General features: G+C 72.2%; 53 protein-coding genes and 1 pseudogene (2 of these 54 only partly in view). 23 read left to right on the top strand and 31 right to left on the bottom strand.

Annotated features, from left to right (window positions below; genetic code table 11):
- The 4 genes from ACQP0U_RS08145 to ACQP0U_RS08130 form a co-directional block, all read right to left on the bottom strand.
- On the bottom strand, positions 1–298 hold the 5' portion of the coding sequence (locus tag ACQP0U_RS08145) for a DUF2975 domain-containing protein (RefSeq protein WP_433317161.1). Its footprint begins 137 nt before the window's first position; the window shows 298 of its 435 coding nt (coding positions 1–298); the start codon lies at positions 296–298; its stop codon lies beyond the left edge, outside the window.
- Positions 299–404: 106 nt separating this feature from the next.
- Positions 405–1,019, bottom strand: a complete 615-nt coding sequence (locus ACQP0U_RS08140) for a YdeI/OmpD-associated family protein (RefSeq protein ID WP_433317160.1) — start codon at positions 1,017–1,019, stop codon at positions 405–407.
- A gap of 21 nt (positions 1,020–1,040) precedes the next feature.
- Positions 1,041–2,270: a hypothetical protein gene (locus tag ACQP0U_RS08135; protein WP_433317158.1), complete on the bottom strand. Its 1,230-nt coding sequence runs from the start codon at positions 2,268–2,270 to the stop codon at positions 1,041–1,043.
- A 223-nt stretch (positions 2,271–2,493) separates the two neighbouring features.
- The gene (locus ACQP0U_RS08130; protein ID WP_433317156.1) at positions 2,494–3,744 is read right to left on the bottom strand and encodes a DUF222 domain-containing protein; all 1,251 of its coding nucleotides are present in this window, start codon (positions 3,742–3,744) and stop codon (positions 2,494–2,496) included.
- A 192-nt stretch (positions 3,745–3,936) separates the two neighbouring features.
- On the opposite strand from ACQP0U_RS08130, the gene ACQP0U_RS08125 reads away from it, so the two are divergent.
- A complete protein-coding gene (locus tag ACQP0U_RS08125; protein WP_433317155.1) occupies positions 3,937–4,503 on the top strand; it encodes an RNA polymerase sigma factor in 567 nt (188 codons plus the stop codon).
- On the top strand, positions 4,500–5,594 hold the full coding sequence (locus ACQP0U_RS08120) for a hypothetical protein (protein WP_433317152.1): 1,095 nt from the start codon (positions 4,500–4,502) through the stop codon (positions 5,592–5,594). The genes ACQP0U_RS08125 and ACQP0U_RS08120 overlap by 4 nt, the downstream gene beginning before the upstream one ends.
- 53 nt (positions 5,595–5,647) lie before the next feature.
- On the opposite strand, the gene ligD is transcribed toward ACQP0U_RS08120, so the two are convergent.
- Positions 5,648–6,685 carry a non-homologous end-joining DNA ligase gene (gene ligD, locus ACQP0U_RS08115; protein ID WP_433317150.1) on the bottom strand — a complete coding sequence of 346 codons (1,038 nt, stop codon included), beginning with the start codon at positions 6,683–6,685 and terminating at the stop codon, positions 5,648–5,650.
- Between the two features lie 47 nt (positions 6,686–6,732).
- Between ligD and msrB the strand changes: the two genes are divergently transcribed.
- Complete coding sequence (gene msrB, locus ACQP0U_RS08110; protein WP_088946842.1) at positions 6,733–7,137, top strand: peptide-methionine (R)-S-oxide reductase MsrB; 405 nt, start codon at positions 6,733–6,735, stop codon at positions 7,135–7,137.
- Between the two features lie 23 nt (positions 7,138–7,160).
- Here msrB and ACQP0U_RS08105 read toward each other — a convergent pair whose 3' ends face one another.
- The 3 genes from ACQP0U_RS08105 to ACQP0U_RS08095 form a co-directional block, all read right to left on the bottom strand.
- Positions 7,161–7,784, bottom strand: a complete 624-nt coding sequence (locus tag ACQP0U_RS08105; RefSeq protein WP_433317147.1) for a DUF305 domain-containing protein — start codon at positions 7,782–7,784, stop codon at positions 7,161–7,163.
- A gap of 64 nt (positions 7,785–7,848) precedes the next feature.
- Positions 7,849–8,589: a lytic polysaccharide monooxygenase gene (locus ACQP0U_RS08100; protein ID WP_433317145.1), complete on the bottom strand. Its 741-nt coding sequence runs from the start codon at positions 8,587–8,589 to the stop codon at positions 7,849–7,851.
- A 108-nt stretch (positions 8,590–8,697) separates the two neighbouring features.
- Positions 8,698–8,973, bottom strand: coding sequence for an isoamylase early set domain-containing protein (locus tag ACQP0U_RS08095; protein ID WP_238683331.1), 276 nt, complete (start codon positions 8,971–8,973; stop codon positions 8,698–8,700).
- 156 nt (positions 8,974–9,129) lie between these two features.
- On the opposite strand from ACQP0U_RS08095, the gene ACQP0U_RS08090 reads away from it, so the two are divergent.
- From ACQP0U_RS08090 to ACQP0U_RS08075, 4 genes are all read left to right on the top strand, one after another.
- Positions 9,130–9,390, top strand: a complete 261-nt coding sequence (locus tag ACQP0U_RS08090) for a Prokaryotic metallothionein (protein ID WP_091400670.1) — start codon at positions 9,130–9,132, stop codon at positions 9,388–9,390.
- Positions 9,391–9,589: 199 nt separating this feature from the next.
- Positions 9,590–10,531, top strand: coding sequence for a DMT family transporter (locus ACQP0U_RS08085; RefSeq protein ID WP_433317142.1), 942 nt, complete (start codon positions 9,590–9,592; stop codon positions 10,529–10,531).
- A gap of 24 nt (positions 10,532–10,555) precedes the next feature.
- A complete protein-coding gene (locus ACQP0U_RS08080) occupies positions 10,556–11,011 on the top strand; it encodes a GNAT family N-acetyltransferase (protein WP_433317140.1) in 456 nt (151 codons plus the stop codon).
- A 118-nt stretch (positions 11,012–11,129) separates the two neighbouring features.
- Positions 11,130–12,242 (top strand): lytic polysaccharide monooxygenase auxiliary activity family 9 protein, encoded by a 1,113-nt coding sequence (locus ACQP0U_RS08075; RefSeq protein ID WP_433317139.1) that lies wholly within the window; start codon positions 11,130–11,132, stop codon positions 12,240–12,242.
- A gap of 51 nt (positions 12,243–12,293) precedes the next feature.
- Here the strand turns inward: ACQP0U_RS08075 and hemQ are convergent, their stop codons facing one another.
- From hemQ to hemE, 3 genes are read right to left on the bottom strand one after another with little or no spacing between them, the layout of a single operon-like run.
- Positions 12,294–12,995, bottom strand: coding sequence for a hydrogen peroxide-dependent heme synthase (gene hemQ, locus ACQP0U_RS08070; RefSeq protein WP_433317136.1), 702 nt, complete (start codon positions 12,993–12,995; stop codon positions 12,294–12,296).
- Entirely contained in the window at positions 12,992–14,401 is a 1,410-nt protein-coding gene (hemG, locus tag ACQP0U_RS08065) for a protoporphyrinogen oxidase (protein ID WP_433317134.1), read from the bottom strand. Before hemG ends, hemQ begins: the two co-directional genes overlap by 4 nt.
- Before the next feature lie 7 nt (positions 14,402–14,408).
- A complete protein-coding gene (gene hemE / locus ACQP0U_RS08060; RefSeq protein WP_433317133.1) occupies positions 14,409–15,506 on the bottom strand; it encodes a uroporphyrinogen decarboxylase in 1,098 nt (365 codons plus the stop codon).
- A gap of 149 nt (positions 15,507–15,655) precedes the next feature.
- On the opposite strand from hemE, the gene ACQP0U_RS08055 reads away from it, so the two are divergent.
- From ACQP0U_RS08055 to ACQP0U_RS08035, 5 genes are all read left to right on the top strand, one after another.
- On the top strand, positions 15,656–16,228 hold the full coding sequence (locus ACQP0U_RS08055) for a DUF3000 domain-containing protein (RefSeq protein ID WP_433317131.1): 573 nt from the start codon (positions 15,656–15,658) through the stop codon (positions 16,226–16,228).
- Between the two features lie 95 nt (positions 16,229–16,323).
- Positions 16,324–17,649: a ribonuclease D gene (locus ACQP0U_RS08050; RefSeq protein WP_433317129.1), complete on the top strand. Its 1,326-nt coding sequence runs from the start codon at positions 16,324–16,326 to the stop codon at positions 17,647–17,649.
- Between the two features lie 317 nt (positions 17,650–17,966).
- Positions 17,967–19,163: a thiolase family protein gene (locus tag ACQP0U_RS08045; RefSeq protein ID WP_433317127.1), complete on the top strand. Its 1,197-nt coding sequence runs from the start codon at positions 17,967–17,969 to the stop codon at positions 19,161–19,163.
- Positions 19,160–21,229: a 3-hydroxyacyl-CoA dehydrogenase NAD-binding domain-containing protein gene (locus tag ACQP0U_RS08040; RefSeq protein WP_433317125.1), complete on the top strand. Its 2,070-nt coding sequence runs from the start codon at positions 19,160–19,162 to the stop codon at positions 21,227–21,229. Before ACQP0U_RS08045 ends, ACQP0U_RS08040 begins: the two co-directional genes overlap by 4 nt.
- Before the next feature lie 169 nt (positions 21,230–21,398).
- On the top strand, positions 21,399–22,280 hold the full coding sequence (locus ACQP0U_RS08035; protein ID WP_433317123.1) for a hypothetical protein: 882 nt from the start codon (positions 21,399–21,401) through the stop codon (positions 22,278–22,280).
- Positions 22,281–22,344: 64 nt separating this feature from the next.
- Here ACQP0U_RS08035 and ACQP0U_RS08030 read toward each other — a convergent pair whose 3' ends face one another.
- From ACQP0U_RS08030 to ACQP0U_RS08020, 3 genes are all read right to left on the bottom strand, one after another.
- Positions 22,345–22,782 (bottom strand): VOC family protein, encoded by a 438-nt coding sequence (locus tag ACQP0U_RS08030; protein WP_433317121.1) that lies wholly within the window; start codon positions 22,780–22,782, stop codon positions 22,345–22,347.
- 243 nt (positions 22,783–23,025) lie between these two features.
- On the bottom strand, positions 23,026–24,201 hold the full coding sequence (locus ACQP0U_RS08025; protein WP_433317119.1) for a sensor histidine kinase: 1,176 nt from the start codon (positions 24,199–24,201) through the stop codon (positions 23,026–23,028).
- On the bottom strand, positions 24,198–24,866 hold the full coding sequence (locus ACQP0U_RS08020; RefSeq protein ID WP_139586209.1) for a response regulator transcription factor: 669 nt from the start codon (positions 24,864–24,866) through the stop codon (positions 24,198–24,200). The genes ACQP0U_RS08025 and ACQP0U_RS08020 overlap by 4 nt, the downstream gene beginning before the upstream one ends.
- A 142-nt stretch (positions 24,867–25,008) precedes the next feature.
- Here ACQP0U_RS08020 and ACQP0U_RS08015 point away from each other — a divergent pair, with 142 nt between their 5' ends.
- Entirely contained in the window at positions 25,009–26,160 is a 1,152-nt protein-coding gene (locus tag ACQP0U_RS08015; protein ID WP_433317117.1) for a peptidase C39 family protein, read from the top strand.
- Here ACQP0U_RS08015 and ACQP0U_RS08010 read toward each other — a convergent pair whose 3' ends face one another.
- Positions 26,161–27,438, bottom strand: coding sequence for a PQQ-binding-like beta-propeller repeat protein (locus tag ACQP0U_RS08010; RefSeq protein WP_433317115.1), 1,278 nt, complete (start codon positions 27,436–27,438; stop codon positions 26,161–26,163). It abuts the gene before it with no gap.
- 127 nt (positions 27,439–27,565) lie between these two features.
- On the opposite strand from ACQP0U_RS08010, the gene ACQP0U_RS08005 reads away from it, so the two are divergent.
- Positions 27,566–29,449, top strand: coding sequence for a hypothetical protein (locus ACQP0U_RS08005; RefSeq protein ID WP_433320696.1), 1,884 nt, complete (start codon positions 27,566–27,568; stop codon positions 29,447–29,449).
- 24 nt (positions 29,450–29,473) lie between these two features.
- Here the strand turns inward: ACQP0U_RS08005 and ACQP0U_RS08000 are convergent, their stop codons facing one another.
- The 3 genes from ACQP0U_RS08000 to ACQP0U_RS07990 are packed head-to-tail and all read right to left on the bottom strand — an operon-like array spanning position 29,474 to position 33,032.
- The gene (locus tag ACQP0U_RS08000; RefSeq protein WP_433317113.1) at positions 29,474–29,929 is read right to left on the bottom strand and encodes a hypothetical protein; all 456 of its coding nucleotides are present in this window, start codon (positions 29,927–29,929) and stop codon (positions 29,474–29,476) included.
- Positions 29,930–29,949: 20 nt separating this feature from the next.
- Positions 29,950–31,269: a hypothetical protein gene (locus tag ACQP0U_RS07995; RefSeq protein WP_433317112.1), complete on the bottom strand. Its 1,320-nt coding sequence runs from the start codon at positions 31,267–31,269 to the stop codon at positions 29,950–29,952.
- Positions 31,269–33,032 (bottom strand): hypothetical protein, encoded by a 1,764-nt coding sequence (locus tag ACQP0U_RS07990; RefSeq protein WP_433320693.1) that lies wholly within the window; start codon positions 33,030–33,032, stop codon positions 31,269–31,271. The genes ACQP0U_RS07995 and ACQP0U_RS07990 overlap by 1 nt, the downstream gene beginning before the upstream one ends.
- Positions 33,033–33,355: 323 nt before the next feature.
- On the opposite strand from ACQP0U_RS07990, the gene ACQP0U_RS07985 reads away from it, so the two are divergent.
- The gene (locus ACQP0U_RS07985) at positions 33,356–34,549 is read left to right on the top strand and encodes a hypothetical protein (protein ID WP_433317110.1); all 1,194 of its coding nucleotides are present in this window, start codon (positions 33,356–33,358) and stop codon (positions 34,547–34,549) included.
- 189 nt (positions 34,550–34,738) lie between these two features.
- On the opposite strand, the gene dxs is transcribed toward ACQP0U_RS07985, so the two are convergent.
- The 3 genes from dxs to ACQP0U_RS07970 all read right to left on the bottom strand — a co-directional run bounded on the left by dxs (position 34,739) and on the right by ACQP0U_RS07970 (position 40,215).
- Complete coding sequence (gene dxs, locus ACQP0U_RS07980; RefSeq protein WP_433317108.1) at positions 34,739–36,685, bottom strand: 1-deoxy-D-xylulose-5-phosphate synthase; 1,947 nt, start codon at positions 36,683–36,685, stop codon at positions 34,739–34,741.
- 127 nt (positions 36,686–36,812) lie between these two features.
- Positions 36,813–38,093: a class I SAM-dependent RNA methyltransferase gene (locus ACQP0U_RS07975; protein WP_433320691.1), complete on the bottom strand. Its 1,281-nt coding sequence runs from the start codon at positions 38,091–38,093 to the stop codon at positions 36,813–36,815.
- 19 nt (positions 38,094–38,112) lie between these two features.
- Positions 38,113–40,215 carry an APC family permease gene (locus ACQP0U_RS07970; protein WP_433317106.1) on the bottom strand — a complete coding sequence of 701 codons (2,103 nt, stop codon included), beginning with the start codon at positions 40,213–40,215 and terminating at the stop codon, positions 38,113–38,115.
- A 163-nt stretch (positions 40,216–40,378) separates the two neighbouring features.
- Here ACQP0U_RS07970 and ACQP0U_RS07965 point away from each other — a divergent pair, with 163 nt between their 5' ends.
- Both ACQP0U_RS07965 and ACQP0U_RS07960 read left to right on the top strand, forming a co-directional pair.
- Entirely contained in the window at positions 40,379–41,044 is a 666-nt protein-coding gene (locus tag ACQP0U_RS07965; protein ID WP_433317104.1) for a potassium channel family protein, read from the top strand.
- A gap of 3 nt (positions 41,045–41,047) precedes the next feature.
- A complete protein-coding gene (locus tag ACQP0U_RS07960) occupies positions 41,048–41,737 on the top strand; it encodes a potassium channel family protein (RefSeq protein ID WP_433317102.1) in 690 nt (229 codons plus the stop codon).
- Positions 41,738–41,779: 42 nt separating this feature from the next.
- Here the strand turns inward: ACQP0U_RS07960 and ACQP0U_RS07955 are convergent, their stop codons facing one another.
- From ACQP0U_RS07955 to dut, 4 genes are all read right to left on the bottom strand, one after another.
- Complete coding sequence (locus ACQP0U_RS07955) at positions 41,780–42,463, bottom strand: DUF3159 domain-containing protein (protein ID WP_433317100.1); 684 nt, start codon at positions 42,461–42,463, stop codon at positions 41,780–41,782.
- A 25-nt stretch (positions 42,464–42,488) separates the two neighbouring features.
- Positions 42,489–42,869 (bottom strand): OB-fold nucleic acid binding domain-containing protein, encoded by a 381-nt coding sequence (locus ACQP0U_RS07950; RefSeq protein WP_030489360.1) that lies wholly within the window; start codon positions 42,867–42,869, stop codon positions 42,489–42,491.
- A 114-nt stretch (positions 42,870–42,983) separates the two neighbouring features.
- Positions 42,984–43,646, bottom strand: a complete 663-nt coding sequence (locus ACQP0U_RS07945) for a DUF3710 domain-containing protein (RefSeq protein WP_433317098.1) — start codon at positions 43,644–43,646, stop codon at positions 42,984–42,986.
- 25 nt (positions 43,647–43,671) lie between these two features.
- Entirely contained in the window at positions 43,672–44,208 is a 537-nt protein-coding gene (gene dut, locus ACQP0U_RS07940) for a dUTP diphosphatase (RefSeq protein ID WP_425784248.1), read from the bottom strand.
- Positions 44,209–44,298: 90 nt separating this feature from the next.
- Between dut and ACQP0U_RS07935 the strand changes: the two genes are divergently transcribed.
- Positions 44,299–44,826: a DUF3093 domain-containing protein gene (locus tag ACQP0U_RS07935; protein WP_433317096.1), complete on the top strand. Its 528-nt coding sequence runs from the start codon at positions 44,299–44,301 to the stop codon at positions 44,824–44,826.
- A 49-nt stretch (positions 44,827–44,875) separates the two neighbouring features.
- Here ACQP0U_RS07935 and ACQP0U_RS07930 read toward each other — a convergent pair whose 3' ends face one another.
- Positions 44,876–45,754, bottom strand: coding sequence for a hypothetical protein (locus ACQP0U_RS07930; protein WP_433317094.1), 879 nt, complete (start codon positions 45,752–45,754; stop codon positions 44,876–44,878).
- A gap of 116 nt (positions 45,755–45,870) precedes the next feature.
- Positions 45,871–46,167, bottom strand: a complete 297-nt coding sequence (locus tag ACQP0U_RS07925) for a DUF4193 domain-containing protein (RefSeq protein ID WP_007075406.1) — start codon at positions 46,165–46,167, stop codon at positions 45,871–45,873.
- Positions 46,168–46,600: 433 nt separating this feature from the next.
- Between ACQP0U_RS07925 and ACQP0U_RS07920 the strand changes: the two genes are divergently transcribed.
- Positions 46,601–47,113, top strand: a complete 513-nt coding sequence (locus tag ACQP0U_RS07920; RefSeq protein WP_433320688.1) for a LytR C-terminal domain-containing protein — start codon at positions 46,601–46,603, stop codon at positions 47,111–47,113.
- 74 nt (positions 47,114–47,187) lie between these two features.
- Here the strand turns inward: ACQP0U_RS07920 and ACQP0U_RS07915 are convergent, their stop codons facing one another.
- On the bottom strand, positions 47,188–48,006 hold the full coding sequence (locus ACQP0U_RS07915; RefSeq protein WP_433317092.1) for an inositol monophosphatase family protein: 819 nt from the start codon (positions 48,004–48,006) through the stop codon (positions 47,188–47,190).
- 668 nt (positions 48,007–48,674) lie between these two features.
- Here ACQP0U_RS07915 and ACQP0U_RS07910 point away from each other — a divergent pair.
- Positions 48,675–50,281: pseudogene (locus ACQP0U_RS07910) on the top strand (RNA polymerase sigma factor).
- A gap of 245 nt (positions 50,282–50,526) precedes the next feature.
- Entirely contained in the window at positions 50,527–50,760 is a 234-nt protein-coding gene (locus tag ACQP0U_RS07905) for a DUF7455 domain-containing protein (protein WP_030337431.1), read from the top strand.
- A 1,135-nt stretch (positions 50,761–51,895) separates the two neighbouring features.
- Here ACQP0U_RS07905 and ACQP0U_RS07900 read toward each other — a convergent pair.
- The 3 genes from ACQP0U_RS07900 to ACQP0U_RS07890 form a co-directional block, all read right to left on the bottom strand.
- The gene (locus tag ACQP0U_RS07900; protein WP_433317091.1) at positions 51,896–53,629 is read right to left on the bottom strand and encodes a DEAD/DEAH box helicase; all 1,734 of its coding nucleotides are present in this window, start codon (positions 53,627–53,629) and stop codon (positions 51,896–51,898) included.
- Between the two features lie 190 nt (positions 53,630–53,819).
- Positions 53,820–54,482, bottom strand: coding sequence for a trimeric intracellular cation channel family protein (locus tag ACQP0U_RS07895; protein ID WP_433317089.1), 663 nt, complete (start codon positions 54,480–54,482; stop codon positions 53,820–53,822).
- A 40-nt stretch (positions 54,483–54,522) separates the two neighbouring features.
- Positions 54,523–54,741: a DUF3039 domain-containing protein gene (locus tag ACQP0U_RS07890; protein ID WP_088946800.1), complete on the bottom strand. Its 219-nt coding sequence runs from the start codon at positions 54,739–54,741 to the stop codon at positions 54,523–54,525.
- Between the two features lie 88 nt (positions 54,742–54,829).
- On the opposite strand from ACQP0U_RS07890, the gene ACQP0U_RS07885 reads away from it, so the two are divergent.
- Together ACQP0U_RS07885 and ACQP0U_RS07880 are read left to right on the top strand one after the other, a co-directional pair.
- On the top strand, positions 54,830–55,765 hold the full coding sequence (locus ACQP0U_RS07885; protein WP_433317088.1) for a pseudouridine-5'-phosphate glycosidase: 936 nt from the start codon (positions 54,830–54,832) through the stop codon (positions 55,763–55,765).
- Positions 55,762–55,975 carry the beginning of a carbohydrate kinase family protein gene (locus ACQP0U_RS07880; RefSeq protein ID WP_433317086.1) on the top strand. Its footprint extends 686 nt past the window's final position, so 214 of the gene's 900 nt are visible here — the first part of the coding sequence; the start codon lies at positions 55,762–55,764; its stop codon lies beyond the right edge, outside the window. Before ACQP0U_RS07885 ends, ACQP0U_RS07880 begins: the two co-directional genes overlap by 4 nt.

Below are 55,975 nucleotides of genomic sequence, written 5' to 3'. Positions count from 1 at the left end.
CGTTGAACCCGACGTAGAGGAAGACACCCACGAGCACCAGCCACGCGGCGGCGATGGCCCACACGATCGCGTCCACCCACTTCAGGGACGCTTCGGTGAAGATGCGGTCACTCTTGACCAGGCTGAGCAACTGCCACGTCGCGACGATGACGACCTGGACGCACAGCACCCAGAACACCGCCACCACCGTGGCCGGCCACCGCAGGTGGGCGTCCTGCGGCGATTCCGCTGCCATGTGGGCGAACTGCCCGGGCAGGGAGAAGGTCTGAAACAGGACCAGGACCCCGAACAGCACCACGAGGAAAACTCTGAGAGCGGCAACCGCTCGATGCTCCGTAACCATGCATCGAGTTTCGCTCGCTACCTATCGAAAGTCAATCGGTTGCCCGAACGTCGGCTTCCGCTCACGACAGCGTCGGACCGGACGACGGCCTCGCCTTCTGGGGGTAGATCGTCTCGTGCCGGGCCAGCATGGCGACAAACTCGCCGATCTTGCGTTCGCGCGTCTCGGCGCGCTTGACGGCGTTGAGGCGATGGATGAGGGCGAACCGGTTGGCCTTGGTGAGGACGTCGAGCATCGCCTGGGCGGCCGGCTCGGCGGCGATGGCGGCGAGCAGGTCGGCCGGCACCTCGGCCTCGGACGGCGGGGCGTAGGCCGCCGCCCACCGCCCGTCCGCCTTCGCCGCGTCCACCGCCGCGCGGCCCGACGGTTGCATCCGCCCCCGCTCCTCCAGCCGGGCGACGTTCGCGACGTTGCGTTGAGACCAGGAGCTGCGCAATCGGCGCGGGGTGAACCGGATCCAGGAGGACTCCTCATCCCGTTTGCGGGCCTGCCCGTCGATCCAGCCGAAACACAGCGCCTCGTCGACCGCCTGCTGCCAGGTCAACGTCGTGACCGTGCCGCCCTTCCTGGTCAGGGCGAGCCAGACGCCGGGCGACGCGGCGTGGTGGGCCGACAACCAGGCACGCAACGCGTCGGCGTCCGCGACGACCAACTCATCCAGCTCAGCGCTCGTCATGCCGGCAGGCTAACCGCCGGGTCAGACACCCGCGTTCCGGCTCGGGTCGTTGATCTGCCGCCGAAAGACGAGGTACGCGCTCAGGTTCACGAACAGCATCACCAGCCCGATCGTCGCGGCCAGAAGTCCCACGTCGAGGCTCGGGAGGGCCACGAAGGTCAGCGCGGCGAGCACGATGGCGAAGATGTTGAGGAACGTGAACGCCAGCACCAGTTCGTTGAGCAGGCGGGAACGGCGATCCTGGAGGCGGCCGACCAACTGTTGGTGCAACGTACGGACGAAGTCGAGCCGCTCGTCCAGCGTGGTGAGGACGAGCCGGAACTTCCACTGCTGCTCCAGCGCGTTCCAGACCGTGCCGCCGGCCGCGTCGAGGTGAGCCTCCACCGACGAGTATCCGAGCCGGAACAGGCGGATGCGGTGATAACCGGTAAGGATGCGTTTGGCCTGCTCTTCGAGAGCGCTCATCGACACGTCCGCGCGCCCCGGGTCGATCTGGGACAGCTCCGCCGACAGCACCGCGTCGTAGCGCAGCGCCGCAGCCCAGCAGACGTGATGTACCCCGGTCAGCCGCGACAACAGAAGGGCCGGGCGGGACCCGAAGTCACTGACCACCGCCGTGGTGTGCGAGCCGACCCGCAGCACGCCGTCCCGGGCCCCGTCGGGCGTGCAGTCCACGCCGTCCGGGGTCAACTCTTCAGCGATGGCACGCCGCCGCGCCGGATCGCAGTCCGGGTCAACGCGGACGGCGAAGGTGGTGTTGGCCCAGAGGACGAACACCTCGTCCGCACCGACCGGCGCCGGCAGGACAGCGCGCAGGAGCCGGGTCACCGCGGGCACCATCCGCTGCACCGGCGGGGCAACCTCGGCGACCACGTCGTCGGTGCCGCTGACGATGCCGTCCGGGAGTTGGTAGGTGATGCACAGGAGACCACAGTCGACGTTCCAGAGGCTGACCCGGGCGGAGACGACCTGCCAGGCGCCAGAAGCCGTGGTGGGCACCAGCGTCGCCTCGATCTCCTCTCCGGCGGTCCGCAGGATCTCCGGGCCACCGCTGATCTCCGTGGTGGGCCGCGGCATGCTGCCCAGCAGCTCGTCGAGCAGACGCTGACCGTAGGGCTGCAACGCGAGGTCGGCGAGGCCGTCGGTGACCGTCCAGCGCGGCAGCAGCGCATCAGGCTGGGAGTTGGTCTCGGCTGACAGCTGACACGGGAAGTAGGCGACCACACGGATCGACGTGACGTCCTTCAGCATCAGCGACCTCTCCCCCGACCGACCCCCGCAGGGTATCGACAACGTCAACTGGCTCGGTCGACGCCGATGCGCACACCCGGCGCGGCGGCTTGGCACCGAGTGCGTGCGCGAGATCTGCGGCCGATAGCGACGGCAGTTGCGCAGCTCACATCGACGTGGTTCCTCTTGCCGCCGCGATCCGGCGGAACGGTGAGCCAACGGTGACGAGCCCTCCGCCAGTTGGCTACGTTCGGCGGTGGTAGTGGTTGCGGCGCGGGATCTGCTCGGGATCGAGCCAGGCCGGCGGAACGAACTCCGGGCGCCCGTCGTGGCCCAGCCGGACCGCCCACTCGGCTTGGTGGACGTGCCGGTGGTGGTGACCGCAGAGCAGCACCGCGTTGTCGAGGCTGGTCGTGCCACCGTCGGCCCAGTGCCGGATGTGGTGGGCGGCGCACCAGCGGGGTGGCCGGTCACAGCCCGGGAAGGCACAGCCGCCGTCGCGCAGCACAAGGGCCCGACGCAGCGGCCCAGTGACGAGACGGCGTTGTCGGCCCACGTCGAGGACCTGACCGGCGCCACCCAGCACGGCGGGCAGGATGGCGGCGTCGCAGGCGAGCCGGCGCACCGTGTCGGGGGTGAGTCGCAGGCCGATGTCGAGGGTGCCCGCGCCCAACTGCCGGGTCAGTCCGTCGTAGTCGGCAGTGACCACGAGCTGCGCGGGGTCGCCGCCGCTCTCGGGCAGCTCACCGGTGCGCACGGCGAGCCGGCACACGTCCGCGAGGGCATCGTGGCGACGCTGCCCGGCGCAGCGGGTGTCGTCGGGCCCGCAGGGTGCGCTGAGCGGGTCGATGACGGCACGCAACAGTGCCGCGGCTTCCGCGTCGAGGGTGCCGCTGAGCCGGAGCCGCCCACCGGCCTGCTCGGAGATGGTGACGTGCCGATCGCGAGCCGCCCGGGCGGCCTCGGCATCGAGGGCTGCCGCAGCGGCGGCGTCGGCGTGCTCGGGGGCGACGTGGTCGAGGATCCGGGTGCCCATTCGCCGCAGCAGGGCGGGGTCGAACTGCTCCGCCCACTCCATCAGCACGCCGACGGCCTTGTCGGCCACCTCGGCGCCCGCCGTTGTCGACACCGTGGCGGCCGTGTCGGCGATGACCCGGGCCTGTTCGGTGCTGACCAGCCCAGCCGCCAGGGCCTCCCGCACGGCGGGTGGTGCGGCATCGACCGAGGCGGCGAGATCGACCAACCGACGGGCGGCCGAGATATCGAGTCGCAGACGGTGGCGCAACCACACCGCCGTCGAGGCGGCGCCCTGCGCGACCGGCGTGCCCCGACCATCCAACTCCCGTACGACCGCCAACTGCACGGCGGACAGCCGCTGCTGAAGCCGGTGCGTGGCGTCGAGCGCTGCGATCAGCTCATGCTCGGAGAGAGCCCAGACGGTGGTGTCGGCGCAGGTCGCCACCCCACTGTCCGCCTGCGCCAACGCTTCGATCACCACTAGATTTTAGGACAGGTGTACGACAGTTTTCCGTGTCAGTATTCGGCGAGCAGGCCAGGGGTGCGGCCTCCACCGGCTCAGCCGCTCACGATGTGGACGGTACCGTTCACCTCGCCCGTGACATCGACGGATCGCGTGCCCTGACTGTTCGGCTGTCACGGCGGGTGCCGATCCGGACATGGAGTAGACGTGAGCTCCGGGACTGAGCACGAGGAACGCTTCCGACGCGTCTACGCGGTCAACTTCGAGCCACTGCTGGCGTACGCGATGCGGCGCGTCGAGCAGCCAGAGGACGCGGCCGACATAGTCGCCGAGACCTTCCTGGTGGCGTGGCGGCGCAGCCGCGAGATGCCGCCGGAGGCCGAGGTCCGGTTGTGGCTGCACGGCGTGGCCCGCCGGGTGCTGGCCAATCACCACCGTGGCGGGGCCCGCCGGGGGCGGCTGGGTGACCGTCTGCGGCAACGCTTCCGGGCGGCCCTTGCCGTCGACCCAGGCAGCGAGGTGCCCGAACGGCTCACCGTCCGGGCCGCGCTGGCCCGGCTCAACGAGGTGGACCGGGAGGTGCTGATGCTGACCTTCTGGGAGGGGCTGGAGCCACGCGAGATCGCCGTGGTTCTCCAGCTGAACCCGGCCGCCGTCCGGACGCGGCTGTCCCGCGCCCGAGCCCGGTTACGGGACCTCGTCGGTGACGGCCTCGGCCCACCCGGACATGTACTCGACGTCATGGCCGTACGCACCCCTGAGGAGGGCAGATGACCGACGAACAGCTCGACCGGAGGATCCGCGACGCCGACCCGTACCGACCCGATGTCATCGCCAGCCTCGACGGGGTCGCACAGGACCTCCTGGAGGAGATCATGTCCACGCCGATCCTCGAATCCGTCACCGAGCCCCCGGGCCGGCGGCACCGACCGCGCCGCCGTCTGATGGGCGGACTCGCCACCGCAGGTGTCGCCGCCGCCGTACTCGCCGTCGCCATCGGCATCTCGGTGGTGAAGACCGACCAGCCCGGGGGCCACGAGGCGTTCCCGAAAACGTCTTCGACCGCCGAGACCCCGGGAACGACCTCCTATTCGGCGATGGTGCTCAAGGCCGCCGAGGAGAACCCGCGGCTGCTGGTCGACCAGCCCGGCTGGAAGGCGACCAGCGCGGACGGGTTCGCCAAGCGGGAGGGCAGCATCACCTACAGCAACGGTGCGCAAAGCATCAGAATGAGCTGGTACGAGGCCAGCGAGTACGACGGGCGCTACAAGGATCGGCTCCAGGTCAGCGAGCCGGAGTCGGTGCAGGTCGACAGCTGGCCCGGTGACCTGTTCCGATACAACGCGCGCGAGTTCGAAGTCATTCTCCAGCCTCGCGACGGGTCCATGGTCGAGGTGCGCACCGCGAGCGCCTACACGCGCGCCGACTTCGACCGGGTGCTCGCCAGCGTGGTCCGCGTCGACGCCCGTACGTGGCTGGCCGCACTTCCGGCGGAGATCGTCACGCCGGGGCGGGTGAACGAGCGGACGGCCGCGGTGCTCGCCGACGTGCCGCTCCCCCCGGGCTTCGACCCCGCCACGCTGAACGTCGAAGGCGTCAACGACGCCGACCAGTTCGGCATCCAGGTGCTCGGCCCGGTCGGCTGCGCGTGGATCACCGAATGGACGCGCGCGAAGAAGAGTGGCGACGACGCGGCTCTCCGGCGGGCGGCTGACGCGTTGCGCAGCAGTCACACGTGGAAGGCGCTCCAGCAGATCGACAAGGGCGGCTACTGGGCGGAGGGCTTCTGGGAGATCGCCGACACGGTGGCCGCCGGCAGGCCGATCCATCCCAAGATGTTCAACCCCTGCAATCCGCAGGGGTAGCAGACCATCGGGTTACCCGGGGACGGCCCCGGGCAGCCCGGCAGCCGGCGCGCTCAGGCGCTCTCCTCCTCGGGAGGGCGCTTGGCGCGGCTGGGCTGCACCCGCTTGGGCTCGCCGGGCATCTTCGGGTGGTCCGGCGGGTACGGCAGGTCGCCCTGGCCGGCGGCGGCGTCGCGGTCGGCCCACTCCAGCAGCGGCGTGATGTCCCACGGTGCGTCGTCGATGCCGGCGTGCGGATCACCACGCTCGGCGAGCCGGGCCGGCACGGTGCGCAGGTCGAAGTCGTCCGGGTCGACGTCGGGCAGCTCGTCCCAGGTGACCGGGGTCGAGACGGTGGCCCGCGCGTTGGCCCGCAGCGAGTACGCGCAGGCGATTGTCCGGTCGCGCGCCATCTGGTTGAAGTCGACGAAGACCCGGGTGCCGCGCTCCTCCTTCCACCAGGCGGTGGTGACCAGGTCGGGGTTGCGGCGCTCCACCTCGCGGGCCAGCGCGATGGTGGCCCGGCGCACCTCGGTGAACGTCCAGCGGGGTTGGATGCGCAGGTAGACGTGCACGCCCCGGCCGCCGGAGGTCTTCGGCCAGCCCGTCGCGCCCAGCTCGTCGAGGAGCGCGCGGACCTCGCCCGCCGCCCGCGCCGCGTCGGCGAAGTCGGTGCCGGGCTGCGGGTCCAGGTCGATGCGCAGCTCGTCGGGGCGGTCGACGTCGGCGGCCCGCACGGGCCACGGGTGGAAGACGATGGTGCCCATCTGCGCTGCCCAGGCAACGTGCGCCAGATCGGCCGGGCAGAGCTCCGCCGCGTTCCGGCCGCTCGGGAAGGTGATCTGGGCGGTCGTCACCCAGGGCGGCACCCCGCGGGTGGGCACCCGCTTCTGGAAGAACGCCTCACCCTCGACGCCCTCGGGGAAGCGCTGCAGGGTGGTCGGCCTGTCCCGCAGGGCGCGCATGATCCCGTCGCCGACCGCGAGGTAGTAGTGGAAGACGTCCGCCTTGGTGAACCCCCGCTGCGGGAAGATCACCCGGTCCGGACTGCTCAGCCGTACGCTGTGCCCGGCCACCTCGACCTCGGTGACCGCTGCCTTGGTGCCCGCCATCTCGCGACCATATGCCACGGCCCCGACGTTCGACGTACCGTTGACGGGTGAGTCTTGACGACAACGAGCTGCCCCGTACCGACGACGAGTGGCGGGTCCGACTGACCCCCGAGGAGTTCCACGTCCTGCGGGAGGCCGGCACCGAACGCCCGTGGACTGGCGAGTACGTGGACACGAAGACCCAGGGGGTCTACCACTGCCGCGCCTGCGGGCTGGAGCTGTTCTCCAGCGACACCAAGTTCGACTCGCACTGCGGCTGGCCGAGCTTCGACGACGCCATCCCGGGCCGGGTCAAGGAAATCGAGGACCGCACCCTCGGCATGGCCCGTACGGAGATCCGCTGCGCCCGCTGCGACAGTCACCTCGGGCACGTCTTCCACGGCGAGGGCTTCACCCCGAAGGACACCCGGCACTGCGTCAACTCGGTCTCCATCAAGCTGGAACCCCGCTGACCCGGGTAAACGCGTAACAGCGCTCAGGGCGTACCCCTGAGCAGCTCGACCTCGGCGGTCCGGGACTGCTCGATCCGGCGGGCCAGGTCGCGGACCCGCTCGTTGCGGCCGACGTCGACGTGGGATCGGGCCAGGTCGGCGGCCGATCGCTGGTGGTCGGCGAGCACCTCGCGCAACACCCGGTCGACGTCCGCGTCCGGCGCGGTCCGCATCCGGTCGAGCGCGGCGTCGTCGCCGTGCCCGTCGTGGTGGTGCGCGACCGCGCTGGCGCCCGGCCCGGCCGTGGGCAACCAGCCGCGCATGGCGGCCAACTCATCGGCCTCGGTCGCCTCGATGGCGGCGGCCAGGGTGGCCAACGCCTCGTCGCGCAGCCGGTCCCGGGCCAACCGGACGATCTGCAGGGTGCGTTCGCTGTGCCCGACCATGGTGCTCAGGAACACCACGTCGATTCCGGTCATCGCGTCCGCCTCGACCGCGGACCCGGGACCCGTGGACCCGGGACCCGCGGACCCGGCCGCCGCCGAGCCGGCCGGGGACGCGGGGGCCGGCTGCGGCAGGGCCGACGGGCTCGACGTCTGTGGTCCGGCGCAGGCTCCGGTGAGCAGCAGAGCGGCAACGAGGGACGCCAGAGGGGTACGGCGGGGCATGCCGGTTGCTCCGTTCACGCGAGGGCGGCGACACGGGTGCGGCCAGGGGGCCGCACCCGTGCGGTCAGACCTGGAGCCAGAGGGCCGGTACGTTCGGCGGCTCCCAGCCCGGGATCGCGGTGTGCGCCTGCCGGCAGCGGTACGTCGCTCCGCCGTAGGTGACCTGGTCGCCGACCTGGTATGCCCGGCCCGTCGCCCAGGTGCCGCCCTGCGCCGGCGGGTTCGTCGGCGTGGGGGTCGGGGTGGGCCGTGGGGTCGGGGTGGGTGAGGGGGTGGGGGTCGGGTTCGACCCGCCGCCGCCGATCTGCACGTCGATGCAGGAGTAGAAGGCGTTCGCCGTGTCGGAGATGTTCCACACCGCGAGGATCTTCTGCCGGCCGGAGAAGCCGCCGAGGTTGACGTTGTGCGAGACGGTGGCGCCCGGCTGCTGGCCGTTGCCGTTGACCACGCCGACCCGGGTGTTGCCGATCCAGTACTCCCAGTTGCTGGTGGCGTGCCGGGCGGTGTTGACCCAGGTGAAGGTCAGCGAGCTGCCCACCGAGGTGGCCGGCCAGCCCCGGCTGTCGTCGTTGAGGACGGCGAACTGGGCGATTCCGGCATTGCAACTGCGCAGGCCCTTGGGCCCTTCGACGCTCTGCGGCTCGTACTTGATCTGCCCGCAGTCGGGCACCCGGCCCTGCGCGCAGAGCGCCTGCCGGCTCGGTGGGGCGGAGACGTAGCCGTGCGCCTGCGCGGGGGCGGCGACGGTGAGGGTGGCGGCGACAGCGCCCGCCGCCACCAGCGGGACAGTGATTCTTCGACGCATCGGGGCAGCTCCTTCTCCAGGTGTGGTGAGGTGCCCTCAACGTAATTTAAACATTGTTAACAGTAAAGACTCTCATCGATAAATCCATCGATGGTGGCAGTTTTCTTCTCAGAGTCGGAGCAGGCTGCCCCGGTCGTCGACCTGGTCGGCCGACTCGTCGTCCAACCAGACGCCGCCGGTGCCGAGGTAACGGAACCGGTACTCCCCCGGCGGCAGCTTCACGGTCACCGTCCTGGTGCCGTCGCGGCGGGCCACCAGCTCGTGCCGACCCGGCTGCCAGCCGTTGAACGAGCCGACGACGCTCACCGGGCCGGGCGGGACATCGCGGGGCAGACAGAAGGTGACCCGGGTCTGATTGCCGAAGAGTCTGTTGCGCTTGATCACGGTGATCCTCCGGGGGTTGCGGCGGTTCACCAGGCACAACGGGCAACACGCCGACGCCGACACGCCGCCGACCTGCACAGGCGTCGACGTTCCGCCCCACGCCGGGGGCGACCTGGGGGATTCTGTAGGCACTTGTCCACTTAATGGAGGTTTTCGGTGGCAACCTGCGAGGTCTGCGGCAACGACTACTGGATGGCGTTCGAGGTGCACACCGTCAGCGGCGACGTGCACACCTTCGACTCGTTCGAGTGCGCGATCCAGCGCATGGCACCGATCTGCGAGCACTGCCAGGTCAAGATCGTCGGGCACGGCGTCGAGGTCAACGGCCGTTTCTTCTGCTGCGCGCACTGCGCCCGCGCCGTCGAGGGCGCGGTGGGCGCCGAGATCCGCGACGCCGTCGGCGCCCGCCCGGCCTGACCGCGCCGGCCGACCGGACCACCAGACTGGGGTACGGTCGTCGCCATGCGGCCTTTCCTGGGCGTCCTGCCCCCGCCGCGCTCCTGAGCGGAGCGCCGCGCCACCAGCCGACCGGGTGACCTGACCCCGCTCGGCCACCCTGTCGTACGCGCTCCGTCGACGTCGTCCCCGTCAACGGCTCACCCTTCGGAGCGCCCCCGTGTCCACTACCCGTACCGCGCTGCCGGCCGCCTCGGCCGCCCGCCACGCCGCCCGCAGCGGCCTGATCCAGATCACCGTCACCGGCGTGCTGTGGGGCACCACCGGCGTGGCGGTGCAACTCCTGCGCGAGGGCACCGGGCTCAGCCCGGTGAGCATCGGCTTCCACCGTCTCGCGATCGCCGCGCTCGTGCTGCTGGCGTGCACCGCCGGCCGGCTACCCGCGATGATCGCCACTCTGCGCGCCGCACCCGTGCCGCTGCTGCTCACCGGCGTCGGGCTCGGCCTCTACCAGGCGCTCTACTTCGCCGCCGTGGCCTGGGCCGGCGTCAGCGTGGCCACCATCGTCAGCCTGGGCCTGGCCCCGGTGCTCGCCGCGGCCTGGGAGTCGGCGCACGCCCGCCGGCTCCCCGGCCCGCTGCGGCTCGGCACGCTTGTCGCGGCGGTGGCCGGCCTCGTCCTGATCACCACAGCCACCGAGCACCCCGGCGCGGCGGCGCCCGCCCCGCTGCTCGGCCTGCTCGCGGCGGCCGGCTCCGGCCTCGGGTACGCGGTGACCACCCTGATCAGCCGCCAGGTGTCGCAACGCACCGCGCCGATGACGCTGACCACCATCTCCACCGTGGTCGGCGCGCTGACCCTGGCGCCGTTCGCCCTGGTCGCCGGGGTCGGCGTGCCGGTACGCCTGGACACCGTGGCGCTGCTGCTGCACCTCGGCGTGGTCACCACGGCGGTGGCGTACGCGTTGTTCTACGCCGGGCTGCGCACCACCTCGGGCAGCGTGGCTGCCGTGCTGACCCTGCTCGAACCGCTCACCGCCGCGGCACTGGCGGTGGCGCTGCTGCACGAACCGCTCCCCCTGCCGGTGATCATCGGTGGCGTCCTGCTGCTCACCGCCGTGGCCGCCACCTACCTCGCACCCGACCGGGCGGACACCACGTGAATCCGCCCGACCTACCATCGGTGGATGCACCAGCAGACCACCGAGATCCGGACGGCCTCCTTCGCCGACCTGAACGCCCGCACCTTCCACGACCTGCTCAAGCTGCGCATCGACGTGTTCGTGGTGGAGCAGAACTGCCCGTACCCGGAACTCGACGGGCGGGACGTCGAGCCGGGCACCCGGCACCTCTGGCTCACCGACGGCGGCGCTCCGCTGGCGTACCTGCGGATTCTGGCCGACCCGGACGGCGCCGCCCGGATCGGTCGGGTCGTGGTGGCCCCGGCGGCGCGCGGCGGCGGACACGCCGGCCGGCTGATGACCGCCGCGCTGGAGGTGGTGGGCAACCGGGCCAGCGTGCTGGACGCCCAGTCGCACCTGGTCGGGTTCTACACCCGACACGGCTTCGCGGTCAGCGGCCCCGAGTACATCGAGGACGGCATCCCGCACACGCCGATGCGACGCGATGCCATTGACGTCTGACGATCAGGCTGGCATGGTGCCGGGTAGAGCCATCGCGGGAGCCAGCGATTAGGCACGGGAGTGGGCAACTCCCGGCGATCCGGGTGTCGACGTCCGACCTCATCCCCCCGGGGGCTCCATGTCCACTTCCACCCGATCACCACGCGTGCTCTGGTTGTTCGCCATCGTGGCGACCACCACGCTCCTGTTGACGACCGCTCTGACCACCCTGCTGACCAGGCCCGCCTCGGCGCATGGTTCGGTCGTCGACCCCGCCTCCCGCAACTACGGCTGCTGGCAGCGCTGGGGCGGCGACTTCCAGAACCCCCGGATGGCCACCGAGGACCCGATGTGCTGGCAGGCCTGGCAGGCCGACCCGTCGGCCATGTGGAACTGGAACGGCCTGTTCCGGGAGGGCGTGGGGGGCAACCACCAGGCCGCCGTCCCCGACGGCCAACTCTGCAGCGGCGGACGCACCCAGAGCCCCCGGTACAACGCGCTGGACACCATCGGCGCCTGGAAGACCACAGCGGTGTCGAACAACTTCCGGCTCCGCTTCTTCGACCAGGCCAGTCACGGCGCCGACTACATCCGGGTGTACGTGACCAAGCAGGGCTTCAACGCGGCCACCCAACCGCTCGGCTGGGGCAACCTAGAGTTGGCGGGCCAGATCGGCAACACCCCTGCCTCGCAGTGGAACCAGGACACCGGCGGTGTCTCGATCCAGATCCCGGTCAACGCGTCGGGACGCACCGGACGGCACATCGTCTACACCGTCTGGCAGGCCAGCCACCTGGACCAGTCGTACTACCTGTGCAGCGACGTCGACTTCGGCGGCGGGTCGACCACCCCGCCCACCACGCCCCCGCCGACGACCCCGCCGCCCACCACGCCCCCGCCGACCACGCCCCCGCCGACCACGCCCCCGCCGACCACCCCGCCGCCGGCCGGGGCCTGCACGGCGACCTACCAGGTCACCGGTCAGTGGTCCGGTGGCTTCCAGGCCGACGTGAAGGTGACCGCCGGCGGTTCACCGACCCGAGGCTGGTCGGTGAGCTGGAACTACGGCAACGGCCAGCAGGTCACCTCGTCGTGGAACGCGACGGTCAGCACCAACGGCACGCTGGTCACCGCACGTAACGCGAACCACAACGGCAGCCTTGCCGCCGGAGCGAGCACCACGTTCGGTTTCCTCGGCTCGTGGAACGGCAGCAACCCGGTTCCGCTGGTCTCCTGTACGACGACCAGTTGATCCCCGTCCGGCGCCGCACCCGGGCGGGGGTGCGGCGCCGGCCGGTGGGCGTCAGACCAGGCAGTTGACGATCTCGGCCACCGAGCGGCGGCGGCCCGTGTAGAACGGAACCTCCTCGCGGACGTGCCGGCGGGCGCCGGAGGCGCGCAGGTCCCGCATCAGGTCGACGATCCGGTGCAGTTCGTCGGCCTCGAAGGCGAGCATCCACTCGTAGTCGCCGAGCGCGAACGAGGCGACCGTGTTGGCCCGCACGTCCGGGTAGCCGCGGGCCATCTTCCCGTGCTCGGCCAGCATCTCGCGCCGCTCGGCGTCGGGCAGCAGGTACCACTCGTAGGAGCGGACGAACGGGTACACACAGATGTAGGGGCGGGCCTCCTCACCGGCCAGGAACGCCGGGATGTGGCTCTTGTTGAACTCCGCCGGCCGGTGCAGCGCCATCTGCGACCACACCGGGGTGAGCGCCCGGCCCAGCGTCGTACGGCGGAACCGCAGGTACGCGTCCTGGAGCGCGTCGCTGGACGCAGAGTGCCACCAGATCATCACGTCCGCGTCGGCGCGCAGCCCGGAGACGTCGTACACGCCCCGGACCACGACGTCCTTGCCGGCCAGCTCGTCGAAGAGGGACACGACCTCGCCGGTGACGTTGTCCCGCAACGACGGCAGCGGGGCACTGGCCCGGAACACCGACCACATGGTGTAGCGGATGCTGTCGTTCAGCTCCCGCAACCGGGCCGCGTTGGTCTGCTCGGTCATCTCGCCGATCCTCCCAGTGCTGTGATGATCTCCTCGGCCGCCGTCTCGCCGGAGCGGACGCAGACCGGGATGCCGACACCGTCGTAGCCGGCGCCGGCGAGGACGAGGGTGGGGTGCGCGGCCCGCAACGCCGTCCGCGCGGCGGCGAGCCGGTCGGCGTGCCCCGGCGCGTACTGCGGCAGCGCCCCACCCCACCGCTGCACGTGCCCGTCGACCGGGGCGGGCAGCGGGATGCCGAGCACCGCCGACAGCTCCCGGTGCACGGTGGCCGCCAGATCCGCGTCCGGGCGTTGCAGGTGCGCCTCCTCGCCGTACCGGCCCACCGAGGCGCGCACCAGGGCCAACCCGTCCGGCCGGCGCAGGTGCCCCCACTTGGTGGTGAAGAAGGTGGCCGCCTTGATCAGCAGGCCCTCGGTGCTCGGCACCAGGAAGCCGGACAGCTCGGGCAGTCGCGGCTGCGGCAACACCATGGTGACAAGCGCGACGCTCGCGTAGTCCAGCGCGCCGACGCCCGCAGCCACCGCCGGGGCGGGGCCGGCGAGCAGCCGCGCCGCCGGTCGCGCCGGCACCGCCAGCACCACGGCGTCCACGTCCACCAACTCAGGGTCACGGGTCGGGCCGACGGTGAGCCGCCAACCCGTGGCGGTCGGGGTCAACTCACGCACGGCGGCGTCCCGCCGTACCGTCGCGCCGCTGGCCGTCACCGCCGCCTCGACCAGGGTGCTCAGCCCACCGGCCAGGGTGCCGAAGACCGGTGCGCCGGGCGCACGCGGCGCGGCGGCCTGCGCGGCCCGGACCGCGCCGACCAGGGTGTGCTCCACCCGGGCCGCGCGGGCAAGCGCCGGCATCGTGGTGACCAGGGAGAGATCGTCGGCGCGGCCCGCGTACACGCCGCCCAGCATCGGGTCGACAAGCCGCTCGACCACCTCGTCCCCGAAGCGGGACCGGACCAGCGCACCCACCGAGACGTCCGCGTCCGGCCCGACCAGCGGCCGGCCACCGTCGGTGTCGGCGTCCGCGGCCGGGCGGGCGACAGTGGTCACCCGATCCAGATCCCCGGGTACGCCCACCAGGGTGCCGCCCGGAATGGGGCGCAGCCCCCCGTCGACGACCAGCGCGGCCTGCCCCACCGTGGGGTGCACGATCTTCTCGGCCAGCCCGAGCCGGCGGGCCAACGCCACCGCCGCGCTCTCGGCGCCGGTCGGGTCGCGCATCAGGAACGACTCCGCGCCGAACTCCACCGGCTGACCAGCCAGCTCCCCGGTACGCAGCTTCCCGCCCAGCGCGCCGGACTGCTCGTACACCGTGATCTCGGTGCCGGCCGGTGCGCGGTCGCGCAGGCGGACCGCGGCGGCCAGCCCGGCGATCCCGCCGCCGACCACCGCCACCCGCCAGGGCTGCCGCATCGCCTTCTCAGCCCTGGTCGGCCCGGCGGCTGGAGAGCTCGTGCACCAGCGCGACCACCCGGGTCAGCACCTCCGGGTCGATCTCCGGCAGCACGCCGTGGCCGAGGTTGAACACGTGCCCGGGGGCGGCCCGGCCCTGCTCCAGGATGCGGCGCACCTCGGCCTCCACGACCGGCCACGGCGCGAGCAGCACTGACGGGTCCAGGTTGCCCTGCACCGCCTTGTCCGGGCCGATCCGGTGAGTGGCAACGTCCAGCGGGGTACGCCAGTCGACGCCGACCACGTCCGCGCCGGCCTCGCCCATCGCGCCGAGCAGCTCGGCGGTGCCCACCCCGAAGTGGATCCGGGGCACCCCTGCGTGCGCCAGACCGCCCAGCACGGCTGTCGAGTGCGGCAGCACGAAACGGCGGTAGTCGGCCTCGGAGAGCGCACCGGCCCACGAGTCGAACAGCTGCACGGCGGACACGCCGGCCTCGATCTGCACCCGCAGGAAGGCCAGCGTCACCTCGGCCAGCCGGGCGCAGAGCGCGTGCCACAGCTCGGGATCGCCGTACATCAGGGCCTTGGTCTTCGCGTGGGTACGCGACGGCCCGCCCTCGACCAGGTAGCTGGCGAGCGTGAACGGCGCACCGGCGAAACCGATGAGCGGGGTGTCACCCAGCTCGACCACCAACTGCCGGACGGCCTCGTCCACGTACGAGACGTCGTCGCGGGTGATCGGGCGGATCCGCTCGATGTCGGCGGCGGTACGGATCGGCTCGGCCACCACCGGGCCGGTGCCCGGCACGATGTCCAGGTCGATCCCGGCCGCGGCGACGGGCACCACGATGTCGCTGAACAGGATGGCCGCGTCAACGCCGTGCCGGCGCACCGGCTGGAGGGTGATCTCGGTGACCAGCTCCGGGCGGCGGCAGGACTCCAGCATCGGCACGCTCGCCCGGATCTCCCGGTACTCCGGGAGCGAGCGGCCCGCCTGGCGCATGAACCAGACCGGGGTGTGCGGAACGGGCCGACATCGGCAGGCCCGAATGAAGGGCGAGTCGGCCGGTCCGCCGGGGCGGGAATCTCCGTCTCGGGCGACAGTGCCCGTGGTGTCCGTGGTCATCGCCGCAATCGTGCCACGCCCGCCACCCCCGACCGGGTGGGGGTGAGAGGAAGGGCACCGTTCCTTACGCCCTGCGTGGAGCAGGGGCCCCTCGGCGAGCGTCGGCGCGCCGTCGAAGCGGGGGGCGGGCGTCGGCATAGGCTGCCGACATGGCCCCCCCGATCGCGCTCCCGGAGACGTTCGCCCGCGCGGTCGCCGGGCTGCGGTCGGCCGCCCCCCGGCCGGAGATCACCCTGGAGGAGGTCGGCGCCCCCCAGCGGCTGGCCCCGTACGCGTTCGCGCTCTCCGCCGCCGTGCTGCGTGACGACGACGAGGTGGCGACCGGCCGGCTGATCCTGCTGCACAACCCGGCCGGGCACGAGGCGTGGCAGGGCACCCTGCGGCTGGTCACCTACGTGACCGCCGAGCTGGAGGTCGACCTGGCCGCCGACCCGCTGCTACCCGGTGTCGGCTGGACGTGGCTGACCGACGCGTTGGACGCCCAGGACGCCGGCCACCGGGCGATCGGCGGGACGGTGACGCAGACCATGTCGACCCGGTTCGGCGATCTTGCCGGGCCACCGACCATCGGTGACATCGAGATTCGCGCCTCCTGGACGCCGATCGACGACGACCTGACCCCACATCTGCTCGGCTGGTGCGCACTGCTCGCCTCCACCGCCGGCCTTCCTCCACCCGGCGTGACCGCGCTCTCCGACCGCCGCCCCGCCGGCGCAGCCTGATGTTCGGCATTCAGAAGGACACTTTGCGGACACCTGATCGACACACGCCGGACCGGCTGCACCCGTCGGATCTCCGCGCGCACTAGGGTTGGCAGGTGACCGACGAACCACCCCTGCGCCGTCGGCCCACCGAAGAACTTCCGGGAAACGCACCCCAGCACCCGCCGTCGGCCCAGCCGCAGCCGGCGGGCGAGGGAGCCGACCCGGCCGACGGTGGGCCCGTTCCGCTGATCGCCCCGCGTGACGGCACCCCCGATCCGGTGGCCGCCCCGGCCGAGCTTGCCGAGGTCGTGGCCCGCTTCGCAGCGGGCACCGGCCCGGTCGCCCTGGACGCCGAGCGGGCCTCCGGCTACCGCTACAGCCAGCGCGCGTACCTGGTGCAATTGCGCCGGGCCGGTGCGGGCACGGCGCTGATCGACCCGCTGCCCCTGCCCGACCTCAGCGCACTGGACGCGGTGATCGGCGAGGCCGAGTGGGTCCTCCACGCGGCCAGCCAGGATCTGCCCTGCCTGGCCGAGGTGGGGTTGCGGCCGCGCCGACTGTTCGACACCGAGCTGGCGGCCCGGCTGGCCGGCTTCGAACGCGTCGGGCTGGCCGCGCTCACCGAGCAACTCCTCGGGTTCACCCTGGAGAAGCACCACTCGGCGGCCGACTGGTCGAGCCGACCGCTGCCCGAGTCGTGGCTGACGTACGCCGCCCTCGACGTGGAGCTGCTCACCGACCTGCGCGACGCGCTCGACGCGGAGTTGACCCGGCAGGGCAAGTCGGCCTGGGCCGCGGAGGAGTTCGCCGCGCTGGTCCGCACCGGGGCACGCCCGCCGCGGGTCCGCGCGGAGCCGTGGCGGCGCACCTCGGGCATCCACCGGCTGCGGGGGGCTCGGGCGCAGGCCCGGGTCCGCTCGATGTGGTACGCCCGGGACCAGATCGCTTCCCGGCGGGACGCCGCTCCCGGTCGGGTGCTGCCCGACTCGGCGATCATCGCCGCGGCCGAGTTGGACCCGAAGGACGAGAAGACCCTGCTGACCCTGCCCGGCTTCGGTGGCCGGTCGGTCCGTCGGCTGGCCCGCACCTGGCTCGCCGCGCTCGACGACGCCCGGCAGCTGCCGGAGGATTCCCTGCCGGTCTCGCCGGCCGTGGAGGGCCCGCCCCCGCCGCACCGGTGGGCCGAACGGGACCCGGTGGCTGCCGGTCGGCTGGCCCGCTGCCGCGAGGTCGTGATCCGCATCGCCGGTGAGCACACCCTCCCGCCGGAGAACCTGATCACGCCGGATTCGGTCCGCCGGTTGGCCTGGACCCCGCCGGAGGAGATCACCGAGGAGTCGGTGGCGGAGACCCTGCGCGGCCTCAACGCCCGCGAGTGGCAGATCGGCCTCCTGACCCCCAACCTCACCGAAGCCCTCGCCCCCCAACCAACCCCCTAACCCACCCCCACCCCTCCCTCCCCCTCCCCTCCCTCCCCCACCCACCCACCCACCCACGAGCCCGGGTGATCATGAGGTTGACGGGTCTCTAGGAGATCCACGGCCCCGCCAACCTCATGATCGTCGGAAGTCGGGCGGGCTTGGGGGTGGGGACGGGGGACGGCGGGGCGGTGTGGGGTGGGCCACAGCGGGGGGTGGGGACGTGGTTGGTTACTGGCGAGTAGCATCCGAGGGAACGTGCCCGTGTCGGCGACCCTTGTTCGGTCCGGCGTGCCGCCTGGCGCGAAGACCGAATCACGGTCGAATAGGAGGCTCAAGTGCCCCGTGAAGTTCGCGACGTCGTCTTCGTCGACGGCGTCCGTACCCCGTTCGGCAAGGCGGGTGGCATGTACGCCAACACCCGCGCCGACGACCTGGTGATCCGCTGCATCCGGGAACTGCTGCGTCGTAACCCGCAGCTGCCCCCGGAGCGGGTCGAGGAGGTCGCCATCGCGGCCACCACCCAGATCGGCGACCAGGGCCTCACCATCGGCCGCACCGCCGCCCTGCTGGCCGGGCTGCCCAAGACCGTTCCCGGTTTCGCCATCGACCGGATGTGCGCGGGAGCGATGACCGCGGTCACCACCGTGGCCAGCGGCATCGCGATGGGCGCGTACGACATCGCCATCGCCGGTGGTGTCGAGCACATGGGCCGCCACCCGATGGGTGAGGGCGTCGACCCCAACCCGCGCATCATCGCCGAGAAGCTGGTCGACCCGTCCGCGCTGGTGATGGGCTCCACCGCGGAGAACCTGCACGACCTGGTCCCGCACATCACCAAGGCACGCACCGACGCGTTCGCGCTCGCCTCGCAGCAGAAGACCGCCAAGGCGTACGCCAACGGCAAGCTCCAGGACGACCTGGTGCCGATGTCGATCCGCGACGCGGAGGGCGGCTGGGGTCTGGCCACTGTGGACGAGGCCCCGCGGGACACCTCGCTGGAGAAGCTGGCCACCCTGAAGACCCCGTTCCGCCCGCACGGCAAGGTCACCGCGGGCAACGCGGCCGGCCTGAACGACGGCGCCACCGCGAGTCTGCTGGCCGACGAGGCTACCGCCCGCGAGCTGGGCCTCCCGGTCGCCATGCGGCTGGTGTCGTTCGGCTTCGTCGGCGTCGAGCCGGAGGTGATGGGCGTCGGTCCGATCCCGTCGACGGAGAAGGCGCTGCGCCTCGCCGGGCTCAGCATCGACGACATCGGCCTGTTCGAGCTGAACGAGGCGTTCGCCGTGCAGGTGCTCGCCTTCCTCGACCACTTCGGCATCGCCGACGACGACGCGCGGGTCAACCCGTGGGGCGGCGCGATCGCCATCGGTCACCCGCTGGCCTCCTCCGGCGTGCGGCTGATGACCCAGCTGGCCCGCCAGTTCGCCGAGCACCCCGAGGTTCGCTACGGCGTCACCGCGATGTGCATCGGCATCGGCATGGGCGGCACTGTCATCTGGGAGAACCCGCACTGGACGGAGGGCAACAAGTGAGCGCGCTCGCCGCACCGAACGAGGTCGTCACCCGGGCGCTGTTGCGTCAGGTGAACGTGCCGGGGCTGGACCGCCCCGCCGCCCTGATCACGCTCGACAACGGCTTCGACCACACCAAGCCGAACACCTTCGGCCCCGGTGGGCTGGCTAGCCTGGACGAGGCGATCACCGCCGCGCTCGCCGCCGACCCGGCGTTCATCGCGGTCACCGGCAAGCCGTACATCTTCTGTGTGGGCGCGGACATCGTGGGCCTTCCGCAGCTCGCCGACCGCGCGCAGGCGCTGGAGATCGGCCGGCTCGGGCACCGGGTCTTCGCCCGGCTCAAGGACAGCAGCGTCCCCACGTTCGCGTTCGTCAACGGCGCGGCGATGGGCGGCGGCCTGGAGCTGGCGCTGCACTGCCACTACCGGACGCTCTCCGGCGGCGCGGCGGCCCTCGCGCTGCCCGAGGTGTCCCTCGGCCTGGTGCCCGGCTGGGGCGGCACCCAGTTGCTGCCGAACCTGATCGGCATTCCCGCCGCGACCCAGGTGATCATTCAGAACCCGCTGATGCAGAACAAGATGCTCAAGCCGAAGCAGGCAGCCGAGCTGGGCATCGCGGACATCCTGTTGGAGCCTGCGGACTTCCTGGAGCGGTCCCTGGAGTGGGCCGCCGACGTGGTCCGGGGTCAGGTCACCGTGACCCGACCCGAGGTCGACAAGGACATGTGGGCGGGCGTGCTCTACTTCGCCCGGGAGACGCTGAACCAGCGGCTGCACGGCGCGGTGCCGGCCGCGTACAAGGCGCTCGACCTGCTGGAGACGGCGAAGGACGGCGACTTCGCCGCCGGCACCGCCGCCGAGGACGAGGCCCTCGCGGACCTGGTCTTCTCCGAGGAGTTGCGCAGCGGCCTGTACGCGTTCGACCTGGTGCAGCGGCGGGCCAAGCGCCCGGCCGGCGCGCCGGACAAGGGCCTGGCCCGCACGATCACCAAGGTCGGCATCGTCGGCGCGGGCCTGATGGCCAGCCAGTTGGCGCTGCTGTTCGCCCGCCGCCTCCAGGTGCCTGTGGTGTTGACCGACCTGGACCAGTCCCGGGTGGACAAGGGCGTCGGCTACGTGCACACCCAGATCGAGAAGGCCGTCGTCAAGGGCCGGATGGACAAGGGCACCGCCGCCAAGCTGTACGGCCTGGTCAGCGGCACTGTCGACAAGAGCGCCTTCGCCGACGCGGACTTCGTCATCGAGGCGGTCTTCGAGGATCTGGGCGTCAAGAAGCAGGTCTGGGCCGAGCTGGAGAAGATCGTCTCTCCGGAGGCGGTGCTCGCGACCAACACCAGCTCGCTGTCGATCACCGAGATGGCCGCCGAGTTGGAGCACCCGGAGCGGGTGGTCGGCTTCCACTTCTTCAACCCGGTGGCGGTGCTGCCGCTGCTGGAGATCGTTCGGGGCGAGCGCACCGACGACGTCACCCTGGCGACCGCGTTCGCCGTGGGTAAGCAGCTCAAGAAGTCCAGCGTGCTGGTCAAGGACGCTCCGGCGTTCGTGGTGAACCGGCTGCTCACCCGCTTCCTGGGCACCGTCTTCGCCGCCGTCGACGCCGGCACCCCGTTGGACGTGGCGAACAGCGCACTGGACCCGCTGGGCCTGCCGATGCGCCCGCTCGCCCTGCTCCAGCTCGTCGGGCCGGCCGTCGCGTACCACGTGGGCGGCACCCTGCACGCCGCGTACCCGGACCGGTTCGGAGTCAGCGAGAACCTCAAGCGGATCGCCGACTCCGGTCGGCCGATCGTGGTCGACGACCAGGTCAACGAGGAGGTCGCAGCGCTGCTCGTCGTGGGTGACCAGCCGTTGACCGCCGAGCAGGTACGCCAGAACGCGCTCGACGCGCTCGCGCAGGAGATCCGGCTCATGCTGGACGAGGGTGTGGTCGCCGAGGCGCAGGACATCGACCTGTGCATGATCCTGGGCGCCGGTTGGCCGTTCCACCTGGGCGGGGTCACGCCGTACCTGGACCGGACCGGCACCTCCGAGCGGGTCACCGGCCGGCGGTTCCTGCCGCTCGGGGCGGCGAGCCTGCCGGCCTGACCGATCACCACACCACCGTCGCGGTGGTCGGACCGTCCCTGGTGGACGGGCCGGCCACCGCGACCGTTTGTGATCAGGCGATCGCCGGGGCCGTCCTCCAGCGGGGCAACCGGAGGCTCCGTACCGGGTTAGGATCACACGTTTTGCACCCCCATCTTGGAGCTGACTGATGTCCCAGCCGCCGGCCAATCCCTACGGCCCGCCGCACGATTCCCCCGACCCGTCGCAGCAGCCGGGCCAGCAGCCTGGCGGTTGGCCGCCGCCACAGCAGCAGGGACAGCCGCAGCAGCCCGGTGGCTTCCCGCCGGCGCAGCCGGGTTACCCGCCCGCGCAGCCTGGTTACCCGCCCGCGCAGCCTGGTTACCCGCCGGCGCAGCCTGGTTACCCGCCCGCGCAGCCTGGTTACCCATCCGCGCAGCCGGGTCTGCCGTACGGCGACCCGAACCTGGCCGGCGGCCCGCCCCCGGCGAAGAAGTCGAGCGTCGGCAAGATCGTGCTCATCGTGTTGGCTGTGGTGCTGGTGCTCTGCCTCGGTGGCGTGGCGATCACCTGGTTCGTCGTCAAGGACGACGTGGGCGCCGTGGTGGACGCCAGCAGGACCCGCGTGGTCGCGCCGGCCACTCTCGCCGGCCGGCCGAAGCTCACCGACCCGGAGCTGCAGAAGGCCGCCGACGAGTTGGTCCAGGGCATGGAGTCTGCGGCGGCCAACCAGACGAGCACTGTCGGCGCCTTCTACGGCGACCCGACCAAGCAGGACCTCGTCATGATCGCGGGCGTGTCCGCGCTGCTGGCGGACCCGAAGAAGGAGCTCGACGCCTATGTGGACGGGCTGGCCAAGCAGCTGACGGTGGACGAGATGACGGCCGTCGACGCCGGCCCGCTCGGCGGTGAGGCGCGCTGCGGCGACGGCAAGGCCGCGACCGTTCCCCTGGGCATCTGCGTCTGGGCCGACCGGGGCAGCCTGGGCATGGTGGTGATGTACTTCAAGTCCGCCGACCAGGCGAAGGCCGAGTTCACCACGATCCGGGGCCAGGTCGAGCAGCAGTCCTGATCCGTACGGAGCAGGGGCCCCGACCACCCGAGGGTGGTCGGGGCCCCGTGCCGTACGTCGACGGTCAGGCCGGTTCGGAGACCTCCGACGTGGCGAGCGCGGCTGCCGCAGCCCGCGCCGCGGCCGCGGCCGCCCGCTGGGCGGCGTTGCCGAGCACGCAGAACTCGTTGCCCTCCGGGTCCGCGAGCACCACCCAACCACCGCCGGTCGGGCTCACGTGGTCGGCGACGAGCGTCGCGCCGATGCCGAGCAGTCGCTCGACCTCCTCCTCCCGGGTCCGATCAGCGGGTTGCAGGTCCAGGTGCAGCCGGTTCTTCACCGTCTTGCCCTCGGGCACCGCGATGAACAGCACCTCCGGGCCACCCGGCGGCAGGAGCATCGCCTCGGGGTCGCCGGGGAAGTCGTCGGGCTGCCGTGGGCAGTCGAAGACCTGCGACCAGAAGCCGGCGAGGGCGTACGTGTCGGCACAGTCGATGCTGATGTTGTGGATCGTCGAACTCACAGTGGTCCTCCACGGTGGTGACGTGGTGCGGCCCCGAGTCCGGGTGCGGCACACCACGCTGGAAATGGTTCCCCTCCGAGTGGGCGATCAACGCCCGACCCGTGCGGGGCGCTCCGCCTCCGGGACGTCAGCCGACGCGGACCCGGGGCGCGGAGCCAACATTGGTGATCATCGACGCACCCCCTTCCATCTCGCGCTGACGACGTGATCTTGCCATCGGCCGAGCGGGGCGCGCAACCCCGTTCAGCCGACGGTGGACACCGTGCCGGGCACCGCCGGGGCGTCCGCCGACGGCAGGGTGACAGTCACCTCCAGGCCACCGCCGGGCTGCGCGATGACCCGTACGGTGCCGCCGTGCGCGTCGCAGACCGCCCGGACGATGGACAGCCCAAGGCCGGAGCCACGGGCGCCGGTGCGTTCCCGGCCACCACGACGGAACGGCTCGAACAGTCCCGGCACGTCGGCCTGGTCCACCTCGAAACCGGTGTTTCCCACCACCAGCCAGGACCGTTCACCGTCGGTGCCGGTACGCACCCAGAGCCGGCCGTGCAGGTGGTTGTAGCGGACCGCGTTCTCGATCAGGTTCCCGGCCAGCCGGTCGAGCAGCCCCGGGTCGCCGACGACAGGCGCGGACTCCAGCGACGTCTGCACCCGCAGGCCGATCCGTTCCACCTCGCGGCGCATCGCCGACAGCGCGTTGGCGGTGCCCGCGGCGAGGTCAGACTCGGTCCGCCGACCCAACTGCCGCCCGGCCTGCGCCTCGCTGCGGGCCAGCACCAGCAGCGCGTCCACCAGGCCGTTGGCCCGCTCGGAGGCGTCGCGGACCACTGTCGCCATCCGTCGGTACTCGGCCGCGTCCGCGTCGTCGTCGCTGAGCGTCACGTCGATCTCCGTCCGCATCACGGCGAGCGGGGTACGCAGCTCGTGCGAGGCGTTCGCCACGAAACGTTTCTGGGCCTCGAACGCGGACGCGATCCGGTCCAGCATGGCGTCGAACGTCTTGGCCAGCTCGGCCACCTCGTCGTCGGCGCCCGAGTACCCGATCCGCTGGTCCAGCGTCGCCTCACCGAGCCGCTGTGCGGTCGCCGTGACCTGGTGCAGCGGGCGCAACGCCCGACCGGCCACCGCGTACGCGCCGGCCACCCCGACCACGCTTATCGCCAACAGCGCCACCAGGCCCTTGGCCAGCAGCTCCCCGGAGGCGGCGTCGACCAACTGCCGCTGCCACTGGGCGGCGTCCATCTCCCGGCCGTCGGAGAGCAGCACGGTCGTGCCGGGCACCAACTCGTCGGTGGGTCGCAACGCGTCGCGGACCAGCAGCCAGGCCAGCAGCACCAGGATCGCTCCGGCCCCGATCAGCAGCACACCGTTGAGCACTGTCAGCCGCAGCCGCAGGGTGGGCCGCAACCGGCGGCTCATGCGCTCACCTCGGCGGTGCGGTAACCCGCGCCGACCACGGTTTCGATCAGCGGCGGGTCACCGAGCTTCTTGCGCAGCGTCATCACGGTGACCCGGACGATGGTGGTGAACGGGTCGGTGTTCGCGTCCCAGACCCGCTCCAGCAGCTCCTCACTGGAGACCACAGCGCCACGCGCCTTGAGCAGTTCGCTGAGCACCCCGAACTCCTTGTTGGTCAGGTCCACTGGCACGCCGGCGCGGGTGGCCACCCGGCGGGCCGGGTCGAGCACGAGGTCGGCCAGTTCGAGCACCGGCGGCGCGGCCGGGGTGGCCCGCCGGCCCAACGCCTGCACCCGGGCGACCAGCTCGTCGAAGGCGAACGGCTTGGGCAGGTAGTCGTCCGCCCCGAGCTGCAACCCCTCCACCCGGTCGGCCACGGTGCCGCTGGCGGTGAGCATCAGCACCCGGGTCAACGCGCCGGAGGCCGCCAGGTCGGCGCAGATCTGGTCGCCGTGGACGCCGGGAAGGTCACGGTCGAGCACCACCACGTCGTACCGGGTGACGAACGCCGCCTCGTGGCCGGCGTCGCCGTCGTACGCCACGTCGACAGCCATCCCCCGCTTGCGCAACCCGCGCGCGATCGCGTCGGCGAGATTGCGCTCGTCCTCGACCACCAGTACCCGCATCCCGGCCTCCTCGCTGCTGACCACCGACAACCTAGTGCCGGCCGGCAACCATCGTCCCTCGCCGCCCGCGCCGGGCGGCGTTGCGGGCCACCGCGTCGTACGCGATGCTGGCCGGCGGCACCGAGGGACGGACGGACCTGGCATGACCACTGCGGCACCACCCACCCGACGGGACATCGTCTACCGGGGTTTCCACCTGCCGGCGGACACGTCCAGCGGCAGCGGCGACGGCCTGCTCGCCAGCGGCCGAGGGCTCGCCCTCGACGGCGTCGCCCCGCGGGGCACCTGGACCTCACCACCGGTGCCTGTCGGCTTCGCCGTCGCCGACGTGGTGCCGTCCTGGACGGCCGACACCCCGGACGGCTGCTGGATCGAGGTCGACCTGCGCGGCTGGCACGACGAGGCGCCCAGCACCGACTGGTACCGGTTGGCCCGCTGGGCCGCCGACGACCACACGGTACGACGCACCTCGCTGCCCGGACAGCGCGACGGTGCCGCCCGGGTCGACACCGACACCCTGACCGTGACCGGAGCGACGGTCACCGGTTGGCAGGCCCGAGTGACCCTGTGCCGGCCCGCCGGCAGCCCGACCGGCCCGGTGCTGCGCAGCATCGGCGCGGTCGCCACCGGACCCACGACCGCTGACCAGGGGTACGCGCACAAGCCTGCCTCGTCCGCTGCCTGGGGCCGGGTGCTGGACGTGCCTCGCTACTCCCAGCGGCTGCACGCCGGTCAGTACCCGCAGTGGGGTGGTGGTGGCGAGTCCTGGTGCAGCCCCACCTGCACCTCGATGGTGCTCGCCTACTGGGGCGCCGAGCCGACACCGGACCACTACGCCTGGGTGGAGCCGTCCGGCCCACGTCCGGTGGTGGTGCACGCCGCCCGGCACTGCTACGACCACGCGTACGCCGGGGCCGGCAACTGGCCGTTCAACACCGCGTACGCCGGTCTGCACGGGGTTGACGCGTTCGTCACCCGACTGCGGTCGCTTGTCGAGGCGGAGGCGTTCGTCGCCGCCGGCATCCCCCTGATCGTCTCCGCCGCGTTCCGGGCCGACGAGGTGCCGGGGCTCGGGTACGACAGCAGAGGGCACCTGATGGTGCTGGTCGGCTTCACCGCCGACGGCGACCCCGTGCTCAACGACCCGTACGCCCCGGACGACGACGCGGTCCGTCGTACCGTCCCCCGGCAGGGGTTCGAGGCGGTCTGGCAGCGCGGCAGCGGCGGGGTGGCGTACGTGCTGCGGCCCGCGTCGGTGCCGCTGCCCCCGCCGCCCGCCCAGGCCAACTGGTGATCAGTCGGCCAGTTTCCAGAGCTGGTACGAGCCGGCCGCGGTGGCACTGCACATCAGGTAACCGGTGATCGCCTGACAGTCCCCGGCGGCATCGGGCAGCACGTCCAGAATGCGCACCTCCCCGGCGCCGATGTTCAACTCGCCGACGAGCACCCCTCCGCCGGGATGCCTGCGGATGCCGACCAGCCGGCCGCCGACACCGAGTTGGTACAGCTCCCACTTGCCCAGGTCGGCCAACTGCCGGCCAGTCAGCGCGTCGAGCACGATGTACTGCTCCACCGGACCGAAGCCGCTGATGTTGGCCATCAGCCGGTCCTCGTACGGCCAGCCCCACAGCCAGCGGTCACTGCGCCAGCGCACCTCGCCGGTCGCAGGGTCGAGCGCCTGCAGCTCGTTGCCACCGGTGCGGAGACACACGACCGGCCCGCAGTCCAGCGCGAATTCGACAGGGCCGCTCGCGCGTGTCCACCGCCGGTCCAACCGGTCCAGCCCGTACGCGTTGATAGTGCCCGAGCCTCTGTCGATGGCCAGCAGCAGGTCGTCGATCAGATCGATTCCGAGCGGCGCACCTCCGGGTGGGCGCATCTCGGCACGGGCCAACGCCGTGCCGGTGGTCGCGTCGTGTACCTCGACCAGCCCGCTCGCCTGGTTGAGCACGATCCGGTCCACCCCGTACCCGTTGTCCCTGATGCTGACCTCGGCGGTGGTCGGCGGCAACTGCCAGCGCACGGTGCCGCAGCACGGGTCGACCGCGCGCAGACTGGACGGCACGGTCTCGCCGCCGCTCCGCAGCAGCACATTGCCGTCGGCCAGCTTGGAGACGGTCCCCGGCTGCTGCCACCGGTACGCCCCGGTCGCCCGGTCCAGTGCGACGGTGAGTGTCTCCCGACCCTCCGGGCCGATCTCGTACCCGGTGGCCAGCAGCATCCCGGCCAGCGCGGTCATTCCCCAGTACCGGGCCTCCGCCGACAGTGGCATCTGCCAGACCGGCTCGCCGCCGGGGAGCCGGTACGCGGCCAGCCGCGTCTGCCGCGTCGAGGGGTTCGTCGGCTCCATGACCAGGAGGAGGTCACCGTCGACCATGACGTCGGACCCGGGCCGGACCGGCAGCGTCACCAGGGCCCGCCGGGGTGGCGACACGGCGGCTGCGGCGAGCGTGACAAGCGCGAACAGCACGACCAGCGCGCAGCGCAGCGGCCGACCGGCGGCGCGCGGGCGGCGAACCGGGGGCGCCGACGCGGGCTCGTCCCGAATCTCGCCCAGCTCAATGATCGACAAGGACCGTCCTTCCGTCACCACGTAAGGCTGGCCGACGCGCCACCGTCCGGCAAACCGACCGTCAGCGCACCGGCCCGGCAAAAGCGACGGAACCCCGCCTGTACGATGGCGCGTCGTGGCTGTGCCGGTGGTAGACCCTTCGCTGAATCCCCTGACCGACGCCGACCCGGCCGAGGTCGAGTCGACACGGCGGCCTCGACGCCGTCCGGCCCGAGCCGACCTGTTGGCCCTCGGAGCCTATGTGCTGCTGGGCGTCTTCGTCTGCCTCAACTACTGGGGTGACGTCAACGGCCGGGTCTCCTCGCACCTGCCCACCGATCACAGCTGGTTCGAGTGGCTGTTCGCGCATGGCGCGTACTCGGTGCGGCACCTGGAGAACCCGCTCTTCACGGCCCGTCAGAACGCCCCGGACGGGGTGAACATGATGGCGAACACCTCGCTGCTCGGGGTGACCCTGCCGCTGGCCCCGCTGACCATGCTGCTCGGCCCCCAGGTGATGTACGCGCTCTACCTGGGTGCGGCGCTGGCGGCCACCGCGGGCACCGGCTACTGGATGCTCTCCCGCCACCTGGTGCGCTCCCGGGCGGCGGCGTTCGTCGGCGGCGCGTTCCTCGGCTTCGCACCGGGAATCATCCACCACGCCAACGGCCAACCGAACTTCGTGTCCAACTTCCTGCTCCCGCTGATCGTGGTGCGGGTGCTGACCCTGGGCGAGCCGGGCCGGTGGCGGCGCAACGGGCTGGTGCTCGGTGCCCTGGTGGCGTACCAGATCTTCATCAACGAGGAGATGTTGCTGCTCACCGCGCTGGCCTGCCTGGTCATCGTGCTGGCGTACGCCGTGCAGCGGCCGCGGGCCACCCGGGCCGCCGCCGGCACGTTCCTGGCCGGGCTCGGCGTCGCCGGCGGGCTGGCCCTGGTGCTCACCGCGTACCCGATCTGGTTCCAGTTCAACGGCCCGCAGTCCTACCGGGGTCTGCAGGGCGGCGTGTTCCACAACTGGGGCGAGGACCTGGTCGCCTTCGTCACCTTCGCCCGGGACACCTGGGCCGGCGACCCGGCCGTGGAGAAGACGATCGGCCTGACCGAGCAGAACACCTGGTTCGGTTGGCCGCTGGTGCTGCTCTCGGTGGTGGCTCTGGTGCTGCTCGTACGCCGCTCGCTGGCCACCCGGATCATCGCGGTGCTCATCGTGGTGTTCAGCGTGGCCGCGATCGGGCCGTGGGTGCGCTTCAACGGTGTGGAGACCGGTGTGCGCGGCCCGTGGTCGTACGTGTCGGACGACCTGCCGCTCGTCGAGATGATGATGCCGACCCGGTTGACGCTGGTGGTCGCCGCCGCGGTGGGCGTACTGCTCGCGTTGACGTGGGACGCCGCGTACCGCCAGGGGCGCCCGGTGGCCGACCGGCCGCGGGTGCCGGCCCAGCGCACGGCCGAAGCGACGGCGGCGACGTCCGACGAGCCGGCCGCGCCGGTAGCGGCGCGCCGGCGGTGGCTGCGCCCGGTGGGGTACGCGGCGGTCGCCATCGCCGTGCTGCCGCTCTTCCCCCGGCCGCTCCCCGCCCAGCAGATCGACCCGCCGCCGCACTTCATCACCGCTGGCGGTTGGCGACCGTACGTGCCGGCGGGTCGAACCCTGGTGCCGGTGCCGATCCCGAGCAACGTGCACGGCCTGCCGACGCTGCGGTGGAGCGCGCTGACCGGGCAGGAGTTCCCGGTTCCGGGCGGCTACTTCATCGGCCCGAACGAGCTGGGCGAGGGGGTGTTCGGCGCGCCGAACCGACCGACCAGCACCCTCATCTACTCCACCATGGACAGCGGCACGCTCCCGGCGCTCACCGACGAGAACCGCCGCCAGGCCGTCGAGGACCTGCGGTTCTGGCGGGCGTCGGTGGTGGTGCTCGGGGCGCACCCCCGCGAGGCGGTGCTCCGTGAGCTGGTCACCGCTCTGCTCGGGCCACCGCAGCGGGTCGACGACGTCTGGGTCTGGGACGTCCGCACCCTGGTGGGTTGATCGAACGCCGCGCCACCGGTCGGCTCAGCCGACGCGGTCCCGGACGTCCCACAACCACCCGCCGTCGACCGGGCGGCCCGGGCCGAGCAGGTCGTCGACGGTTCGGCGGACCGGGTCACCGTGCTCAAGCTGGCCGAGCACGACCACCGCGGCACGCCAGTGCCGCAGGTCCTCGACGGCCTGGCGGCGGTCGACGTCGGTGAGCACCGGCACCGCGCCGGTCTCGGCCACCTGCCGGAGCAGCACCGACGTGGGCCGGTCCGGCGCGCCCCAGCGGGCCGCCGGGTCGTCCGGGCCGCTGGGGCCGATGAAGTAACCGCCCGGCGCGGGGAACCCCAGACCGGTACGGGCGGACCAGAACATCGCCGGGCTGCGCCCGGCACCGGTGACCGGAGGCACCGCGACCACCGTCCGACCGGGCGGCACCAGCGGACGCCAGCCGCCGGCCGCGACGAACGCCGGCACCGGCGCGACCGGCACCACGCGGATCGGCGTCGGAATCAGGGGAGCAACGCGGCGGCGACCGCGCCGGCCCACAGCAGCCGCACCGGTAGGCCGGGCACCGCAATCGGCCCGCGCGCGGCCCGGACCCGGTCCACTGACAGCGCGACCAGCACACCCAGCACCGGTACGCAGATCAGCGCGAACCGGGCCGGCACCGCGAGATCGAGCAGCGGCAGCCCACCGACCAGCCGGTACGGCCCCGGGATGCCGGTGGCCTCACCGTCCACCCGTAGCTCGCCGCCGAGCGAGAGCAGGGCGAAGATCCCGCCGCAGGCGGCCAGTGCCCGGACCAGCGGTCGTCGCCACTGCCAGATCACGATCACCACGGCGAGCACCAGCAGACCCGGGCCGAAGAACGAGTTCTCCTCGGTCGGGTTCGGCGAGAGCAACCCCGGCAGCCAGTCGTCGCCCAGCACTGTCTGCCGGGCCGACGCGGTGAACGAGGCGACGTCCAGTTGGAAGCCCTGCGTGGCGAACGCCATCCCGGAGTAGTGCTGCGGGCCGTGGAACTGGAACCACAGCGGGTACGCCAGCGGCACCGCCGCCACGCCGGCCGCCACCGCGAGCCGGCCGAAGAGGGCAGGTGCGAGCCGCCGTGCGGCCACCCGGTCGGCGAGCGCGTACGCCAGCGCGAAGACCCCGGCCGCGAGCGCCAGGAAGACCAGCACCTCCTCGCCGATGAAGACCTGCCAGACGAGCAGCAGCCCCAGGCCGACGCCGTGCCGCCACACGCCGTGGCGGGCCGCATCCGAGGCGGGCCGGAACACCAGGGCGAGGATCGCGGGCACCAGGAACTGCGCGGCGATGTGCAGATGGGCCCCCGCCTGAGCGATCATGCCCGGGGCGAAGCCGCAGATCAGCCCACCCACCGCCGCCGCGGCCCTGGTGCTGACCAGCCGGCGGCGCAGCAGCACGTACCAGGCGACGGCGGTCCCGGCGAGGCAGCAGACGACCGCCACGCAGAACGCCACCTGCGAGCCGAAGAGCAGGGTGACCGGGGTGAGCGGGACACCCAGGCCGAGCACCGAGGTGTTCGCCATCAGGTTGACCCCGTCGGGCGCGTTCAACCCGGTGCTGAAGAGCGGGTCCTCCCCCTCGACCACCGCATGTGCCGCGTGGGCCAACATCCACTCGAAGAGGATCTGGTCACCCGCCTGGTGGAACAGCAGCCACGGGCGACCCCACTGCCCGCTGGTCACCACCACGGCGAGGCCCAGATAGCCGGCCACCACCAGCACGTCCCGCAGCCAGTTCGGACGGGACGTGCCGACCGTCGCCGGGGACGAGGTGTCCGGGGACGTCGTCCCGGTGGTCATCAGACCGAACGGTCGCTGAGCGCCCGGACGTCCCAGACCCAGACATCCAACTCCTGGCGGCCCGGGCCGACCAACTCCTCGACCGTACGTCGCAGTGGCTCGGCGTTCTGCTGCCGCACCGGCAGCACCAGGATCGCCGCCCGCCAGTGCCGAAACTCGTCGGTGAAGCGCCGACGCTGCCGGTCGTCCAGCTTGGGCGTACGGCCGGTGGTCGCCACCTCCTCCAGCATCTGACCCACCCCGCTGGGACGACCGCCGAACCGACCCGCGTCACCGGTGTTGCCGTTACGGGGCGCGAGGAAGTAACCGCCGGGGATCTTGAAGTCGAGGTTGGTGGCCGCCGCCCAGCGCATGCCGTGCGTGTTGCCCATGCTGGGCACCGGGATCGGCACCAGCGTCTGCTCCGGCCCGACGTACGCCCGCCACCGGTCCGCCGTGATGAAGTCCGGTACCGGCGGACGGGAGACCATCCGCAGCGGCATCGGTGCGATCGGCAGCAACGCGAAGGCCAGGCCCGCGGCGGTGAGCACGCGGACGGTACGGCGGTCGGCCGGACGCAGCGCCCAGGCCCGCTCGACGGCGAGCGCCAGCAGCAGACCGACCACCACGCTGGTGATCAGCCCGAACCGGGTCGGCACCACCGCGTCCAGCAGCGGCAGGTGGACCAACCACTGCCACGGCCCGGTGATCAGCTCCCGGTCCCACCAGGAGACCCGCTCACCGAGGGAGAGCACGGCGAAGAACACGCCGGTCACCGCGAGCGCCCGAACAATCAACTCCCGGCGTAGCCAGACCACGATGCCGATGGCCAGCAGTGACAGGCTCCAGCCGAAGAAGGCGTTCTCCTCGGAGTAGTTCGGCGCCAGGTTGATGTTTGCGCGCTGGTTGCCGCCGAGGGTGGGCGAGCCGGGGGCGAAGAAGGCGGCGATGTCGTTGCCGTAGTCCTGCACCGCGTCGCTGAGCCCGTGGTAGGCCATCGGCCCGGCGAACTGCACGTAGAGCGGGTACGCCAGCAGCGCCCCGGCCAGCAGCGCGCAGGTCAGCACGCCGGCGCCCAGAGGCCGCCACGCCGCCCGCCACCGGGCCGGCTCCTGGGCGAGCACCGCCAGCAGGAAGACGCCGCAGGCCAGCGCCGTGAAGAGCAGGATCTCCTCGTTGATGAACGCCTGCGCGGCGACGAGCAGGGCGAGCAGCGCCCCGTCCCGAACCGGCTTCTGCGAGCGGGTGAGCACCAGCACCCGCCACACGATGAACGGCAGCAGGAACTGGCTGATGATGTTCGGGTGCCAACTGGCGTGCGAGAGCATCGCGGGCGAGAACCCGCAGAACCAGCCGCCGACCGCCGCCGCGAGCGGGGTGCGCACCAGGTGGCGGGAGAGCATCAGGTACCAGGCCATGGCGGTGCCGGCGAGGCCGAGCGTGACCAGCACCACGAAGGACACCGCCGGCCCGAAGAGCAGCGTCACCGGAACCATCGGGATGCCCAGCGCCAGCACGGCCGTGTTGGCCATCAGGTTGACGCCGTCCGGGTAGTTGAACTGCTCGGTGTAGAACGGGTACTCGCCGTGCAGCACCACGCGTACCGAGTGGGCGAGGAAGAACTGCACCTGGGCGGGGTCACCGGTGTAGAGCGAGGCCACCCGGCCGGACGGGTCCAGCCAGATCCGGCTGGTCACCCAGAGCGCGGCGAGCAGGAACAACCCACCCACCGCCAAGTGCTGCCGACGCCGAGTCCACCGCCGCCACCCTGCCCGCGTCGGCACCGCGCTCCCGGCGGGCGCAGCAGGCTCGGCCGGTTCCGTGGTGGGCGCGGCCAGCGCGGGCGGGCCGGCGAAGAGGCCGACGGGTGTGCGGTAACTCACCAGTTCGGCGGAGTCGGCTGCCGCCTCCGTGTGCGGCGCGGGCAGGGCGCGGGACTCGGCAGGCGTCACAGTCGGCGGAGTCTACCGGAGCAACCAAAACGCCCTAAAGCCCCGGTGGTGTCCATTGTGGTGGGTAGGGTGCCGGCCAGCTGAGGCTCCGCACCGGACATCTCGTACTATGGCGCTTTCCGACAGCGACGGCGAGGCGATCGGGGGCGGGCCAGGTGACTCCAGGCCGTCGGTACGGCAGGGCGCTTCCCGTCCTGCTGAGCGCGCTGCTGGCCGGCACAGCCTGCGGTCCGGTGGCCGAGCGGAAGCCGCAGGACCTGCGGGTCGGGTACGACAGTCTGGACGGCACGCTGGCGGTCTGGCCGCCCCGCGGTGACCTCTCCGGGGACACCACGGCGACGGCAGCGGTCACGTCGGCCGTCCGGGGCTGGCGGTCGCCGGCCGACGACCGCGCGCACCTGCCCTCGTCCGGCATCCTCTTTTCCGGACGGGTCGACGGCGCCCCGGTGGCGCTGGTGGCCGCCGACGTGCCCGGCGAGAGCGCGTCCTGGCTGCTGCAGCTGACTCGCGAGGGCGACCGGTACGCGGTGACCCGCGCCACCGAGTACACCGACCCGGGTTACCTCGTCTACTCCGACGTGCTGCCGGTGCAGACGGCCGGCGGCCGGCGCTACCTGGTCTCGGCCCGGGTGCAGACCCTGCTCGGGCCACAGGACCGGACGTTGACCATCGCGGACGGCCTCAGCGCACCTGTCGACGTGCCGGCCTGCACTGCCGTCGGGGTGACCGCGACCCTGCGTACCACGGAGTCGCTGCCCCGTGGGCGGGCCGCCGACCGACTGCTCGACCTGGGTACCGGCACCGTCGACCCGCGCTACCCGCTGGTCCGCGACGAGTCCGGCACGGGTCGGCGGGCGCTCACCGGCCTGGACACCTGTGTGCTGGCCGGCGATCGGGGGCCGTTCGGCAGCATCCCGCGCCGGATCGGGGACCGGGACGCCCCGCGCTCGGTGCCGACCTCCTGGCCGATGGCGAAGCTCACCGTGCGTTCGCTCGGCGAAGTCGCCCTCGGCGGCGGCGAGGCGGCCGAGTTGCAGCAGCTCAGCTGGGACACCGACGCTGGCGCGATGACGGCGGTGATCTATCGACCGGCCGACGGGAGCGCGCCCGTCGTCTCACCCGCCGACCGGGCCACCCCGTTGCAGGCGTACCAACTGCCGGTGCCCGGTCAGCCGCTGGTGGTGCTGAGCTGGCGGGCCACCAGGGACAGCTCCCTGTCCGTCCCACCTGGCACTCCCCTGCTGGTCGAGCGTCCCGGCCTGGTGGTCATCCCCACCCCGCCCCGCTCCCAGACCTACAGCCTCGCCAACACCGACAAGACCCACTACCGCTCGATAACCCCCCGCTAGCCCCCGCCCTGCCTGCCCTCCCCGCCCCCCACTCCCGCGATCTTGCACTTTCTGTCGCGACAAATCGGGGCTCAAGGCGCACAACGCCAACCGAAAGTGCAAGATCGGCGGAAGCTTGGGGCGGGGCGACAAGCACGACGGCGGCGGCGGGCGTCCCTGAGGGACGCCCGCCGCCGTCTTTCGTTCTCGTCAGTTCTGTGCGGCCGCGTCGCTGGGGGTGAGGCGGTCCGGGCTGGCGTCCAGGCTGGAGATCCAGCCGGTGACGTTGCGGGCCACGTCCTGAGCGGTCAGGCCCAGGTCGGCGAGGATCTGCGCGCGGGTGCCGTGCGGGTGCCAGTCGGCCGGCACACCCAGGTCCTTGAGTGGGACCCGGACGTCGGCGTCGCGCATCGCCTGGGCGAGCGCGTCGCCCACCCCGCCGACCCGGACGCCGTCCTCGACGCTGACCACGAGCCGGTGCCGGGCGGCCAGGTCGACAAGCTCCGCCGGGACCGGGCGCACCCAGCGGGGGTCGACGACGGTGACCCCGTAGCCCTGCTCGGCGACCCGGGCGGCCACCTCCATGCCCAGGTGGCCGAAGGAGCCGACGGCGACGAGCAGCACGTCGGTACGGGCGGACTCGGCCAGCACGTCGACCGTGCCGACCCGGCGCAGCGCCGGCAGGTCCGCGGCGACCGCGCCGGTCGGGAACCGCACCACGGTCGGGCCGTTGTCGACGGCCACCGCCTCGCGCAGCTCCTCGCGCAGGGTGGCGGCGTCGCGGGGAGCGGCGATCCGCAGCCCCGGCACCACCCCGAAGACCGACATGTCCCAGATGCCGTAGTGGCTGGGCCCGTCCGGGCCGGTGATGCCCGCCCGGTCCAGCACGAAGGTCACCGGCAGCTTGTGCATCGCCACGTCCAGCAGGACCTGGTCGAAGGCGCGGTTGAGGAAGGTGGCGTAGACCGCGACCACCGGGTGCAGGCCACCGAGCGCCAGCCCGGCCGCCGAGGTGGCGGCGTGCTGCTCGGCGATGCCCACGTCGTACACCCGCTCGGGGTACTTGCGGGCCAGCTTGGCGATGCCGGTCGGCTCGGCCATCGCGGCGGTGATGCCCACCACGTCCGGGCGCTCGTCCGCGACGGCCAGCAACTCGTCGGCGAAGACGTGCGTCCACTTCACCGACGGGGCGGCCAGCAGCGCGCCGGTCTCCACGTCGAAGGCGCTGCCGGGGCCGTGCAGGCAGTCCGCCTCGTCCTCCTCGGCGGGACGGTAGCCGTAGCCCTTGCGGGTGACCGCGTGCACGATGACCGGGCCGCCGAAGTTCTTCGCCGCGCGTAGCGCCGCCTCGACCGCCGTCACGTCGTGCCCGTCCACCGGGCCCACGTACTTGATGCCGAGGTCCTCGAACATGGCCTGCGGGGCGACCGCGTCCTTGATGCCCTTCTTGACGGCGTGCAGCACCTCGTACATCGGTCGGCCGACCAGCGGCGTCGAGCCGAGGGCGTCCTTGACGGTGTCGAGGACCTTTTCGTAGCCGGGGTTGAGCCGCAGCGACGAGAGGTGGTCGGCCAGCCCGCCGATGGTCGGGGCGTACGAGCGACCGTTGTCGTTGACCACGATCACGAGGGGGTTGCCGGCGGTGGCGATGTTGTTCAGCGCCTCCCAGCACATGCCGCCGGTCAGCGCGCCGTCACCGACCACCGCCACCACGCTGCGCGCCTCGCCACGGAGGGCGTACGCCTTGGCGAGGCCATCGGCGTAGGACAGCGCGGTGGATGCGTGCGAGTTCTCGATGAGGTCGTGCTCGCTCTCCGCCTGGCTGGGGTAGCCGGAGAGGCCACCGCGCTGGCGGAGCTTGTCGAAGCCGGCCTGACGCCCGGTAATGATCTTGTGTACGTACGCCTGGTGACCGGTGTCGAACAGGAGCCGGTCCCGGGGGGAGTCGAAGACGCGATGCATGGCGAGCGTCAGCTCGACCACACCGAGGTTGGGCCCGACGTGCCCGCCGGTACGGGAGACCTTCGTGATCAGGAAGTCCCGGATCTCGGCGGCGAGGACGTCCAGCTCGTCGCCGGACATCCGCTTGACGTCCTGCGGACCGCGAACCGTCCCCAGCAGCCGGCCGTGGTTGGCCGTGTCCTCTTCAACACTCATGACCGGAGAGTCTATCGGCCGCCCGGTACTCCGCAGCTCGGCCCGAGCCCCGCGTGCCCGGGTTGGGCCGGGAGTGGGCAGCTGAGCACCCGGTCAGGCGCTGACAACAGCGCCGACGCGGGTTGTTCTACCGCTCGTCCGGCGGGAGCAGCAGCCCGACCTGCTCGACGTGCTGCGTCATCGGGAAGAGGTCGAAGCCCCGCAGCGCCGCCAGCCGCCAACCGAGGTCGGCGAAGGTGCGCACGTCCCGGGCGAAAGCCGCCGGGTCGCAGGCCACGTACGCGACTGCCCGCGGGCGGGCGGCGGCCAGCGCGCGGACCACCGGGGCGCCGGCCCCGGAGCGCGGCGGGTCGAGCACCACCACGTCGACCGGGCCGGTGATCCGTCGGCGGGCCAGCGCGGTCTCCACCCGGGCCGACACCACCTCGACGCCTGGCAGGTCGGCGAGGTTCTCCCAGGCGGCGGCGACACCCTGCGCCGCCGCCTCGACAAGGGTCACCCGCCCGGTCGCGCCGACCCGTGCGGCCAGCCCGGCGGCGAACAGCCCCGCGCCCCCGTAGAGGTCCCAGGCGCGCTCGCCCGGCTGTGGGTCCAGCAACTCCAGCACCGCCGCGGAGAGGGTGTCCGCCGCGGCCGGGTGCACCTGCCAGAACGCGGACGCGGGCAGCGTCCAGTCCCGTCCGGCGGCGACCTCGCGGACCTCGGTCGGGCCACTGACCGCTGCGGGCGCCCCGTCGCGGATCTCCGTGACGGTCACGTCCCCGCCGGTGCTGGCGATGGTCTCCACCGCCTCGGCAGCCGGCCAGAGCGCCCCGGTGGGGGTGAGGACCGGCAGTTGCTGGATGGCGGGGTGGGCGATCCGGCAGCGGTCGATCGGCACCACCTCGTGCGAGCGGTGCTTGAGCAGGCCGGCCCGGTCCGCGGCGTCGACCGCGTAACGGACCCGCGACCGCCAGCCGAGCAGCCCGCCGGGCAGCGCCTCGACCCGGACGCCGAGCCGGTCCAGCTCGACGTCGGTCAGCCCGCCGAGGCGGACCAACTGTTCGCGTACCACGGCGGTCTTCCAGGCCAGTTGCGCGGCCGGGGCGACGTGCTGGAGGTCGCAGCCCCCGCAGGCACCCGGCTTCGCGTACGGGCAGGGTGGCTCGACCCGGTCCGGTGAGGGTTCCAGCACCGTCACCGCGTCGGCCCGGACGAATCCCCGGTGCACTTCGGTGACCTCGGCGATGACCCGCTCACCGGGCAGCGCGTGCCGGACGAAGACCACCTGCCCGTCCACCCGGGCGACACAGTGCCCGCCGGGGGCGACAGCGTCGACGGTCAACTCGACCCGGTCCGCCTCGGCCAGGCCCCGCTCGAAGCCGGACGAGCCGGACGAGACCGACGCCGCCGACGTCGGAGGTGTCACGGTCCGCTGACCGCCCGGCTCAGTCACGAGTGTTCCCCTTCGTTGCGCTGCCCCCCGGCTCACCGTCACCGGGCGGCGCGGAGACCACCGGCGGCGCGGAGACCACCGGCGGCGCGGAGACCACCGGCGGTACGGCGCTCCGCGGCCCCCGCGCCGGGGTCCGGGACAGCGTGGCGTCCAGCCGGTCCAGATTCTTGCTCGCCGTCGACGCGAGCTGCCACGGCACGCTGACCACCATCACCCCCGGTTCGAAGAGCAGCCGGCCCTTGAGGCGCAGGGCGCTCTGGTTGTGCAGGAGGTTCTCCCACCAACGGCCGACCACGTACTCCGGGATGAACACGGTGACCACGTCCCGGGGTGACTTGCGGCGGGTGGAGGCGACGAAGTCCAGGATCGGACGGGTGATCTCCCGGTACGGCGAGTCGATCACGGTCAGCGGGATGGCCATCTCCCGTCGCTCCCAGTCGGCCTGCAGGTCCCGGGTGTCCTTCTCGTCCACGTTGACGGTCACGGCGGTCAGCGTGTCCGGTCGGGTGGCGCGGGCGTACGCGATGGCCCGCAGCGTCGGCTGGTGCACCTTGCTGACCAGCACGATCGCGTGGTTGCGGGCGGGCAGCACGGCCCGACCCTCGTCCGGCGGGGTCAGCTCGACGGCGATCCGGTCGTAGTGCCGACGGATCGCCAGCATCAGCACGTAGATCACCGCCATCGCCGCGATCGCGATCCACGCGCCGAGCAGGAACTTGGTGATCAGGACGATCACCAGCACCGTGCCGGTCAGGCCCATGCCGAACGTGTTGATCGCCCGGGAGCGGACCATCCGGCGGCGTGCCTCCGGGTCCCGCTCGGTGCGCAGGTGCCGGTTCCAGTGCCGGATCATGCCGGCCTGGGAGACGGTGAACGAGACGAAGACCCCGACGATGTAGAGCTGGATCAGCTTCGTCACCTCGGCCTGGAAGCCGACGATCAGCACGATCGCGAAGAGGGCGAGGAAGGTGATGCCGTTGGAGAAGGCCAGCCGGTCACCCCGGGTGTGGAACTGGCGGGGCAGGTAGCGGTCCTGGGCCAGGATCGAGCCGAGCACCGGGAAACCGTTGAACGCGGTGTTCGCGGCCAGGAACAGGATGAGGGCGGTCACCCCCGCCAGCACGTAGAGCAGGATCGACCCGGACCCGAAGACCGTCTCGCCGAGCTGGGTGGTGACCGTCTTCTGCACGTACCCCTCGGGGCCGGAGACGATCTGGAGGCTCGGATCCTCGACGAACTGCAGGTGGGTCAGCCGGGCCAGCCAGATGATCCCGACCAGCATGCTCACCGAGATGGTGCCGAGCAGCAGCAGGGTGGTGGCGGCGTTGCGGCTCTTCGGCGCCTTGAACGCCGGCACGCCGTTGGAGATCGCCTCCACGCCGGTGAGCGCGGCGGCGCCCGAGCTGAACGTCCGCAGCAGCAGGAAGACCAGCGCGAAACCGGTCACGCTGTGCTCGGCCTGGATCACCAGGTCGGCGCTCGGCGCGCGGAGTTCGTCACCGAGCACGAAGACCCGGAACAGCCCGGTGAGCAGCATCCCGAGCATCACGATCACGAAGCCGTAGGTGGGGATGGCGAACGCCGTGCCCGACTCGCGTAGCCCGCGCAGGTTGACCGCGGTCAGCAGGACCACGGCGCTCACCGCGATCAGGACCTTGTGGGTGGCCACGAACGGCACCACCGAGCCGAGGTTGGCCACCCCGGAGGAGACCGACACCGCCACGGTGAGCACGTAGTCGACAAGCAGGGCGCTGGCCACGCCGACGCCGAACTTCGGCCCCAGGTTGACCGTGGCCACCTCGTAGTCGCCGCCGCCGGAGGGGTAGGCGTGCACGTTCTGCCGGTAGCTCGCCACCACGGTGAGCATGACCACCACCACGGCCAGCGCGATCCACGGCGAGAAGAAGTACGCGGAGGCGCCGGCGATGGAGAGGGTCAGCAGGATCTCGTCGGGCGCGTACGCGACGCTGGACAGCGCGTCGGAGGCGAACACGGGCAGCGCGATGCGCTTCGGCAGGAGGGTGTGCTGCAGCCGGTCGGACCGGAACGGTCGACCGAGAAGAAGCCGCTTCAGCAGCGAGGTGGGACTGGCCACGAACGCCAAGAGTACGACCACCCCGGCGGGGGCGCGGGGGTGGGCGATCACCGCTGCTCCCGACGGCGGGGTACGGTCGGTCCCCGCTCGCGACCGGGACGTGGCAGGCTCGCACTCGAAGGCCACCGGCAGCTGAAGCGGTACGCACCTTGGGAGGGACAGCGTGCACGTCGTGATCATGGGGTGTGGTCGGGTCGGGTCGACCCTCGCCCACAGCCTGGAGTCCCGAGGGCACTCGGTGGCGGTGATCGACCAGGACGCCGACGCCTTCCGCCGGCTCGGCCCCGACTTCGCCGGGATCACGGTGACCGGGGCCGGTTTCGACGGCGAGGTGCTCCGGCAGGCGGGCATCGAGCGCGCGGACGCGTTCGCGGCGGTGTCGAGCGGCGACAACTCCAACATCATCTCGGCCCGGCTGGCCCGCGAGACGTTCGGCGTCTCCCGGGTCGCCGCCCGCATCTACGACCAGCGCCGGGCGCAGGTCTACGAGCGGCTGGGCATCCCCACCGTGGCCACCGTGCGGTGGACGGCGGACCGGATGCTGCGACACCTGGTGCCGGAGGGCAACGTGGAGATCTTCCGCGACCCCACGAGCACGGTGTCGATCGTCGAGGTCCCCGTACACAAGGACTGGATCGGCCGACCGGTGCGGACGCTGGAGGACGCGAGCGGGGCGCGGGTGGCCTACCTGATCCGCTTCGGCATCGGCACGCTGCCCACCGGCTCCACCGTCATGCAGGAGGGTGACCAGGTGTTCATGCTGGTCAGCGATGACATCGTGGGGACTGTCACGTCGGTGGCGGCGACGCCGCCGGAAGGAGGGCACTGAGCCATGCGGGTCGCCATCGCGGGCGCGGGCAACGTGGGCCGTTCGATCGCCCAGGAGTTGATCGAGAACGGCCACCAGGTGATGCTGATCGAGCGTCAACCCAAGATGCTGCGCCCGGACCGGGTGCCGGCCGCCGAGTGGGTGCTGGCCGACGCGTGCGAGCTGAGCAGCCTGGAGGAGGCCGACGTCGCCGGGTGCGACGTGGTGGTCGCGGCGACCGGCGACGACAAGACCAACCTGGTGCTGTCGCTGCTGGCCAAGACCGAGTTCGCGGTGCCCCGGGTGGTCGCCCGGGTCAACCGCGCCGAGAACGAGTGGCTGTTCACCGAGCAGTGGGGCGTGGACGTGGCGGTGAGCAAGCCGCGGGTGATGGCCGCACTGGTCGAGGAGGCGGTCACCGTCGGCGACCTGGTCCGGCTGATGACCTTCCGGCAGGGCGAGGCGAACCTCGTCGAGATCACCCTCCCGCCGACCGCCCCCTACGTCGGTCAGCCGATCCACGCCGTGCCGCTGCCCCGCGACTCCGCCCTGGTGGCGATCCTGCGCGGCAAGCGGGTCCTGGTGCCCAGCCCGGACGACCCGATCGAGGCCGGCGACGAGCTGATCTTCGTCTGCACGGCTGAGGTGGAGGACCAGGTCCGCGCGGTGATCCTCGGACCGGACAGCGTCGAGCGCACCCGCGGCTCACGCTGATCCCGGCGGGCGGGCCGGGCGGCCAGGTGGCTCGCGCCCCGCTCAGGCGCTGGGCAGCGGGGCCGGCGGCGACTCCCGGGTGACCCGGCGCACCGTCCAGACCGTGATCAGCAACAGCAGCGCGTACGGCGGGTAGCCCAACGCCAGCCGGGCCACGCCCAGCGCGGTGTCCTGGTGGGCCAGGTAGAGCCCTGCCTGCACGCCCACCTTCGCCAGCCACACCACACCCCAGAGCACGGTCAGCTGGGTGAAGGTGCGGACCAACTTCGGGTCGGAGCGCCACTCCGAACGGCCCTTGGCCACCAACACCGACCAGATCCAGCCCACCAGCGGCTGCCGGATCGCGGCCGAGATCAGCAAGGCGACGCCATACCCGATGCCGTAGAGGATGCCGGGAAGGTAGAAGTCACGCTCGTCACCGGTACGCCACGCGATGGCCGCGCCGACGCCGACGCCGAACAGCCCGTTGACGGCGTGCCGGATCGGTCGGCGCTGGGCCAGCCGCACCCCGGCGATCAGCACCGCGACGGAGACCGAGGCGATCACCGCCGGCCGCAGCTCACCGATGATGTTGGCGAGGACGAAGACCACGACCGGGATGCTGGACTCGACAAGCCCGCGCCAGCCGCCGAGCTGGTCGGCCATCTGCTCGGCGATCGTCGGCAGCTGCTCCTCGTCCTGAGGGTCGGTCTCCGGCTGTGCCGCCCGGTCCTGTCCCGTCGTCATCGCCGGCCTTCCGTCCGCAGTGCCGTCACTTGGGCGAGTCCAGCTCGTAGTAGGGGTTGTAGATGACCTTGCGGTCGTCGCGCACCGCCACCCGGCCACGGGCGGTCAGGTGCCGACCCGGCTCGATCCCGGCGATGTGCCGTCGACCCAGCCAGACCAGGGTGACCACGTCACTGCCGTCGTACAGGTCGGCCTCGAGGGTCGGCAGGTTGGTGCGCGGCGTGTAGACCACCGTGCGCAGCCGACCGGCGACCGAGACCAGCTGACCCCGGGAGCACTGCTGGGCGGGGATCCCGCCGCACTCGGCGCTCTCCCGACGCAGCTCCTGCGCGTCGATCTCGGCCTCGCTGGCGGTGAACCTCTGCAGGATGCGCCGCAGCGACACCCGGCTCTCGTCGGTCGTCATGACCTCCGCGTCACCCTCTCCACGCTCGCCGTCCCCGGCCGGCCCCGGCGGCGCCGGAACCGTGCCGCCAGCGTACGCCGACGGGGCTGGTTCCGGCGGGCCGGTGCGCGCGGGTCAGACCTGACGCGGCGCGGCGGCGGCGTCGCCCGCCTCGGCCTCGGCCTGGTCGGCGACCTCCCGGGGCAGCCGCAGCGGCAGCGGCTCGCGGACCGGCTTCGCCTCCTGCCCACGGTCGACCACCAGGCCGTCCAGGCACTCGACGAGCGGCCCGGCCATCGCCGGGTCGGTGGCCACCGGGCCCTGGAACACGCCACGCACCATCCAGCGCGGCCCGTCGACCCCGACGAACCGCAGGTTCGTCGGGCCGTCCGGGGTGGGCACCTGGGCGTGCAGCTCCGGGCCGTACTCGCCGAGGACCTCCTGCGCGCTCGCGCCGTCGCGGAGCAGCGACTGCCGGATCTCCTCACGCACCTCGTCCCAGATCCCCTCGGACCGGGGGGCGGCGAAGACACCCAACTGGAGCGCGTTGTCGCCGTGCACCAGCACCACCTGCTGGATCACGCCCTGCGGGTCGGCCTGCACCCGCACCTCGACGTCGGCGATCGCCGGGATGTGCAGGCTGCCCAGGTCGAGCCGCTGCACGTCGTCGTAGCTCTCGGAGATGTCGTACGGGCCGCGCTCCAGCGTCGGCGCCGCATCACCCTGGTCCGCGACCTGGGTGGCCCGCTCGTCACGGGTCTGCCGCTCGGCATCGGCCCGCTTTCGGGAGAAGATCACTGCGCCTGCCCTCCGCTGTTCACACTCACCCTGCCACCTCTTCCGTCTGCCCGCGGCCCGGCTCGTTCGGCCGCCGCTCGACCCGGTCCTGGCCCGTCGGCGACGGCACCAGCCCGGCGTGCCCACCGGTGGACCCGTGCCCACCGGTCCCGCGCCGGGACGCGGGCAGCTCGACCACCGGCTCGAACCGCGCCCGTGCGACCTGCTGGACCACGAGCTGCGCGATCCGGTCGCCGCGGGAGATCTTCGCCGGCACATCCCGATCATGGTTGATCAGGTTGACCAGGATCTCACCCCGGTAGCCGGCGTCGACCGTACCGGGCGCGTTGAGCACCGTCACGCCGAGCCTGGCCGCCAGACCCGAGCGGGGATGGACCAGGCCCACGTACCCCTCCGGCAGCGCGATGGCCACGCCGGTGGGCACCAGGGCACGGCCGCCGGGCGGCAGCTCCACGTCCGCGGCCGCCACCAGGTCGGCCCCGGCGTCGCCGGGATGGGAGTACGTGGGCAGCGGCAGCTCCGGGTCGAGCAGCTGCACGGGCACGGGTACGACGTCGGTCACGGGTCCCCTCTTCCGTCCGGTTCGCGGGGTGACCCTGCCATCCTGCCGGTTCGTCGAGCCGCCGTGCGCCGTACCCTCGCAGGAGTGAGCATGTCGCCCTCCGCGTCCACCGATCAGCCGCCCGTCGCCGCCCGCTCGGCGTACACCGAGCGGCTGGATCTGCCCTGGTGGCTGTGGCTGACCGGGCTGGTGGCCGCCGCGTTGCTGGCCGTGGAGATCTGGATGGGCGCCTCCGGCGTCCGCGCCTGGCTGCCGTTCGCCGTCCTGTTGCCGCTCACCGCGGCCGGCCTGTGGTGGCTGGGGCGAATCCGGGTCGGGGTGACCGACTCCGAGCTGCGGGTGGACGACGCCCGCCTGCCGGTACGTTTCGTGGCCGACGTGGTGCCGCTGGACGTGGCCGGCCGACGTGAGGTGCTCGGCGTCGGCGCGGACCCGCTCGCGTTCGTCGTGCAGCGACCGTGGATCGGCGGCGCCGTGCAGGTGATCCTCGACGATCCCGCGGACCCGACCCCGTTCTGGGTGGTGAGCACCCGGCACCCGGTCGAGCTGGCCGAGGCGGTGCTGACCGCACGGGACGCCCTGACGACTTCCCGCCCGGCGGCCGACGAGCCGGGCTGATCCGACGCCGAGGGGCCCCGCAGGTGCCGGTCCGACGCCGAGGGCGCGCTCAGGTGCCGGTCGGCGGGCCCGGGAGGGCTGTCGGTGGCGCGGGCCGGGCGATGCCCCGCCGACGCAGGTCGACCTGAAGCGCGTCGGCCATCTGCTGGGTGGCCCGGCGGTTGAGGAAGCTGGCCACCGCCGCGCCGGTCAGGAACGGCCCGAGCGTCGTGAGGTTGCGACCGAAGCGCCGCAGCAGCATGTCCCGCAGTTCCTTGCGGGCCGCGGTGCCGAGCACCGCTCCCACTCCCACACCGGGCACCATCGGGTTGACGCCGCGTTGGGTGGCCCAGGAGTGCACAAGTGTGACCGCCCGTTGGCTGCCGCCCACCGGTAGCGCCACACCGTGGATCTCGTGCAGCTCGCCTACCAGTTTGAGCTCCACCGCCACCACGGCCACGGTCTCGGCGGCGAGCAGCACCGGCGCGGAGAGCAGGGTCGGGGCCACCGCCCACTCGACGGCGGCGACGCCTCCACCGGCCGCGCCGATCGCGGCGGTGGTCCTCGACGCGTTGCGGATGAGCCTGTCGGCCAGGGCGACGTCGTCCAGGCCGGGGAAGTGCCGGCGCAGAGTGTCCAGGTCCCGCACCGGCACGTGCGGGGCGATCTCGGCGACGGTGTCAACCATCCACCGCACGGCGGCGCGGGGCTTGAACAGGTCGGAAATGCCACGCGCACGGGCCTGCCCGACCATCCGGGTCAGCAGTTGGCGGCGTCGGGCCGGCTCGATGTCGTCAGCGGTCAACGCCGCGACGGTGGCACCGAGGTCGTCCGTGCCACGGGTGGCACCAATGTCGTCCGTGCCACGGGTGGCACCAATGTCGTCCGTGCCACGGGTGGCACCAAGGTCGTCCGTGCTGCCATCGGTGGTGCCGCCTCGATCGCTCATCGGACCTCCCGGTGCTGTGGCTACCCGCTACGAGTCAAGCAGGTACCCACTGCTGCCGCATGCCTACACCGGCAGCGGCGGCCCCGTTCAGGAGGCCGCCGCTGGTGTCGTGGTTGTCAGACGCACTCGCGGCAGATCAGCTCGCCGTTACGCTCGACCGCCAGCTGGCTACGGTGGTGGACCAGGAAGCAGCGGGCGCACCGGAACTCGTCCTGCTGCATCGGAAGCACCTTGACCGTGAGCTCCTCGTCGGCCAGATCGGCACCGGGCAGCTCAAAGCTCTCGGCCACCTCGGCCTCGTCGACGTCCACCGCGCCCGACTGTGAGTCGACGCGCCGTGCCTTGAGCTCTTCCAGGCTGTCCTCGCCGAGGTCGACCTCGTCGCGACGCGGGGCGTCGTAGTCGGTGGCCATCGGTTTCACTCTCCCATATCGATGTTGTCGCTTCCGGTTGTAACGCCGGACGACGCTGTTTCGGTTCCGCTGGCCGGCCACCACTTGTGTCGGGCACCCGACCCGAGGACCGAACGGGTCGAGCTCGCTGGGGCGACTCCCCTGCGAGCGCGGAACCTTACCCCCCCTTGGGCGAGGCATGTATACCGCCCTTGCGGCTGAGATGTACGCCCCCGCACGCGAAGTTGTTCCCAATGTGATTCAGGCGACACGAAGATAGGGGTAGTAGTACCCGGTTCGCGGTCGGCGCGCCGGCATGTCGGGCTGTTTCCACGCGACGGCCGGACAACCGTTAACCTCAGCGGCGTATTCGACGGCCGGCGGCCTGAGCGATCGTTCCTGGCCGTCACCACCCACCTGAGGTCCGGGGAGTGCCCTGATGAGTTTTGCGCGCGTGCGAGCACTCGTCGTCGTCGGCCTGTTGGCGATCATCGCCCTGGTCTTCGTCGTCGTGGCCGTGGTCCGCGACAGCCAGGGCAACGCGGGCACCGCGGCAGGTTGCCCCGAGGGCTGGCCGCTGGCGGATCTGACCCTGCGCGAGCGCAAGGACGTCAAGATCAACGTGTTCAATGCCACGGATCAGCCCGGCCTCGCGCACACCGTCGCCGACGAGTTCAGCAACCGCCAGTTCCAGGTCAAGAAGACCGGGAACGAGAAGAAGATCGACAGCGTCGCGGTGCTGCGGTTCGGCCCGAAGGGCGTCGGTTCCGCGCACCTGCTCCAGGCGTACTTCCTCAACAACGCCACCCCGGGCTACGACCCGAAGCGCACCGACGACACCGTGGACGTGGTACTGGGCAACAGCTTCCAGCAGCTCGCCACCACGACCGAGGTCAACCAGTCGCTCGGCGACTCGGGCCCGCCGGAGGCACCGAAGGGCTCCTGCCCGTCCCCACCCGCCAAGTGACGGCGTAACCGGCCCGCCACAGCGCCAGGTCGACCGACCAGGCGATCTGATCGGTCGGTCAGTGGGTCCGCCGGTCAGGGTCCGCCGGCGGCGTCCAACGCGGCCAACCGGTCGTGCAGCGGCGCGAAGAGCGCGGGCGGGGCCGCGACCACCAGGTCCGGTCCCGGTGGTCGGCCGGCCAGGCCGGCGACCCGAACCCCCGCCTCGGCAGCCACCAGCCCGCCCGCCGCCAGGTCCCAGGCCGCAAGACCCTTCTCGAAGTACGCGTCGAGCCGCCCCTCGGCGACCAGGCAGAGGTCCAGCGCGGCGGCGCCGAGGCGGCGGATGTCCCGTACGTGCGCGATCAGTCCGGCCACCACCTGCGCCTGGTGCACCCGGCGGGCGGCGTCGTAGCCGAAGCCGGTGCCGACCAGCGCCTGCCCCAGGTCGACCTCGCCGGAGCAGCGCAGCCGGACACCGTCGCGCCAGGCCCCGCCGCCGGCCGTGGCGGTCCACTGCTCGCCGGTGCTCACGTTGCGTACGACGCCGGCGACCACCACCCCGTCCACCTCGGCGGCCAGCGAGACCGCGGAGTGCGGCAGCCCGTACAGGTAGTTCACCGTGCCGTCGATCGGGTCGACGATCCAGCGCACCCCGCTGCGCGCCGCGCCGGAGGCCCCCTCGCCGTACTCCTCGCCGAGCACCGAGTCGTCCGGACGCAGCGCGGCGAGCGCGTCGAGGATCTGCCGCTCGACCGCCCGATCGGCGGCGGTCACCACGTCGGTGACTGTGCTCTTGGTGGCGGCGACGACGACCCCCTCGGCGCGCATCCGGTACGCGGTGTCCGCCGCGTCCCGAGCCACCTCCACCGCGATGCTGAGCAGTTCCGACGGCGTCGTCGTCGAGTTGGTCATGGTTCGCCTCTTTTCGCACTCCGGGTGCATGTGGATGGGGTGAATCCACCGACCCGGCTTCCGAAGATCATCGTTCCCGACGACGCGCGACGGCGCCAGACCAGGGTCTTTGGTACGCGGCATCCGCCGCGAAGGGGCGCGCCCGTACCGCCCGCGCGGCTTGAGCGGCCCACCTTGACCAACATGCCCCTTTAGGTCCGGTAATGTCGCTTAAGTGCCTATCGCCCTGTCCATGCTCAGCTCACATCCGATGCCCAACCGCGACCTGGTGGGCACGCCACCGGCCAAACCTCCGGAGACCTCGGCGATCCACACGCGCGCACTCGCAACCACCACGCTGACCTGGTCCTGGCTGCTCAAACAGCAGTTCGGACACGATCTGAGCGCTGCCAGGCCCGACGACGGGAACCCTTCGCCGGCCGCGCGGCTATCATTAGCGCAAAGTCCACATCTCCGCCGCACCGACGGTCCCCACCTGCGGTACGCGGTGCGGAGCAGGATGATCGCCGCAGACGGCGTTACAATTCACCCCTGCCCACGCGGCACGGACCGCCGACCACCGGCCGGACCGTGACACGAGGGTCCCTCAACCACATCGCCCGGCACGGTAACCCTCGCTGCGCTGGACGAACCCGCCGTGCCCGCTCTTCGCCTCCGGAAGGTCATTCGTGACAGAACCCCGCCAGCCCGGCGCCGACGTTCGCTCGCTCACCGACACCCTGATCGCCCACGCGCAGAGCGCCGGTGGTCAGCTCACGTCGGCCCAGCTCGCGCGCACCGTCGAGTCCGCCGAGGTGACTCCGGCCCAGGCCAAGAAGATCCTGCGGGCGCTCTCCGAGGCGGGCGTGACCGTCGTGGTGGACGGCTCGGCGAGCACCCGCCGCCGCGTCGCCGCGGCCCGCTCGACCACGCCAGCGTCCCGGGCCACCACCGCCAAGACCACCAAGAAGGCCGCCGCGCCGGCCCCGAAGCAGGCGCCCGCCGCCGACGACCCCCGTCGACGCCGGCCCCGCGCAAGGTGGCCGCCCGCAAGGCGACCGGCACCGCCGCCGAGGCCGCAGGGGCGCCGGCGAAGGCGACCCGGTCAACCCGAGCCACCAAGGCGACGGTGGCCGCGGCCGCCGGAGCCAAGCCGACCAAGGCTGCCGGCAAGGCCAAGGGCGAGGGCGCCGAGGGCGAGATCGACCCGGAGGAGCTTGCCGCCGCGATCGAGGACGTCGTGGTCGAGGAGCCGGCCGAGCTGGCCCAGGCCGCCGAGACCGACGCCGCCGCCTCGGCGACGGACAACGACTTCGAGTGGGACGACGAGGAGTCCGAGGCCCTCAAGCAGGCGCGACGCGACGCCGAGCTGACCGCCTCCGCCGACTCCGTCCGCGCGTACCTGAAGCAGATCGGCAAGGTTCCGCTGCTCAACGCCGAGCAGGAGGTGGAGCTGGCCAAGCGGATCGAGGCCGGGCTCTACGCCGCCGAGCGGCTGCGGGCTGCCGACGAGGGCGAGGAGAAGCTCGTCCGGGAAATGGTCCGTGACCTGGGCTGGATCTCCCGGGACGGCGAGCGGGCCAAGAACCACCTCCTGGAGGCGAACCTCCGACTGGTGGTGTCGCTGGCCAAGCGCTACACGGGCCGCGGCATGGCCTTCCTCGACCTCATCCAGGAGGGCAACCTCGGCCTGATCCGGGCCGTGGAGAAGTTCGACTACACCAAGGGCTACAAGTTCTCCACGTACGCCACCTGGTGGATCCGGCAGGCCATCACCCGCGCCATGGCCGACCAGGCCCGCACCATCCGCATCCCGGTGCACATGGTCGAGGTCATCAACAAGCTCGGCCGCATACAGCGTGAGCTGCTCCAGGACCTGGGCCGCGAGCCCACTCCGGAGGAGCTGGCCAAGGAGATGGACATCACACCCGAGAAGGTGCTGGAGATCCAGCAGTACGCTCGGGAGCCCATCTCACTGGACCAGACCATCGGCGACGAGGGTGACAGCCAGCTCGGCGACTTCATCGAGGATTCCGAGGCAGTCGTCGCGGTCGACGCGGTCTCGTTCTCGCTCCTGCAGGACCAGCTCCAGCAGGTGCTGCAGACGCTCTCCGAGCGTGAGGCGGGTGTGGTACGTCTGCGCTTCGGCCTGACCGACGGTCAACCCCGGACGCTCGACGAGATCGGCCAGGTCTACGGGGTGACCCGGGAGCGGATCCGGCAGATCGAGTCCAAGACGATGTCCAAGCTGCGTCACCCGTCCCGGTCGCAGGTCCTCCGGGATTACCTGGACTGAGCGGGTTTCGTCAACCGAACGTGTCGTTTTGACCACCTGGTGTGCAACACCAGATGGTGATCGTCCGGATGCACGAATGTGATCGTTGACGTGGCACCCTGGGTGCACGGCACACTGTCCCTTCCAGGTGTGACCTCGGTCCCCCGCGGGCACACAGGGAAGGCAGTGCCTAGCAAGGGTGTTGCACCATAGGTGAGCAACGACCGAAGAGATTGTTCATCGGTGACGACCAGAGGAGGAAGGCGATGACCCCGACCCTCACGCCGCCGCCCGAGACGGTGGCGCCCCCAGCCGCCGATGAACGGTGCGACCGCTGCAATGCTGCCGGGAAGCTCCGGATCACTCTGGCGGGTGGGAGCGAGCTGGTGTTCTGCGGGCACCATGCGAACAAGTACGCGGAGGATCTCGTGAAGATCACCGAGCGGTTCGCGACGGAGCCCGATTTCAGCTGGCGTGGCGCCGATCTGATGGCGAACTAAATCCGCAAACCGACATAGCCGGCCGGAGGCACCCTCGGGGTGCCTCCGGCCGGCTTTTTTGTCCGAACGCCCCGGTGTTCCGGTGTCCCGCTCGGTGCCCCCGCGCCCCGGTGTCCCGCTCGGTGCCCCCGCGCCCCGGTGTCCCGGTGTCCCGGTGTCCCGGTGTCCCCGCGCCCCGCGCCCCGCGCCCCGCGCCCCGCGCCCCGCGCCCCGCGCCCCGCGCCCCGCGCCCCGCGCCCCGCGCCCCGCGCCCCGCGCCCCGCGCCCCGCGCCAAGATCACCGCAACTTCCCCGATGTTGCTGCCTCCGACACGCGGGAGGCAGCAACATCCCCGATCCTGCGCGAATCTTGACGACGAACACCGCCCTCGAGAGACCGGGACGGGGTTTGGGCGCCCACCGCCGCCAAGGTCACGCTCGAACCAGGATGTAGTGGCATCACCGGAGGGCCGACACCACTACATCCAGGATCTTGCGCGATCTTGAGGTCGGGACGCCCCGCTGAGGGTTCCGCGACCATCCCGCCGGGCAATCCTCGGCGCGAACCTGGGCCTGCCCCGTGATCCACTCGGTTTCGCGGAAGTCGCGCTTTACACCTCGCTCAGACACCGCGTTTTCAGGAATGCCGAGTGGATGACGCCGCAACCGTGCACCCCGACCACACCGCAACCGCGGACCCGAACCACCGCCCAGCACCTACACCGACCACACCCCAGCAGAGACGCACGGCACCGACCACGGCCCAAACGCGGTCCGGGCCGATCAGCCCGCTTCGTTCCGTGCCCAAGTGCGTCGGATGGTGCCGGTGGGGTAGGCGGAACCGGAGGGGCTGGGGCGATGGTGACGCCAGCCCTTCCAGCCAGCCCCGCCCCGCTGGCTGGGCGGCTGACCGGCTGCGGCTGGGCGACCGTCTGTCGGGCTGGGCTGCCCGGCTTGCTGGACGGCCGGCTGGCTGGGCGGGCTGGCTGGGCTGGGCGGGCTGGCTGGCTGGGCGGGCTGGCTGGGCGGCGGGCTGGGCGGGCTGGCTGGGCGGCGGGCTGGGCGGGCTGGCTGGGCGGCGGGCTGGGCGGGCTGGCTGGGCGGCGGGCTGGCTGGGCGGCAAGGCGGCAGGCTGGGCGGCTGCGGCTGGGCTGGTCTAGAGGGTCTGCACGGTGGCGATGCGTTCCTCTAGCTGCTCGATGGTGGCCTGGGCGCTGGGCGGGCCGCCGCAGAGCCGGCGCAGTTCGGCATGGATCTTGCCGTGTGGCTGGCCGGTGCGGTGGTGTCGGGAGGCCACCAGGGCGTTCAGTTGGCGCCGCAGCGCCACGCGACGCTGGGCGGCGCTCATGGGTGCCGGGGGCGCTGCCGTGGGCGCAGCGGCCGGCTGAGCGGCCCCGTCGGCCGTACGACGGCGTTGGGCGGCGAGCTGTGCGGCCTGCCGCTTGGTCAGCAGCAGCGAGACCTGGTCGGCGGTGAGCAGGCCGGGCAGGCCGAGGTATTCCTCTTCCTCGGGGGTGCCGGCCTGGGCGGCGGTGCCGAACGACGCGCCGTCGAAGATCACCTGGTCCAGCTCGGCGGTGGCCGAGAGCGCGGCGAACCGCTTCTCCAGCTCCCCGCTGGCCTGGTCGTCGCGCTGCGCGCGTTCCAGCAGGTCGTCGTCGAAACCGTCGGCTTCCTTGGGTTTGCCGAGTACGTGGTCGCGCTCGGTCTCCATCTCGCTGGCCAACCCGAGCAGGTGCGGCACGCTGGGCAGGAAGACCGACGCGGTCTCCCCGGGTCGGCGGGCCCGCACGAACCGGCCGATGGCCTGGGCGAAGTAGAGCGGCGTGCTGGCGCTGGTGGCGTAGACACCGACCGCCAGTCGTGGAATGTCGACGCCCTCGGACACCATCCGTACCGCGACCAGCCATCGCTGGTCGGACGCCGCGAACGTCGCGATCCGGGCGGATGCGCCCTGGTCGTCGGAGAGCACCACGGCGGCCTTCTCGCCGGTCACCTGCTCGATCAGCTTGGCGTACGAGCGGGCGGTCTGCTGGTCGGTGGCGATGATCAGACCGCCGGCGTCGGCCATGCCCGCGTTGCGCAGCACGGTGAGTCGCGCGTCGGCGGCCCGCAGCACCTGTGGCATCCAGTCGCCGGCCGGGTCCAGGGCGGTGCGCCAGGCCTGCGCCACCAGGTCCTGGGTCATCGGCTCGCCCAGACGGGCTGCCAGTTCCTCCCCCGCGTTGGTACGCCAGCGGGTCTCCCCGGAGTACGCCAGGAAGAGCACCGGCCGGACCACGCCGTCGCGTAGCGCGTCGGAGTAGCCGTACACCGAGTCGGCGCGGGAGCGCAGCAGCCCGTCCCCGCCCCGCTCGTAGCTGACGAACGGGATCGGGTTGTCGTCGGAGCGGAACGGTGTCCCGGTGAGCATCAGCCGGCGTACGGCGGGTTCGAAGGCGTTCTTCACCCCGTCGCCCCAGGTTCGGGAGTCGCCGGCGTGGTGGATCTCGTCGAGGATGACCAGGGTGCGTCGGGTCATGGTGCGCCGCCGGTGCACCTGTGGGGCCATCCCCACCTGGGCGTACGTCACGACCGCGCCGTGGAAGTCGGCAGCGGAGTGCAGGTCGGCGTTGCGGAACGCGGCGTCGAGCTGAATGCCGACCCGGGCTGCGGCGTCCGACCACTGGTTCTTCAGGTGCTCGGTCGGGGCGACCACGGTGACCGCCTCGATGGTGCCGTCACCGAGCAGCTCCGCCGCGATCCGCAGGGCGAAGGTGGTCTTGCCGGCACCCGGCGTGGCGACCGCGGTGAAGTCCTCGGTGCGCCGCCGCAGGTACTCCACCAGGGCCTTGCGCTGCCAGGCGCGTAGTGCCGGGAACGTCTCGAGCACCGGCGTCCGGGCTGCCACGCGAAGCTCCTCTCCGACCGCACGATGGCGGACCCCGGGCGAGGGCCACGAGTATCCGCCGCCCATGAAAACGCCTCCGCGCAGAAGCTGCCGCGAAGGCCGACTCAGCATAACCAGCGCGGGCCGCCGGGCCCAGGCGACGCCACGCTGGTCACAATCTCGCACCCGGTAGGACAGCGGTCCGGCGGTCTCACCACTCCCGGTCGGTGCGGGGGTCCGCCCCGTCGGTGCGGGGCGGGCGCAGCGTGGCCACCGGCGCGGACCAGCGTCGACGCAGCGCGATCAGGCGCAGCCCGAAGACCAGGACGGCGGCGGCGGTGAGTGGCGCGGGCCCGGTCTGCCCGGTGACGTACAGCAGTGCCACCAGGACCGAACCGGCGAGCGCTGCCAGCGCGTAGATCTCCCGGCGCAGCACGACCGGGATCTCGGCGGTGAGCAGGTCGCGGCCGAGCCCGCCGCCGATCGCGGTGAGCATGCCGATGAGGCAGGCGCCGACGGCCGGCACCCGGGCGTCGAGCGCCTTGAGCGTGCCGGTGACGGTGAACAGCGCCAGACCGGCCGCGTCCAGCACCAGCACTGTCGTGCGCAGTCGGGCCAGTTGCGGGTGCAGCCAGAAGACGGCGAGCGCGGTGATCGCGGCGGTGGCCGCGTACCGCCAGTCGGCGAAGGCCAGCGGCGGCACCTCGTCGATGACCAGGTCCCGGAAGATCCCACCGCCGAGGGCGGCCACGAAGCCAACGAACGCGACCCCGAACAGGTCCAGTCGCTTGGCCACCGCCGCCGAGGCCCCGGACGCGGCGAACACCGCCACCCCGGTCAGGTCGGCGAGGAGCAGGGCGGTGGAGGTGGTCACCGCCGCAGGCTACGTCGCCGGCCGGAGCACCGGCCGAGATTCACTCGCGGTACGAGTCGTAGATCTCCTTGCACTTGGGGCAGACCGGAGAACCCGGCTTGGCCGCCTTGGTGACCGGGAAGGTCTCGCCGCAGAGTGCGACGACGTAAGTGCCCATGACGGCACTTTCGGCGATCTTCTCCTTGCGGACGTAGTGGAACATCTCGGGACCGGTGTCGGCGTCCTTCAGCTCCGGACGCTCGAGAACCTCTGTGCTCACGTCTGCACCTCCGACCGTCAAGTTTGGCAGGTCATCACGGCCGGGTCCACTTGAGGCCGGCCGAGTCCCCACCCCGTACGGTGCGCGTGTGACTGACTTTCGCATCAGCTACGGCACCGAGGTCGCCGAAGCCCTGCGCGACGGCCGGCCCGTCGTCGCCCTGGAGAGCACCATCGTCTCGCACGGTCTGCCCCGGCCGGAGAACCTGCGGGTGGCCAGGGAGATCGAACGGACGGTTCGGGACGCCGGGGCCGTTCCGGCGACGATCGGCATGATCGCCGGCGAGCTGGTGGTCGGCCTGGACGACGCGCAGCTGACCCGGCTGGCCACGGTCGACGGCGTGACGAAGCTCTCCGTCCGCGATCTCGCGGTGGCGGCCGCGACCGGCGCGGACGGCGCGACCACGGTGGCCGCGACCAGCGCGGTGGCCGTCGCCGCCGGTATCGGCGTGTTCGCCACCGGCGGTCTGGGTGGGGTGCACCGGGAGGCTGCGCACACCTTCGACGAGTCGGCGGACCTGATCACCCTGGCGCAGACCCCGATCGCGGTGGTCTGCGCCGGGGTCAAGTCGATCCTCGACGTGGGCGCGACGCTGGAGCGCCTGGAGACCCTCGGGGTCGCGGTGGTCGGTTACCGCACCCGCCGGTTCCCCGGCTTCTACCTCACCGACGCCGGCTTCGACCTGGACTGGTCGGTGGACTCGCCGGAGCAGGTCGCCGCCGTGCTCGCCGCCCGGGACGAGCACGCCGTGCACACCGGTGGTCTGCTCATCGCCAACCCGCTGCCGGTCGACGAGCAGCTCGACCCGGAGCTGCACGACCGGACGCTCACCGAGGGCCTGGCCCTGCTGGAGAGGGACGGGATCACCGGCAAGGCCGTCACCCCGTACCTACTCGCGCACTTCCACTCGGCCACCGAGGGCGCGAGCCTTGCGGTGAACGTGCGGATCATCCTGCGCAACGCCGACCTGGCCGCACGGATCGCGGTCGCCTCGGCGGCCCGCAGCACCGCCGTCGCGGCATGACCCGACCCTCCCGGATGGTCGTCGTCGGGGACGTGATCACCGATGTGGTCGCCGTGCTGTCCGGGCCGCTCGCGGCCGGCTCGGACACCGGGGCCGCGATCAGTCTCGGCGGCGGCGGTCAGGCGGCCAACACCGCCGCCTGGGTCGCCGCGCAGCGGGTGGACGTCACGCTCGTCGGCGCGGTCGGTGACGACGACGCCGGGCGGGACC

The sequence above is a fragment of the Micromonospora sp. CA-269861 genome (assembly GCF_050948505.1).
Lineage (GTDB): Bacteria > Actinomycetota > Actinomycetes > Mycobacteriales > Micromonosporaceae > Micromonospora.
Note: the sequence above shows the minus strand (reverse complement) of the source record. Positions and strands in the feature narration are given on the sequence as shown.

What these genes read in the sequence shown, in the direction of transcription:
- ACQP0U_RS08020 (WP_139586209.1), bottom strand. Translation starts at nt 24,866, where the DNA reads ATGCGGGTACTGGTGGTCGAGGACGAGCGCAATCTCGCCGACGCGATC.
- ACQP0U_RS08015 (WP_433317117.1), top strand. Translation starts at nt 25,009, where the DNA reads ATGACCACTGCGGCACCACCCACCCGACGGGACATCGTCTACCGGGGT.
- ACQP0U_RS08035 (WP_433317123.1), top strand. Translation starts at nt 21,399, where the DNA reads ATGTCCCAGCCGCCGGCCAATCCCTACGGCCCGCCGCACGATTCCCCC.
- ACQP0U_RS08105 (WP_433317147.1), bottom strand. Translation starts at nt 7,784, where the DNA reads ATGCCCCGCCGTACCCCTCTGGCGTCCCTCGTTGCCGCTCTGCTGCTC.
- ACQP0U_RS07915 (WP_433317092.1), bottom strand. Translation starts at nt 48,006, where the DNA reads ATGACCAACTCGACGACGACGCCGTCGGAACTGCTCAGCATCGCGGTG.
- ACQP0U_RS08025 (WP_433317119.1), bottom strand. Translation starts at nt 24,201, where the DNA reads ATGAGCCGCCGGTTGCGGCCCACCCTGCGGCTGCGGCTGACAGTGCTC.
- ACQP0U_RS07930 (WP_433317094.1), bottom strand. Translation starts at nt 45,754, where the DNA reads ATGAGCGATCGAGGCGGCACCACCGATGGCAGCACGGACGACCTTGGT.
- hemG (WP_433317134.1), bottom strand. Translation starts at nt 14,401, where the DNA reads ATGCGGCAGCCCTGGCGGGTGGCGGTGGTCGGCGGCGGGATCGCCGGG.
- ACQP0U_RS08120 (WP_433317152.1), top strand. Translation starts at nt 4,500, where the DNA reads ATGACCGACGAACAGCTCGACCGGAGGATCCGCGACGCCGACCCGTAC.
- ACQP0U_RS07925 (WP_007075406.1), bottom strand. Translation starts at nt 46,167, where the DNA reads ATGGCCACCGACTACGACGCCCCGCGTCGCGACGAGGTCGACCTCGGC.
- ACQP0U_RS07935 (WP_433317096.1), top strand. Translation starts at nt 44,299, where the DNA reads ATGTCGCCCTCCGCGTCCACCGATCAGCCGCCCGTCGCCGCCCGCTCG.
- ACQP0U_RS08075 (WP_433317139.1), top strand. Translation starts at nt 11,130, where the DNA reads ATGTCCACTTCCACCCGATCACCACGCGTGCTCTGGTTGTTCGCCATC.
- ACQP0U_RS08080 (WP_433317140.1), top strand. Translation starts at nt 10,556, where the DNA reads ATGCACCAGCAGACCACCGAGATCCGGACGGCCTCCTTCGCCGACCTG.
- ACQP0U_RS07905 (WP_030337431.1), top strand. Translation starts at nt 50,527, where the DNA reads ATGACCCCGACCCTCACGCCGCCGCCCGAGACGGTGGCGCCCCCAGCC.
- ACQP0U_RS08135 (WP_433317158.1), bottom strand. Translation starts at nt 2,270, where the DNA reads ATGCTGAAGGACGTCACGTCGATCCGTGTGGTCGCCTACTTCCCGTGT.
- ACQP0U_RS07955 (WP_433317100.1), bottom strand. Translation starts at nt 42,463, where the DNA reads ATGACGACGGGACAGGACCGGGCGGCACAGCCGGAGACCGACCCTCAG.
- ACQP0U_RS07960 (WP_433317102.1), top strand. Translation starts at nt 41,048, where the DNA reads ATGCGGGTCGCCATCGCGGGCGCGGGCAACGTGGGCCGTTCGATCGCC.
- hemQ (WP_433317136.1), bottom strand. Translation starts at nt 12,995, where the DNA reads ATGACCGAGCAGACCAACGCGGCCCGGTTGCGGGAGCTGAACGACAGC.
- ACQP0U_RS08140 (WP_433317160.1), bottom strand. Translation starts at nt 1,019, where the DNA reads ATGACGAGCGCTGAGCTGGATGAGTTGGTCGTCGCGGACGCCGACGCG.
- ACQP0U_RS08100 (WP_433317145.1), bottom strand. Translation starts at nt 8,589, where the DNA reads ATGCGTCGAAGAATCACTGTCCCGCTGGTGGCGGCGGGCGCTGTCGCC.
- ACQP0U_RS07995 (WP_433317112.1), bottom strand. Translation starts at nt 31,269, where the DNA reads ATGACCACCGGGACGACGTCCCCGGACACCTCGTCCCCGGCGACGGTC.
- ACQP0U_RS07950 (WP_030489360.1), bottom strand. Translation starts at nt 42,869, where the DNA reads ATGACGACCGACGAGAGCCGGGTGTCGCTGCGGCGCATCCTGCAGAGG.
- hemE (WP_433317133.1), bottom strand. Translation starts at nt 15,506, where the DNA reads ATGACCACGGACACCACGGGCACTGTCGCCCGAGACGGAGATTCCCGC.
- ligD (WP_433317150.1), bottom strand. Translation starts at nt 6,685, where the DNA reads ATGGCGGGCACCAAGGCAGCGGTCACCGAGGTCGAGGTGGCCGGGCAC.
- dxs (WP_433317108.1), bottom strand. Translation starts at nt 36,685, where the DNA reads ATGAGTGTTGAAGAGGACACGGCCAACCACGGCCGGCTGCTGGGGACG.
- ACQP0U_RS08055 (WP_433317131.1), top strand. Translation starts at nt 15,656, where the DNA reads ATGGCCCCCCCGATCGCGCTCCCGGAGACGTTCGCCCGCGCGGTCGCC.